Here is a 57,671-nt window from a genome sequence, read left to right as displayed (position 1 = left end):
CATCTACGATCACAGTGTCCGAGAACAGCGCCGCCTCCGGTCCGACCGAAACCGTGTTCTTCTCCATATCCTTGCCGCAGACGTACACCGGCTCACCCATCGCAAGACCGAGGCCGCGTCTCTGGCCGACGGTATAGCGGACAGCACCCTTGTGCTTTCCCACCGGCTTGCCGTCCAGATCGAGGAAATCGCCTGCCGGATAGTGCTTGCCCGTGTACTGCTCCATGAACTTGACGTAATCGCCGTCCGGCACAAAGCAAATATCCTGGCTGTCGTGCTTGCGTGCGTTGCAGAAGCTGAGCTGCTCCGCCAGCTCGCGGATCTCCGGCTTGTTGCGGTCGCCCAGAGGAAATTTGGTGTGCGCAAGCTGCCGCTGCGTCATCGTGTACAGCACATAGCTCTGGTCCTTGCCCGCGTCCACGCCCTTTTTAAGCAGCCAGCGACCGGTCTGTTCGTCCTGCTCAATGCGGGCGTAGTGACCGGTGACAACGTAATACAGGCCGTGCTGCTCGGCAAAATCCAGCAGCTTGTCGAACTTCATAAAGCGGTTGCAGTCAATACAGGGATTGGGCGTGCCGCCTGCCTCATAGGTGCGGACAAACTTGCCGATGATCTTCTCCTGAAAATCCAGCGTAAAATCCAGCACCTCATACGGAATATCCAGCTGAAATGCAACCTCACTCGCGTCCTCGATATCCTTTTCCGAACAGCAGGTGCGGAAATTACATGCGCCGAGATCCTCGTTGCGGTACAGCCGCATGGTCGTGCCCATGCAGCGGAAGTCCGCCTGCCGCATCAGGTAAGCCGCGATCGAGCTGTCTACGCCGCCGCTCATCGCAATGAGTGCGGTCTTCTGTTCTGCGTTCTGCATCAATGCCGTCCTCTCTTTCGATATATTAAGTGGTAAGTATAATTTTCATCAGATAGCAAAAAACTCCGAAAACCATGTGGTTTTCAGAGTTTTTGTGGTCGAGGTGACAGGATTTGAACCTGCGGCCTCTTCGTCCCGAACGAAGCGCTCTACCAAGCTGAGCCACACCTCGAAATATTGTTATTTGATTTGAAAAAAGTGGTCGAGGTGACAGGATTTGAACCTGCGGCCTCTTCGTCCCGAACGAAGCGCTCTACCAAGCTGAGCCACACCTCGAAATCAAGCTGCCAACGCTTTTCCGTGACAGCTTTATTAGTATATCGCAGAAATCGCTTTCTGTCAACACTTTTTTGAAATTTTCCTTAAATTTTCTCGAGCAGCTTTGCCACCAGACGGCGCAGCTCTGCGCCGCGGCGCTCGGCAGTCTCGTTGACCTCAGCGCCCGAGAGCGGCTGCATAAGCACGCCCGCCGCCATATTGGTGATCATGGCAATACCGACGAGCGGCAGACCGCAGTGCGCGGCTGCAATGACCTCGAACACGGTGGACATGCCGACCGCATCCGCACCGAGCGTGCGGAACATGCGGATCTCCGCCGGTGTCTCAAACTGCGGGCCGTTTACGCCGCAGTATACACCCTGATGCAGCTTAAGACCGCAGTCCGCAGCGGCCTGCATGGCTTTTTCTCCCAGTTCGTGGCTGTACGCGAACGTCATATCCGGAAAACGAGTACCGAGTTCGGGATCATTTTTGCCGGTCAGCGGACTTTTGCCTGTCATGTTGATGTGGTCGGTGATCAGCATAAAATCACCCGCATGATAGCCGGTGTTAATGCCGCCGGAGGCATTCGTCACGACAAGCGCCTTCACCCCCAACTCTTTCAGCACATAAACAGGATATGCCACCTCGTCCGGCGCGTAGCCCTCGTAGCCGTGCAGACGGCCCTGCATGCAGATAACACGGCGTCCGGCCAGCGTGCCGCATACCATGCGTCCTGCGTGGTCAGGCGCGGTGGATACCTTGAAGTGCGGAATCTCGCCGTAAGGTACATACGTCGGGTTCTCCACCTCATCAGCCAGCGGGCCGATGCCTGAGCCGAGCACCAGTGCGATTTCGGGCACAAACGGCAGCTTTTCTTTAAGATATGCTGCAGATTCCACTACATTTGCTTTTGTCAGCATAGGTCGTCCCTCCTTACAGCCGACGCAGGATAGCGTCCGTGCGCTTCTGCGTTTCCGCCTTTACCTTTTCAATATCAATGGTCTTGAATTCACCATCGCGGTACAGCACCTCGCCGTCCACCATGGTCAGGCGAACGTCCGCGCCCTGAGCCGCATAGACCACGTTGCAGGCGGCGTCGGTCATCGGTGTAAACTGCGGTGTATCGGTGTCGATGACGCACAGGTCAGCCTTATATCCAACCGCCAGCTTGCCGCAGTCCGTGCGTCCCTGCGAAAGCGCACCGGCGCGCGTTGCCGTGTGCAGCACCTGTGCAGGCGTCAGCAGCGTAGAATCGTGATAGAAACCCTTGTAAACCACACCGAACAGGTAAATATCCTGTAGAATATTCAGGTTGTTGTTGGAGGCTGCGCCGTCTGTGCCGAGCGCGATATTGATGCCCTTCTCCAGCATTTTCGGGATGTTCGCGTAGCCGGATGCCAGCTTGAGATTGCTTGCCGGACAGCAGGCGACCGAAACATTGTGCTTCTTGAGGATATCGAAATCCTCGTCCTCCAGCCAGACGCAGTGCGCCGCCGTGGTCGGGGAATCGAAAATGCCGTGCGCCTCCATGTACGCCGCCGGCGTCAGGCCATGACGCTGCTTGCACTCCTCGTGCTCGGTCTGCGTCTCGGACAGGTGGATGTGGATACGCGCACCCGCGTCCTTCGCGTGAGCGGCTACCGCCTCGACCACCTTGGGTGTCGAGGTATACTCGCCGTGGATACACAGATCACCGATCAGACGGCCGCCCAGCTCGCCGTTCCACTCGTTCAGCAGGCGCAGATTGTCCTTGTAGGCGGCAAGGCTCTCGTAGTCGCTGTCGTCAAATACGGTCAGACCGCGGCTGAGGTTGCACTTGATGCCGCTCTCGCGTATCGCGGGCATCATGCCGTCAAAGAAGAAATACATATCCGAGAATGAAACCGTACCGCTCGCCAGCATTTCCGCGATGGAAAGCTGCGTGCCGTAGTACGCCGCCTCGTCGTCGATCTTGTCCTCAAACGGAAATACCTTCTCACCCAGCCAGCGCTGCAGCGGCAGATTTTCCGCGTAGCCGCGCAGCAGCGTCATCGGCGCGTGGCTGTGGACATTGTAGAAGCCGCTCATCAGCAGACGGTGTCTGCCATCGTAGCGTTCGCCGTAGTCCTCCTGCGGCTCGGTGTCACCGATATAGGCGATCTTGCCGTCCTTCACGCCGACGTACTGCCCGCGTTTGAGCGCAAAATTCTCATCCAACAGATCAATGTTGCAAAAAAGCATGGTATTCTCCTTTTCTCTTTACAGAACATGGTAATGCGGGATAATATCCTCGTATTCGCCGTCCTTGTTCAAAAATCCGCCCGGAATCACACCAAGCTGTGTGAATCCCAGCTTTTTGTACAGCGCAAGTGCGCCCTTGTTGCTCTTGACGACTGCGTTGAACTGCAGCACGCGGAATCCGCACGTTTTCCCCTGTGCAATGCAGTGCTTTACCAGTTTTTCACCGATATGCTGTCCGCGCACGGTCTTTTTGACGGCGTAGCTGGCGTTGCAGATATGACCGCAGCGGCCCACATTGTTCGGGTGCAGAATATACAGACCGACCAGCTCGCCGGTTGCCGCGTCGTACGCTACGCCGGTATAGGTCTGCTCAGTGAAAAAGGCATGACCGGTCACCTCGTCCAGCTTTTCCATCTGCGGAAAGGCTTTACCGTCCTCAACGACCTCGTTCCAAATTTCTGCTGCCTGTGCAGCATCACGCTGCTCGTACTGCCGAATTTCGATCTGCATGGTATCTCATCCCTTGGGTTTTCTCTTATTATAGCATAGTGCAGGAGAAAAGAAAACTGTCGCATCGGCTGCAAACCGAGGAAACGCGCTGACGCCGCGCGGGCGCACAGTGTGCGCCCATTTCTCTACCTCTACGCAACGTCAGATACCTTACTGCTACACATGCGGGTTACTCTCCGCAAGCGCGGCATGCATGACAGTGTCGCGCAACTTGCTGGCCTGGAGAATATTCTGCACAGCATTTGTGAATTATCTGCGACTTGCCGAACGATACCCCATTGCGTTCTCTCCCCTCTCAACTTTTCACTCCTCACTCTTTCTTAAGGCAACACCGCACAATTAAAGCGGCGGTGCTTTGCGGAAATTTTGTGTCCTGACTTTGGCTTCGGTTCCTTGCGCGAGTTCCGTCCGCGCTGCCGAAGTTTCACGGTAATACATCAAGTATTACCGCAAATCTGTGCCTCGTCAGTACGCAAAATTTACTCGCAAATCACTCTTGTTCAATTATGCGGTATTGCCTTAAAACGCCGAATACTTCAAAATGTCTTTTCGCATTCGCGCGATAATCCGCTTTTCCAGCCTTGAAATATAGCTTTGCGAGATGCCCAGCAAATCCGCGACCTCCTTCTGCGTCAGCGCCTTCGGCGTGCCGATGCCGAACCGCAGCGAGATGATTTGCCGCTCTCTCGGCGGCAGATGACCCAGTGCACGATGCAGCAGCATTTTGTCCACATCATCCTCGAGCGGCCGCATGACGCTGTCCGGCTCGGTGCCGAGAATATCACTCAGCAGCAGCTCGTTGCCATCCCAGTCCGAGGACAGCGGCTCGTCGATGGAAACCTCGCTCCGCCGTCCGGCAATCTTGCGCAGATGCATGAGGATCTCGTTTTCGATACACCGCGATGCATATGTCGCCAGCTTGACGTTTTTGTCGCTCCGGTAGGTGCTCACCGCCTTGATGAGTCCGATCGTTCCAATAGAAATTAAATCTTCTGTTCCCACACCGCTCGACTCAAACTTGCGCGCCAGAAACACCACTAGCCGCAGATTGTGCTCGATAAGACAGTTGCGCGCCGCAACATCGCCGCCGCTGTTCGCCTCCACGGCAGCGGCCTCCTCCTCCGGAGACAACGGCGGCGGCAGAACATCGCTGCCGCCGATATAATGTACGCCTTGCACTCGAAACCGCCGCAAAACCATCTTTAACCACTGCAGAAATTTCATTTTACTCTCCCTTTCACACCCCGATAAGTCCCTCGTACGCGCCCTGTCCGATGGAGACCGCACTGACCGCACACACACAGTCGAGTGCCGTGCCGTCCGCTCTCAGCACGCTGTCCGGCCGGAAATACAGCAGCAGACCGCCATCCGTGCCGACCGCGTGAAACGGCAGCAGACCGCAGCGTGCAGCCAGATTTTCCGGCAGAGCCGTCAGCTGCGCGGACGCACTGCCGAACGGCAGTTTCGTGTCCAGCAGGCTCTCGGCGGCCTTGCGCTCGAGCACCACGACCGGCTTTCCGGAAACCGGTTCGGTCAGGTCGTTGCCTGTGTCGTGCAGCACGCGCACGGCTGTCTGCCGATTGCCGAACCGGATGGTCAGCGTTTCCGTTTCGCGGTGCAGCGCGCCGTGCTTCGCGTCTCCGCGCAGGAGTATCCCGCTTGCCGCATAGCCGACAGCTGCCGCCAGCACGAGCACCTGTATCGGCACCGCAAAGTAGTACCCGCACGAGAGCAGCAGCCTCCTGCCGCTTGCGGCACTCAGCGCCGCCGCCAGTCCGGCGAACGAGGCCGCGACCACGCCGTACAGTGCACACAGCCGCGCAAGGTGCCGCTCTCTGCCGAAAGCGACCATGCACAGGCCCAGTCCTGCAAGCAGTCGCAGCGGCGCGAGTGTCAGCACCGGCCAGACCGCACCCAGAACGGCATAGCCGCCGCCGAGTGCTGCTGAGAAAATCAGCCGCATTTTCCGCACCTGCACGCCGCCTAAGCGAGCCGCCGCAAGCAGTGTTGCACCATCCATCAGCGCGTTGACGGCAAACAGCACATCCAGATAGACGACCATACCGCACCTCCCGAACAAGATTCAGTATAGCACGGACAACGTGCGCGTTTTGCCGAATAAAGAGCGTAAAATGCCCGAAGCCGCTCTACCATAAGGTAAGAACAGCTTCAGGCAAAGAGTAGTATGTAAGTACGATGTGGTCGAAATGAGAAAGGATATAAAAAAAACAGCAAGAGTCCTGCACCTTTTATCGGTATCAGCCCCCTTGCTGTGTCTTTATCATACTGCAAAATCGGCAGCTTGTCACCTGTCGTTTTTTGCAAAATTCCCAGTAACTCTATCGGTTATTTTTGGAGTGCATACTGTGTCAGCAGCTTTGCCGCGTCCTCTACATCGGAAACCGCACACAGCTCGCTCGGAGAATGGATATAGCGAGTCGGGATGGAGACCGCGCCTGCCCGCACGCCCGCGCGCGCCTTCTGCAGCGCCGACGTATCCGTGCCGCCGCACAGCAGGATTTCGCGCTGCGCGGATACACCGCAGTCTTTCGCCGCCTGCTCGAGCGCATCTACAACCGCCGGTGTGCAGATAACCGAGCGATCCATCACCTTGACTGCCGGTCCCTTGCCCAGCTCGACCGCCATCGCGGACTTCATCTCCGGCAGGTCGCCGGTATCGGTCACATCCACTGCGATAGCCGCATCCGGCTCAACTGCGAACGCTGCCGCGCCTGCGCCGCGCAGGCCAACCTCCTCCTGTGCCGTAAACACGAAGTACAGGTCGTTCTCGATTTCCTTATCTGCCAGCTGCTCCATCATCAGCAGGAGCGTCACACAGCCGATACGGTTGTCCAGATACGGACCGCACAGCACGCCGTTCTGCTCGAACCGTGGTGCTTCGTACACGGCAAAATCGCCGATCTGCACCAGCTTGCGCGCTTCCTCGGCGTTTTTTGCACCGATGTCGATGAACAGATTATCCAGCGTCAAATCCTTGAGCGGCGTCTTTTCCTCGTACGAGATCACGCCGCGCGTGCCGTTGGCAAACTTCACCTGAATATTCAGCAGGTCACCGACATACAGGCCGCCGATCTGCGAAAAACGGATGAAGCCCTTGTCCTCAATATAGGTGGCAACCACGCCGATGGAGTCCATATGCGCGGCAAACAGCAGCTTTTTGCCGTTCTTTGCACCCTTTTTACGGCAGATAAGATTGCCGAGCGCATCCGTCGTCACGTCGTCGATATACGCGCCTGCAATCTCCGCGATGGTTTCGCGAACCGCATCCTCACGGCCGGAAGGGCCGAATGCACCCGCGACCGTGTTCCATAAATCAAAAATCTTGCTCATTCGTCGTTCCCTCCGAGTTCTTCCAGAAATGCGCGTGCGGCGGAAAGCACCGCCTCGCAGTCGGCTACTGCCGCCACCGAGGACGGCGAGTGAATATAGCGTACCGGAGCCGCGGCCGCGCACACGCGCACGCCCGCACGGCTCTTGTGGATACGGCCTGCGTCCGTGCCGCCAGCTACGCGCGTTTTCGTCTGCCAGCGGATGCCGCGCTTGTCGCAGGCATTGCGCATAAGTTCAAACAGCTCCGCATCGTAGATAGTCGCGCCATCCATGAACGGCAGAACAACACCGCCGCGTACACGGCAAACAGCTTTGCCGCCTTCCACCTCTGCGAGATCAGCGGCTGTCGTGCCCTCGAGCACCATTGCAAATCCCGGGTCGAGCGCATACGCCATGCTTGCCGCACCGCGCAGACCGACTTCCTCCTGCACAGTAAAGCAGAACCAGGTGTCGATCGGCGGCTCGTCCTCGATGAGCTTGAGGAGCGCAGCACAGCCGACGCGGTCATCAATCGCCTTGGCCTTGATAAGACCGTCGCCGAACTCGACAACCGCCGAGTCGAACACGCCGTAATCGCCAAGCGAAACCTTGTCCTCGGCGGCAGCTTTGCTCGCTGCACCGATGTCGATATACAAATCCTTGGTCTTGGGCATGGTGCGGCGCTCTGCTGCGGTCGTCAAATGAACTGCCTTGATGCCGATCACGCCCTGCACATCACCGAAGCGAACCGGTCGGCCGATGACAACACGCGGGTCCACACCGCCGACAAAGCCGAACTTCAGCATGCCGTCGTCCGTAATCTGCTTGATGATAACGCCGACCTCGTCCATGTGTGCGCACACAACGACCGGACGCTCGAGCGCCTTTTTGCCCTTTCGGAACACCATAATGTTGCCGATGGCATCGGTCTTTATCTCGTCCGCGAACGGCTTTACCTTCTCGAGCACAAACTCGCGCACCGCATCCTCACAGCCGGACGGCCCCGGCAGCGCGCACAGCTGCTTCATCAGTTCGATCATGCGCCCACCTCCCCGTCAAATTCGCGCAGGAATTCTGCCATCAGGTCAGCGACTGCCTGCACATCAGACAGCTCCACAACCTCGACCGGCGTATGCATGTATTTTTCCGGAATGGACAGCAGACCCATTGCGATACCGCGGCCGACGATCTGCATCGTCCACGCATTCGTGCCGGTGTTGCCCTCCATGATTTCAAGCGTATAGTCGATGTCGTTCGCCTTGGCGGTCTTGATGAGCGCCTTGGTAAAGCCGCGATGCAGGTTCGGTCCCATGCCGACTGCCACGCCGCTGCCGAGGTCGAACACACCGTCCGACGGACCGTCCGGCGTTCTGCCGTGGGTCACATCCACCGCGATGGCGTACCCCGGCTGAACCGTAAACGCGCCGGTCTGTGCACCCAGCTCGGTGACTTCCTCCTGCGTGCTGATGAGCACCGTAACATTGCATTTCAGCTTGTCCTTTGCCGCGTGCAGCTTCTCCATCGCCAGCAGGATGGCGGCAACGCCCGCTCGGTCGTCCAGGCACTTGCTGCAAAGCTGACCGCCAGCCAGCTTAATCGGCTGCTGCGCGAACACGATGGGCGTGCCCACGCGAATGCGGCTTTTGGCATCGAGCAGACCGGTATCAATCGCCATCTGGTCGATGGGGACGGCCTTGTTCTGCTCACCTGCTTTGAGCAGGTGCGGCGGCATGCAGGATACCACGCCGTACAGCGGCTCGTCCGCGAGAATGGTCACCTCGCCGCCGAGCAGCATGCGCGGGTCCACACCGCCGACCGGCGCGAACCGCAGAAAGCCGCCGTCCAGCACCTCGGTAACAAGAAAGCCGATCTGGTCGAGATGCGCGTCCAGAAGGACGGTTTTCGCGCCCTCTTTACCGCAGGACAAGCTGCCGATCACGTTGCCGTTCTTATCCGCGTCCACGGTGTCGCAGTACGGCCGGAACAGCTCCGCGACGGCCTTTGCCGCCTGCATTTCAAAGCCGCTGACCGCCGGCAGTGCACACAGCGTCCGCAGCGTTTGTTCTAACTGCAAGGAAATTCCTCCTTTTTCGTCTTTTATCGTACAAGGTTTATTATAACCGTTTCTTTCCATGGTTACAAGATAAAAGGCGCTCCTGAGAGCGCCTTTTGCTTTATGAAATCTGTTCTCCGGTCGGCAGATACAGCGCGTTCACCGCGTCCGTTTTGCCGTTCGGATAGGAATCTACCACGCGGAGACAACCGTTTTCAAAGCTGAGCCGATAATAAATGTCGATCGTGTCCTCGATTTTGATCGTACCCAGCGTTGCGCCGAAGCGGTCAAAGCAGGTAATCGTGTGCTCATCTGTCGGGAGCGCGTACACGCCTGCGCCGTCGGTCGCCAGCAGACCCGGACGTCCGCCGTTCAGAATCGGCTTTACACGGAACAGAACCTTGTTCGTGCCGTCCGCGTCACAGCGGATGTACTCATATTCGGTATTGCTGAGCCAATGGCTGTAAATGTTCTGACCGACCTCATCGAACGCATTCTGATAGGTCTTTGTCAGCTTTCTGCCCTTAAAGTTGTACAGCGCATAGTAGCCTGTATTCTCGGAGTAGATGTAGGTATCACTGTACTGATTGAGATACAGACCGCCCGAGCTGGATGCAATGCGCTTGCCGCCTGCGATAATGGCAGCCGAATTATTGCCCCACACAGTAAAGCGGTCTCCCGCACCATCACGAATCTCCATCTTGCTGCGGTCAAACGCAAAATTCATGCTCCACAGGGTCTTGCCGGTGGTGTCGATGGCACGAATAGTCTTGCCATCCACGTTGACAACCGCCTTGCCGTCCTTGAAGTTGGTCATGCGGTCATAAGTCGCCGTGCTCTTAGTGCCGTCAGCCAGCGCAATGTAGTCCTTACCGTAAGTCACCTTGGTGATGTCCATCGGACACAGCCAGCCTGCCTGCTCGCCGTCTGCGACAAGAATGCGGTAATCCTCCAGTTTTTCGCCGGTTTTGAGGTTCACCACGTCATATTTCGTGCCGTTTTCCATCGTCACACCGGCCCATACACCGAGCATAGTAACATTCTCGAAGGTGCCCTTGGTATCCTTATAATCGGTCAGCAGCTTTTTGCCCTTTGCGTTCTCGATGTGCATCTGCGACCGTGCACCGGCACCGCCCTCATCGTCCATGACAACGGCGTACTCTGCCGCAGTCTCGCCGCTCGGCACCTCGGCATACTTGGTATCATACAGGCGCAGCATGGTCGCAATGGACTGCTCGTGCGTATAGCTGTTATTCGGTGCAAAACGATTGCCGCTGACGCCGTTCATCACGCCGCTGTTGTACGCCCAGTACACATCGCTGCGTGCCCATGCCTGAATGTCCGCGCCGTCCGCGAAAATGTGCGGCATACGGTCCTTCACGCTGTCCTTGGCATTCTTGCGCAGATTGCCCAGACGGTGCAGCATGCTTGCCGCCTGCTGACGGGTCAGCTGCTGCTGCGGTGCAAATTTGCCATTGCCAACGCCGTTTACCACGCCCAGAGACGCACAGAGCAGCACATCCTCGTCCTTGGTATCCGAGAAGGAAACCGCGGTTTTCTCGACGGATTTTACGTTTCCGCTCTTCTCCCAGGTGCGATAAACCGCTGCCGCCAGCGCACAGAAATCCGCACGGGTGATGCTCTGCGTGTACGCCTGATCGACCTGCTCCGGCACAATGCCCGCGTTCCGCGCGGTATCCACCGCCGACTTCGCCCAACTGCTCGGCGCTTCCGCTGCCGCAGCTGCCGTTACAAGCATAGCCGCAGATAAAATCGCTGCAATCGTTCGTTTCATAGAAAATCCTCCTTTTAATTCAGCGGTCAATGATGTATTTTCTTTGTTCCCGGTATCGCGCGCTGTTTTCTGATCGCTGCATTGTATTTGACGTTGGTATCTGCAAAAGGTTCCCAGATTTATCGGGTAATGTCAAAAAAATCATTGACGGTGCAGGTCTGCAGAATACCGTCCGGCGTGTAGCATTCATCCCGCAGGACGCGCTGCTGCTCGTCATACCATATTTTCTCGGTTACGCCATCCTCGCTGACGCAGACTGCGGTGTGCTCGGCGTCGTCATACGTCCACTCGTTGTTCTGCATCATTTCGTAATTCGGATCATGCACATTGTTTTCCATGCGCAGTATGGAACCGCGTGCATCCTTCACCGTGATCCATGTACCGGTCAGCACACCCTCAAAAACCGTACGGGTTCTGGTCGTTTCTCCGGTTTTGGGATTGTATTCCGACACTGTCTGTGACTGCATGTTGCCTGCCGTGTCGTAACTCCGCTTCAGATACGGTTCTTTCTCGTCTCCGCGATAGGTGTAAGTCTCTATTCCGTCCTCATCCTCCGTGCGAACGATACGACCCTGCTCGTCATACTCTGTGTAAGAAACCGTTTTCACACCGCAGGTTGTGGAATACCATGTCATTTTGCTGCCGTTGTAAACCTTGCGTTCACTGGAACTCACACCGAACGGACGCTTGCAATTCAGCGACCAGATCTCGCGGTTCTGCGCATCGTAGCCGGTGATCTTGAGATAGGACCATTCCTTCTCATCCGGTATCACGCGCGTTATCTTTTGCTGTTCAATCCGAGCAGCAGGCTGCATATACGCCAGAAGTGTCCAGTTTTCCGCTGTCGGACGGACATACCGCAGTCCGTTCAGCGATAAGCCGCCGAAAACAGCACCGCAGCAGACCGCAGTGCTCGCCGCCAGCATTCCGGCTCGTTTAAGAATGTTCAGCTTCACCCAAACACCTCCTCAGCGGGTGACATCGGTGTATGTTGTTGTAATCTCACGCGAAAAACCATCCTCCGAAAAGCTATATGCATTTTTTATCCAGCGTCCCTGCTCGTCATACCAGTATTTCTCGGTCGTGCCCTCCGCCTCGTCCACACAGGTGGCCGTGCGCGCGGCATCGTCATACGTCCACTGATAGTCACAGGTTCTCATCTGTCCGCCCGCGCTGACATGCACTTGCTTTACGATGTTGCCATGCGAATCCAGTATGCAGTACTGCGAGGCAAGATAGGTACCATCGTCTTCGTATATGTCCATATTGGTGACGGTACTGCCTGTTTGCGGGTCGGTTTCGGTGATCTTGCGGCCGGTCAACGCGCCCTGCGCGTTGTGCGTTTCCTCCAGATACGTTTCAGTCGCATCGCCGCGGTAGTAATACGTCGATATGCCGCCATAGTCGGTTTCCATACGGATAAGCCGTCCCTGTTCATCATACTGGCAAACCGAGTCCGCTTTTCCGCCCTGACCGAAGAAATACCGCGCCGATGTATTGCCGATGTACACATCACGGCTGCTGCCGACCGATGCCAGCTTGCCGAATGTCGTGCGCGACCAAATCTCGCGGTTCTGTGCATCGTATCCGGTGACAGTGTAGGTCGGGTCGCCCTCACCGAAGTCCATAACGCACTGCTCGATGCGTTCCGCCGGTTCGACCCACGGCAGCAGCCACCAGTTATCTGTCGTTGGCCTCATGTAGCGTAAGCCATTCACCGCCAGCGCCCCGAAAACACCGGCTGTACAGGCGGCAGTTGCCGCCGTCAACATTCCCACACGTTTCAACAGATCTTTTTTCATTATGATCCCGCCCTTCTCTATCCGATTGTCCTGCCTGTCTTATTGATTTCAGTATAGCATAAATTTTTCCGGAAGGATATATCTCTTTATATTTTGAAACAGAAATGTATCATGCAGCGGCAAAATCGTTTGTCCGCGCCTGGTTGTCGGTGATGCGAGAGCGCACTGTACTCCCCTACGATTGCGCGTGTGCAGATGAACTTACAGGCGGTACGCCGAGGTCGGCGCACCCTACGGCAAAGTCTAACATCAAACATAATTCGCAGGTGCCGTCCGCAGCCACCAGACCAACGAGTTGCGCAACACGGGTATGTTGCGCCTGCATAGAGTAAACCGCATGTATAGCAGTAATGTATCTGTCATTGCGAATAGGTTGAGAAAGACACGGAAGTAAAAATCCCTCTGCTGTTCTCCTTTTCGAAGCGGTCGCCGGTCTCTGGTCTGCGCCAGACCAACAAATAAAGGGAAACGGGAGTTAAGAGGGTAGAAACCGTAGGTGTCTGCCCTCTTGCCCACCGCCGTGGGTACGGCGAACTCCTGCGCTCCGCAGAGCGCAACTCTCCGCTTGATTAAAGCGCAAAAAAATCCCGCAGAGAAAACCTCTGCGGGATTTATTATGCTATTTCAGCAAGCGCTTTGCGCGATCTTACGCCTCGGGAGCGTACAGATCCTGCAGGCGCTTCAGGTGAGCGTAACGCTTGGTAGACTCTACCTCGGAACGCTCGAACAGGCCCTCTGCACGATCCGGGAATGCACGGGTCAGTGCGGAGTAACGAGCCTCGTTCATCATGAACTTGCGGTAATCCTCGGTCTTGGGCTCCTTGGACTCCAGAATGAACGGGTTCTTGCCCTCGTCAGCCAGCTGCGGGTTGAAGCGGAACAGGTTCCAGTAACCGCAGTCAACAGCCTTCTTCATCTCAGCCTGGCAGTTGGTCATGCCGCCCTTGATGGAGTGCATCTCACACGGAGCATAGCCGATTACCAGCGACGGGCCCGGATAAGCCTCAGCCTCAGCGATGGCCTTCAGGGTCTGAGCCGGGTTAGCGCCCATAGCTACCTGTGCAACGTAAACGTAGCCGTAGCTCATAGCGATCTCAGCAAGGCTCTTCTTCTTGGTGGTCTTACCGGAAGCTGCGAACTGTGCAACAGCGCCGATGTTGGTAGCCTTGGAAGCCTGTCCACCGGTGTTGGAGTAAACCTCGGTATCGAATACCATAACGTTTACGTCCTTGCCGGATGCCAGAACGTGATCCAGACCGCCGAAGCCGATATCGTATGCCCAGCCGTCGCCGCCGAAGATCCAAACAGACTTCTTAGCGAGGTATTCCTTGTGAGCCAGAACATCCTTGCAGTCCGGGCAGCCTGCTGCTGCGCCCTTTTCGAGCTCTGCAACCAGTGCCTTTGCCGGCTCAGCGTTAGCAGCGCCGTTGTCCTTGGTATCCATGAAGGTGTTGACAGCATTCTTGAAGTCGTCGGTAGCGTTCTCAGAGCCAGCCATAACCTCGAGCTTGGAGATCAGGCGCTCACGGAGAGCTTCCTGACCATAGTACATGCCAAGGCCGTGCTCTGCGTTATCCTCGAACAGGGAGTTAGCCCATGCCGGACCGTGGCCGTTTGCATCAACGGTGTACGGGGAGGTAGCAGCCGGACCGCCCCAGATAGAAGAACAGCCGGTAGCGTTGGAGATGTACATGCGGTCGCCGCAAACCTGAGTGATCAGGCGGGCGTAAGAGGTCTCTGCACAGCCTGCGCAGGAACCGGAGAACTCAAGCAGCGGCTTCTTGAACTGCGAATCCTTTACGGAGTTCGTGGAGATCATGTCGGCCTTCTCGGAAACCTTTGCTACGCAGTAATCAAATGCATCCTGCTGGGCAGCCTCGTCAGCCTGCGGAACCATAGTCAGGGACTTGGTCGGGCAAACGCCGATACATACGCCGCAGCCCATGCAGTCGAGCGGAGATACAGCCATGGTGTACTTGTAAACGCCCTTGCCCTTGCCTGCCTTGATGTCAACCAGCTTGGTGGAAGCCGGTGCTGCAGCAGCCTCTTCCTCAGTCAGAGCGAACGGACGGATGGTAGCGTGCGGGCAAACGTAAGCACACTGGTTACACTGAACACAGGTAGCCTCGTTCCACTGCGGAACGGTAACTGCTACGCCGCGCTTCTCGTAAGCAGCTGCGCCGTGCTCGAAGGAGCCGTCAACATGCTCGCCTGCGAATGCGGATACCGGCAGGGAGTCGCCGTCCATGCGGCCGATCGGCTCCATAACGTCCTTGACCATCTTGACAACTTCCGGACGGCCCTGCAGATCGCGGGTATCAGCCTCGTCCTGTGCGTCAGCCCAGTCAGCCGGTACGTCGATCTTCTTGAATGCGGTAGCGCCGATGTCGATAGCCTTGTGGTTCATATCAACGATGTCCTGGCCCTTCTTCAGGTAGGACTTGGTAGCAGCGTCCTTCATGAACTGGATAGCCTGCTCGCTCGGCATTACCTTAGCTAGTGCGAAGAATGCAGACTGCAGAATGGTGTTGGTGCGCTTGCCCATGCCGATCTCGATAGCGAGGTCGATTGCGTTGATGGTGTAAAGCTGAACGTCGTTCTTAGCAATGTAGCGCTTCTCGGAAGCTGCCAGATGCTTGCTCAGCTCTTCCGGAGACCACTGGCAGTTGATGAGGAATACGCCGCCCGGCTTAACGTCACGCACGATCGGGAAGTGCTTGGTGATGTAGGACGGGTTGTGGCATGCTACGAAGTCAGCCTTGTTGATGTAGTAAGGAGAACGGATCGGCTTGTCGCCAAAACGCAGATGCGAAACGGTTACGCCGCCGGTCTTCTTGGAGTCGTACTGGAAGTAAGCCTGTACGAACTTGTCGGTGTGGTCGCCGATGATCTTGATGGAGTTCTTGTTCGCACCAACGGTACCGTCGCCGCCGAGACCCCAGAACTTGCACTCGGTCGTGCCTTCTGCTGCGGTGTTCGGTGCCGGCTTCTCCTCGAGGGAGAGGTAGGTAACGTCGTCGTTGATGCCCAGGGTGAACATCTTCTTCGGCTCTGCCTTAGCCAGCTCCTCGTATACAGCGAATACGGAGGACGGGGGCGTATCCTTGGAACCCAGACCGTAACGGCCGCCGGTTACTACCTTATCGGTGATGCCTGCATCAGCCAGAGCGGTAACAACGTCCATGTAAAGCGGCTCGCCCTGGGAGCCCGGCTCCTTGGTGCGGTCGAGGACTGCGATCTTCTTAGCGGTCTCCGGGATAGCTGCGATCAGCTTGTCAGCACGGAACGGACGGTACAGACGAACCTTAACCAGGCCGACCTTCTCGCCGTGTGCGTTCAGGTAATCGATAACTTCCTCTGCAACGTCGCAGATGGAGCCCATAGCGATGATAACGCGGTCAGCGTCAGCAGCGCCGTAGTAGTTGAACAGCTGGTAGTTGGTGCCGAGCTTGGCATTTACCTTGCCCATGTACTCCTCAACGATGCCCGGAACAGCTTCATAGAACTTGTTGGAAGCCTCGCGGTGCTGGAAGAATACGTCGCCGTTCTCGTGAGAGCCGCGCATCATAGCGTGCTCCGGGTTCAGTGCGCGCTTGCGGAATGCTTCAACAGCATCCATGTCGCACATTTCCTTCAGATCCTCGTAATCCCAAACCTGAATCTTCTGGATCTCGTGGGAGGTACGGAAGCCGTCGAAGAAGTTGATGAACGGAACGCGGGACTTGATGGTAGCCAGATGTGCTACTGCAGAAAGGTCCATAACCTCCTGCGGGTTGGTCTCAGCCAGCATAGCGAAACCGGTCTGGCGGCAAGCCATAACGTCGGAATGGTCACCGAAGATGTTCAGTGCATGAGATGCAACGGTACGAGCGGAAACGTGGAATACGCACGGAAGCAGCTCGCCTGCGATCTTGTACATATTCGGGATCATCAGCAGAAGACCCTGAGAAGCGGTGTAGGTGGTGGTCAGCGCACCTGCTGCCAGAGAACCGTGTACGGTACCCGCCGCACCTGCCTCGGACTGCATTTCGATTACCTTAACGGTAGTACCGAAAATGTTCTTCTGACCTGCGGCAGCCCACTGGTCAACGCTGTCTGCCATGGGGCTGGACGGGGTGATCGGATAGATACCCGCAACTTCGGTAAACGCGTACGATACGTGCGCGGCCGCAGTGTTGCCGTCCATGGACTTCATCTTTCTTGCCATGTTGATGTCCTCCTATAAAAAATTATAATTCTCAATCGGAATTAAAAGCCCTCGTTTTGGTGTATTTTAACCTAAACTAAGCCTTACCTGCCCCTTCATTGTAGCACTCACGCACAAAGTTGTAAACAGTAAATGTACTATTTTCCGCACTATTTTTCAAATTTTGATAAGCTGTTTCGTATTATGAAACGTATGCAAACTTTTTATCATGGAATTTCTGTGTTTTTTCCGTGTTTTTTATTGCGTAATCTGATGACACATAGTATAGTATTAGATGTATAGTTATCTGGTTATGTCATACGTATCGGAGGGATCGGCATGGTATCTCGCGTATTCTCCGCAGGACTGAGCGGCATTGACGGCTACATTGTCACCGTCGAGTGCTTCCTCTCCGGCGGACTTCCCCGGCTGGATGTCGTCGGTCTGCCGACCGGCGCGGTATCCGAAGCCGGAGAGCGCGTCCGTGCCGCCGCAAAGGCCTGTGCCTTTGACTGGCCCGTATCCCGACTGACCGTCAACCTCGCACCTGCCGACACCAAAAAGGCAGGAACAGCATACGATCTGCCCCTTCTGCTTTCCATTCTGGCGGCAGCGGGCGAGATCGACGCACCGCCCGACAACGCTCTCTTCTTCGGAGAGCTTTCCCTCACCGGAGAGCTGCGGCCTGTCTGCGGTGCGCTTTCCATGGCGCTTGCCGCGCGTGATGCCGGTTTCAAAACCGTGTTCGTTCCCGCGATGAATGCCGCTGAAGCATCCTATGCTTCCGGTGTGACGGTGTTTCCGATCCGTACATTAAATGAGCTTCTCGGACATTTGAACGGCAGAAAGCCGCTCACGCCGTGTGCTCCTCCGCCCAGGCCCGAACCGCAGGACAATGCGCTGGATTTTGCGCATGTGCTCGGTCAGCACGCGGTCAAACGCGCGCTTGAGATCGCGGCTGCAGGCGGACACAACGTGCTTCTTTCCGGACCGCCCGGTTCGGGCAAGAGCATGGCTGCAAAACGCTTTTCCACCATCCTGCCGCCGCTGTCCGACAGCGAACGGCTGGAGGTTATCCGTGTCTGGTCCGCCATTGGCAGAGGGCAGGAGGCGGTCGAGCGTGCCGAACGGCCGTTCCGTGCACCGCACCATAATTCCTCGGCCAACGCGATGGCAGGCGGTTCGGGTGCCGCAGGCCGGCTGCCCGTCCCCGGCGAGATCACGCTCGCGCACCGCGGTGTCCTGTTTCTGGATGAATTTCCGGAATTCCGCCGCGATGTGCTCGAAACCCTGCGCCAGCCGCTTGAGGACGGCAGAGTTACCATCTCGCGTGTTGCCGGTCAGGTGACGTATCCGGCACGGTTTCAGCTCATTGCCGCGATGAATCCCTGCAAATGCGGCTGGTACGGCACGGAACGCTGCACCTGCACCAAGGCCGCCGTTCAGCAGTATCTGCACCGTCTGTCCGGTCCGCTGCTCGACCGAATCGACCTGCAGGTTGCTGTGCAGCCGGTTGAATACGCCGCGCTTGCCGCACGAGGTCAGGCCAGTGAGGAACACTCCGCCGACATTCGTGCCCGTGTGCTCGCCGCGCGCGAGCGGCAGTATGCCCGACAGGGCTCTGACGTGTGCAACGCCGCGATTCCGCCGCCGCAGCTTGCCGAGCACTGCCCGCTGAGCGCGGATGCGTCTCGTATGTTTGCGGCCGCATTTCATCGACTGGGGTTGACCGCTCGTGCGCATGACCGCGTACTGCGTGTTGCCCGCACGATCGCCGATCTAGCCGACAGCAATGTCATCGAGGCTGAGCATCTCGCCGAGGCTCTGCAGTACCGTTCACTCGACAGGGCCGCAGGTTCTTGACAGCTTGTGGAAAAGTCTGTGGACGATGTGTATAAATTTACAATTACTGTAACTTCGTCTAAATTCGACCATTTCGTTTTATTTAAGGCAATACCGCATAATTGAACAAGAGTGATTTGCGAGTAAATTTTGCGTACCGACGAGGCGCAGTTTCACGGTAATACTTGATGTATTACCGTGAAACTGCAACAAAGTCAGGGCACAAAATTTCCGCAAAGCACCGCCGCTTTAATTGTGCGGTGTTGCCTTAACATACTGGTTTGTTTTATCAGCAAGCCAACAACCAGTCAGGAGGAAAAATTCAATGTCTCATCCTATCGCTCGCCGTGCCGGTATGCTTGCGCTGACTGCCGCAATGCTCATGCCAAGCGCGGGAGCATTATCCGATGTGTCCAGCTGGGCGCAGGAAGGCGTTGCCGCTGCGCAGAATGCCGGTCTGGCACCTTCGTCCCTGGCCAACAGTGCCGCTTCCGGCTCTATCACCCGCGCAGAGTTCTGTGCCGTTGCGCTGAACGCCTACAAGGCTGTCAGCGGCAAGGCTGTCTATGTTTCGGGCAAAAAGCCGTTCGAGGACTGCTCGGACCCCAATGTCACCGCAGCTTACCTGCTCGGCATTGTAAACGGCCGCACCAACGGCAACTTTGATCCGGATGCCAAGATCAGCCGTGAGGAAATGTGCACCATACTCGACAACATCCTCACCGCTGCCGATATCGAAGCAACCGAGATCGCAGGTGATGCCTGCATCGAGGATTACCCCGATGTAAGCATGATCAGCGATTACGCAATGCAGCCGGTCGTTACCATGGTCGATCATTCGGTCATCAACGGCATCACCGATACCAGCACGGACACCACCATTCTGGCTCCGTCCGGCACCACCACCCGTGAGCAGGCGCTGATCATGGCAAACCGTTTCTGCACCGCCTTCAAGCCGGATAAGACGCCGATCGCAGCGGTTGACGGCTCCGCTAACCTGCCGACCACCGCCGGTTCTTCCACCTCTGCCGCAACCACCATCACCGGTCTGCCGAAGACCGAGGCCGAGAAGATGACCTACGTTTACGGCGCAGGCAACAGCAAGTACCAGTCCGCAGCTGAGGCTGAGGCTCACATGGTAGAGATCGTGGTTCCGGTATGGCATCTGCAGTCCGACGGCACCAAGGTGGCCTCCAAGGCTTACCTGCAGGTAAACGCTTCGCTGGCTTCCATCTATCAGGCAATCTTTGAGGAGATCTTCAACGGCTCCGAGAAGTTCCCGATCTATGATGTAGGCTGCTACTCGTGGCGCACCGGCGAGCACTCGCAGGGCACCGCAGTTGATATCAACCCGGACGAGAACATGGAAGCTACCATCAACTCGGACGGTTCCCTGTCTCCGACCTGCGGCACCCACTGGACGCCGTATATTGATCCGTACTCCATCCCCGAGGGCGGCGATGTTTACAACGCCTTCACCAAGTACGGCTTCACCTGGGGCGGCAACGGCTGGCGCACCAAGCGCGACTACATGCACTTCAGCTACTTCGGCCGCTAAGCACTACATACGAAATGGCAAAAGAAGGGACGGCTTATCGTTAGCCGCCCCTTATCTTTTGTGAAATTTGTGTAACTTTACAGGAATTTAATTTGCATTTTTAGAATAACATGCTATAATAATATATAGAGTACATTAGTAAGGAGGCATGACATCATGAGAAGACTTTCTATTCCGCAGAAGCCCGACCGTCCGGACATCGACGATCTGATCTTTGGTGATGACCATAAGACGCAGAGCGAAAAGTAACCGCACTTTTTGATCGGTTCCACGCAGGGCTTGCAGAGAAACAGCAGCCGCGTGGTTTTTTTATACCTGTTTTTGAAAGGAAACATATAAAAATGGAATCATCCAGTCCCGCGTCACGGACAAAAACGTAACACCCGAAGCATTTTTAATGCCTCGGGTGTTTTATTTTGGTCGTTTCGATGGTGGTAACGGTGTCGGTATATCGGTCAATCCAAGCAAATATTCCAGATTGACCTGATAGAAACGAGAAAGCAGAATCAGAATCTCCAACGGAAATTCACGCACACCGTTTTCATAATTGCTGTATGTGTTCTGCGCTACCTTTAGATATGCGGCAATTTCACGCTGTTTGATATCCCTGTCTTCGCGCAATTCTTTTATGCGGTTGTGCTCCATATAACCACCTCGCATTTACCTTAACTTATCTCGAAACAGGATATTGACTTTTATCTCATTTCGAGATATAGTGTATGTAAGGTGGTGGAATATATACGACGGGAGGAAAAAGTATGTGGTATGATTTTGAAGCTGCATTTGAGAGTAAGAAATCTGAAGCAGAGGAAATGCTGCACGACGAAGATAAGCTACTGGAATTCATCAGCAAAGTCTTGAAAAAGCTGGATACAATTCCAGTTGTAGGCTCGTTGCTGGGAGATATTCCGCTGTTGTGCATGATTGTTGTCGATTATGTCAAAGGAGAGTATACCGAAATTCCGTTAGCAAGCGTGATTGGCATTATTGCAGCATTGATTTACTTTTTCAGTCCGGTTGATTTGATTCCGGATTGTATTCCGGGGATTGGGTTGTTGGACGATGCGGCAGTTATTGGAATTGCGATTAAGACAGTGGATAATGATTTGCAAGCCTATAGAGAGTGGAAAGGAATGTAATTATGACAACAAGAAAAACAAGAAGTGATTGCACAGTAGGAGCGTTTGAAAAGAAGCATGGTTTACCGTCCGGAGCGATTCGTAATCCAAACGGCAAAGATGCAAGAGCGGATAAGAAAATAGGAAATCTGCGCAAAGATTTTGCAAATGCCAAAAAGAATAAGAAATAATAAAAACCACCACGTTTCCGTGGTGGTTTTTATTATGCAATTTACGGCCGTTTCCTCTTAACCCACTCCTACCTCCTCACTCCTAACTTCTACCTTGCACAATCTCTTCATTCTCAACTCTCCACCCAAAATATCAATTTTAATTACATTAAATAGGTAAAATAAAACCCCACCCTGCCGATGCAGTCCAATTAGTAACCTGCACGACTCATGCAGGTGGGTCCTCTGTTTGATGCCTCTGCGCTTCCAACTTCCGTGTATACCCGGGAGGCCTGCTGCTCAGTATCAAAACTTTCCGAAGTCCCGTACTAAAAATGTGGGTTAAAAAAGGACTGCTGTCGAACAGGGCAGGATCTTACCGAAATAAAATGCTTTGCTTCCGATAACGAAGCTGCGCTGTTTACTCTTATTTTATGCCATCGGTCGGAGAATTACTCCTCCTCTGCCTCGGCGCGTTCCATAACGATGTTGAACACTGCATCTGCGATCTCGTCATCCTCGACCGCCTCGAGCAGCTCTTCGCCGTTCTCCTCAACGATCTGCATGATAACGACCTCTGCATCCTCCTCGATGGAGATTTCTGCAGGGATAAACGCCAGATAGGTCACGCCATTATATTCCACGGTGTCGATATGCTCAAACTCGACCTCGTTGCCGTCCTCGTCGATCAGGGTTACAAAATCATTGCCGTATTCCTCGCTCATGGGTCCGGCACCTCCTTAAATTCATAGTAAAGGGGATCGATCAGGTGTTTCCTGTCCCTTGTATTAAGCATAACAAATTATGACGTATTTGTAAAGCCTTATGTTGTGCATTCAGCACTACACTTTACACGATCATAGTATGTCTGTTGCTGTAATAATCATACCAGTTAAAAAACATGAAATAAAGCCTTGACTTTGCAAATTAATTCTGGTATAGTAGTTGAGGTAACAAGGAAGAAGGCATGTCCTCACCCGCAGCGAAGCAAACGGGTCAATAAAGCACAGAAGCCGCTTTGCGCGCTCTGCGATTTTATTTGGAGGACGGTCTGAATGATCAGTCCTTTTTCTTTTTGTCTTAAACCGATTTCGTTTGGAGGTGCTTACCAATCAGCAGCATGGAACATCAAATCAATGAAGAGATCCGCGACAAGGAAGTTCGTCTGATCGGTGACGACGGCGAACAGCTCGGCATTCTGCCTATTCAGCAGGCACAGGATATTGCCGTAGAAAAGGGCATGGATCTGGTTAAAATCGCGCCGCAGGCTAAGCCGCCTGTCTGCAAGATCATGGATTACGGTAAATTCCGCTTCGAGCAGGCAAAGCGCGAGAAGGAAGCGCGAAAGAATCAGCGTGTCGTGGAGATCAAAGAGATTCGCCTGACGCCTAATATCGACATCGGCGACCTGAACACCAAGGTAAAGAACGCTTGCCGCTTCCTGCAGGACGGCAACAAGGTCAAGGTTTCGGTTCGCTTCCGTGGCCGTGAGGTCACGCACGCGTCGCTTGGTCAGGATCTGCTCCATCGCTTCGCGGAGCTGTGCTCGGAGTGCAGCACGGTAGAAAAGCAGCCCAAGCTCGAAGGCCGCCAGATGCTGATGTTTCTGGCGCCCGCAAAGGACAAGTAAAACCAACGCGCAGATATAGCGCAAATTCAGAGAGGAGCAAAACCTTATGCCTAAGATCAAAACGCACAGCGGTGCAAAAAAGAGATTTTCCGTTACCAAGAACGGTAAGTTCAAGCGCGGTCACGTTGGCAAGCGCCACCTGCTCAACGGCCATGGCAAGACCACTAAGCTGAAGCGCCACCTCCGCAAGGAAGGCTTCGCAGATTCTACCAACGTAGCACAGCTGAAGCGTCTGCTGCCGTACAAGTAAGTTAGAAAACAACATCTTTCATATAGGAGGCAAACACAATGGCAAGAGTTAAGGGCGCAATGATGACCCGTAAAAGAAGAAAGAAGATCCTGAAGCGTGCTAAGGGTTACTGGGGTTCCAAGTCTACCCACTACCGTGTAGCCAACCAGGCCGTAATGAAGAGCCTGAAGTACGCTTACATCGGCCGTAAGCACAAGAAGCGTGACTTCCGTCGTCTGTGGATCACCCGCATCTCTGCAGCTTGCAAGACCTGCGATATCAACTACAGCCGTTTCATGAACGGTCTGAAGAAGGCTGGTATCGACCTGAACCGCAAGATGCTGGCTGACCTGGCTGTAAACGACCAGGCTGCATTCGCTGCACTGGCTGAGAAGGCTAAGGCTGCACTTTAATTGCATAACAAAAACGAGTCTGTGAAAACAGGCTCGTTTTTTTGCATTCAGCGTTCCGATCGGGACGCTGTTTTCATATTCCGCGTTCCTCCGCCCTATACTGTGATGGTAAGGAGTGTGATGAAATGGGCCCATCCATTTACTTAGGCGTACAGGGCTACGGCTGCATCCGTGCCGAGGATAAAGACCGGTTTGCGCATCGGTTTCGGCAGGACGACAGCGTGTGCTGCTATGCCGTGTGCAATAAAGGCCGCTACGCCATCCAGAACCGTCTGCAGGAAGGTCAGGCGTATCATTTGACCATCCGTCAGGGAACGGTGACACAGGCCGTTCTCACCTGTCCGGATGCACAAGGCGTAATCAATGCCGTCAACGGCAATTCCATCACGGTAGACGGCATGCACCTTCCCTGCCGCGCTGTGTTTGAAATCCGCACACGAGCCGGCGGCGCTGTCGTTCTGCCTTGCTTTCTCACCGGCCGGATCGTCGGCAGTTATGCACAGGTATTCGGCGGTATTGCGTATATCCGGCCTGCTCCGCAGATGTATCATCCGCCGGTTCACGGTGTTCCCGGTCAGCGCACCCTGCAAAACCTGCTCAGAACCGCCTTGATGCCTGTCGGCATAGCCCTGTACGTCTACGGCGGCGGCTGGAACCGGCAGGATACCGACTCCGGCAACACCGCTATGCACATTGGTCTGCCGCAAAGCTGGATTGACTTCTTCGACCGTCAGAACGCCTGCTATACCTACCGCAACGACAGCAATCCCGCGCACAGCTACTACCCGACCGGCGGCTGGAACCAGTACGGCTATGCCGGGCTGGATTGCTCAGGCTACCTCGGCTGGACGCTGTACAATACCCTGCATACCGAGAGTGCGTCTGTCTCCGACTGTGACGGCTATGTCGCGCCCGCCGCCGAATTTGCCCATACGCTTGCCCAAAGAGCCTGGGGTACCCTTTCCCGTCAGGACTGCGGCAACGGCCTGCAGGAGCCGTCCTCGTTCCGTCCCGGCGATATCTTCAGCATGGACGGTCATGTATGGCTGTGCATCGGTCCCTGTCGAGACGGCAGCATCGTCATCGCGCACTCTACGCCCTCGCCCAGTAAAACCGATTGTAAAGGCGGCGGCGTACAGCTCAGCGCGCTCAATCCCGCGAGTGATGCGGATAAGGATTGTCAGGCGTATCGGCTTGCAGAACGCTTTATGCAGCGGTATCCGCGCTGGAGTGCAAGGTATCAGGTTCAGCTGCTGCCCTATTCGGTTTATGGGAAGCTGTCGGAGAATCCGCATACAGGGTTGTTCCGGTGGAATGATTTTCTATCGGATAAAGAAGGCGTTCGGGAACAGTTTGCGGAGGAGATTCTGCAAATTGAGAATTGAAAATGGAGAAACGAGTTGCGCGACACGGGTATGTCGCGCCTGCGTAGAGCAGTCGATATGTGTAGCAGTACGGAATCCGGCACTGCGCAGAGGTAAAGAAATGGGAGCACACTGTGCTCCCCTGCGGTAATAAAAATCCTCTGCTGTTCCCCTTTTTCGAAGCGGTCGCCGGTCTCTGATCTGCGCCAGACTAACAAACAAAAGGAAGTGGGAGTTAAGAGGGTAGAAACCTTGGTGTCTACCCTCTTGCCCCGCCGCAGGGTGCGGCGACTTCCCGCCAAAGATTGGCGCCCATTCCTCAATCTTCAGCGAACAGAAAAAGCAAAAAATCCACTTGCTTTCGCAAGTGGACTAACTGGAGCGGCTGACGAGGCTCGAACTCGCTACCTCCACCTTGGCAAGGTGGCGCTCTCCCAGATGAGCTACAGCCGCATATGTGATTTAGAGAAGAAAAGGTGGAGCGGCTGACGAGGCTCGGACTCGCTACCTCCACCCTGGCAAGGTGGCGCTCTACCAGATGAGCTACAGCCGCATATTCCTTTCATCTCGCTTTTGGCTTACCGCCTCAAAGCAAGATTTATTATATCAGGTAACGTGCCCTCTGTCAACACTTTTCTTTCTTTTTTCGCAAATTTTTCCGAAATACAGAAAACCGACGGCACACACCGTCGGTTTTCTCTTTCTCTTTTCCTTTTCAGCTTTTCAGTGCACCCAGACCTCTTCGTGCTCGCCGCGGCGCGGACGATTGAGCAGATGCTTGATCGCCTCCTGTGCAGGCATGCCGCCGTACAGCACGGCGTACATCGCTTCGGTGATCGGCATGGACACGCCCTGCTGCTGTGCAAGGTGATAGCCCGCCTCGGTCGCGTAATAGCCCTCGACCGTTGCACCGACCTCCTTCATCGCCTCCTGCGCCGTCGCGCCCTTGCCGATCAGGATACCGGCACGGCGGTTGCGAGAGTGCATGGAGCAGCAGGTTACGATCAGATCGCCCACACCGGACAGCCCCGCAAATGTCTCCTGCTTGGCGCCCAGCTTGACGCCCAGACGCGCAATCTCGGTCAGACCGCGGGTCATGAACGCCGCCTTGGAGTTGTCGCCCAGACCCAGACCATCCGAAATACCGGCGCCGAGCGCAATAATGTTCTTGAACGCACCGCCCAGCTCACAGCCGATAATGTCGGACGAGGTGTACACACGGAAATTAGTATCGTTCATGAACGCCGCCTGCGTCAGCTCAGCCGCCGCACGGCTCTCCGAAGCGGCTACGATAGCCGTCGGAATGCCGCGTGCAACCTCCTCGGCGTGCGTCGGACCGGTCAGTGCAACGACCGGATTGCTGCCGTTCATCGCGTTCGAGATGGTCTCGGAGAACCGGCAGTAGCCGTGCTTGGAGTCCAGACCCTTGCCGACGTTGACGATAACCGTATGCGGCGGCACGATCTTCGCCAGCTGCTCCGCCGTGCTCGCTACCGCGAAGGACGGCACCGCCAGCACGACCAGATCCGCCTTGGCAGCGCCGGACATGTCAGTCGTAATCTCAATGCCCTCCGGAATGACAACACCCGGCAGCAGCTTCTCGTTGCAGCGCTCGCGGTGCAGCAGGTCACACTCCTCCTGCAGATAGGTCCACGAGGTTACTTCATGTCCGTTCTGGTGCAGCAGCATCGCCAGTGCGATGCCCCAGCCACCGGTACCCAGTACAAAAACCTTCATGTTACTTCTCCTCTCCGTCAGGCGATGCTTCGATCGTCTTTTTGCTCTTAAAAGAGAATTTATTTTCCGTGCCGTGCAGGATGCGTCCGATATTCGAGCGGTGCATGAAAACGACTGCCGCCGCCATGCCGAACGCCATCGCCGTCAGCACCGGATCACGATAGAACAGCCATGTCGTGATCGGAAAGCTGACCGCGCCGAGGATCGAACCGAGCGAGATCCACTTTGTCAGCACGACCGACAGGATGAACAGCGCGAATGCAATGACGAACACGCGCCAGTCAAAAAACGCGAGCATAACCGCGCCGACCAGTACGCCTTTACCGCCCTTAAAGCCGAAATACAGCGGGAACATGTGGCCGAGGATAACGAAAATACCCGCTGTCAGCTTGCCGACCGGACCGCCGAGCGCCCAGCCGACCGAAACCGCTGCGGCACCCTTGGCAATGTCGCCGAGCAGAACGAACAGTGTCTTTTTCGCACCCATCGTGCGGTACGCGTTCGTCAGACCGGCGTTGCCGCTGCCGTAGTTGCGGATATCCTTGCCAAGCGTCACCTTGCTGACAATGATCGCAAAGCTGAGCGAGCCGAGCAGATACGCGCACACGGCAATGATCGCAAAATGCGTAAGTGTCATGTTGCCCTCTCCTTACTGCGACTTGTCGCTGCGCTCGCGGATGACCATGCGTACCGGCGTACCGGTCAGACCGAACACCTCACGGATCTGGTTTTCCAGATAACGCTGATAGGAGAAATGGAACAGACGCGCGTCATTGCAGAAGCAGACGAATGTCGGCGGGCAGGTAGAGGCCTGCGTCATGTAGAAGATACGCAGACGGCGGCCCTTGTCCGTAGGCGGCTGCACGCGTGCGGTTGCCTCCGCGAGAATGGCGTTGAGTCGGCCGGTCGGAATGCGCATATGGTTCTGCTCATATACCTCATGGATGAGCGAGAACAGCTTGTCCACGCGCTGACCGGTCTGCGCGGAAATGAACAGCACCGGTGCATACGGCATGTATGCCAGACCCTCACGGACACGCAGCGTGTACTCCTTCATGGTGGAGCCGTCCTTCTCGACCAGATCCCACTTGTTTACCACGATGATGCACGCCTTACCGGCGTTGTGCGCCTCTCCGGCCACCTTAGTGTCCTGCTCGGTAACGCCTTCGGTCGCGTCAATCATGATAACGCACACATCGGCGCGCTCTACCGCTAGCAGCGAACGCATAACCGAGAATTTCTCGATCTTCTCGTCCACCTTGCTCTTCTTACGGATACCGGCGGTGTCGATGAACGTAAACTTGCCGTGGGCGTTGTCCACATCGGCGTCTACGCTGTCGCGGGTCGTACCGGCGATATTGGAAACGATAACACGTTCCTCGCCGAGCACGCGGTTGAGCAGACTGGACTTGCCGACGTTCGGCTTGCCGATGAGAGCCACACGAATGCGGTCCGCGTCCTCCTCTTCCTCGTCTGCCGGCGGGAAGTATTCGTAAGCCGCATCCAGCAGCTCACCGACACCGTAGCCGTGCAGCGCAGAAATACCGTACGGCTCGCCCAAACCGAGGTTGTAAAACTCATAAAACTCCGCCGGAGGATCACCCGGCTTGTCGCACTTGTTGACAGCCAGCACGAGCGGCTTGCCCGAGCGCAGCAGCATGGACGCAACGTCCTGATCGGCGGCAGTAATGCCGGTGCGCAGATCGGTGATCAGGATAATGACATCCGCATGCGAGATCGCGGTCTCTGCCTGAAAGCGCATGAACTGCAGAATCTCGTTATCGTTCGACGGCTCAATGCCGCCGGTGTCGATGACAGTGAAATCACGACCGCGCCAGTCGCTGTCAGCGTACAGACGGTCGCGGGTAACGCCCGGCGTATCCTCAACGATGGAAAGCCGCTTGCCCGCCAAGCGGTTGAACAGCTGCGACTTGCCGACATTCGGACGACCGACGATCGCAACAATAGGCTTTGCCATAAATTCCCCTCCTTTAAGGTCAGTTTAAGACATTTGCAAACAAATTACAAGCAAGAAATTCGTTAAAAGTCGCGCGTCAGCGCGCATTCAATCGAATTTGCTCCGCAAATCCATAAAAAGCCGCAGCATGTATGTGACTTTTGATGCAAGAAAGCAAATCAGTGTGCCGCAAGGACGCGCCGATTTGCGCCCGGGACATATCCGAGCCGTGCTCGGTACGTCCCTTCTCGATGCAAAGGCGAGCCTTTTCATCGAAACCTGAAAAAAAATGGAGAAAGCTATCCGGCCTTCTCCATTTTTCCTGTTCTGTTTTAAGGCTTACGCTTCCTTAACGGACTTAACCTCACGACCGTTGTAATAGCCGCAGGCCTTGCACATTCTGTGCGCCAGCTTCATCTCGCCGCACTTCGGGCACTTAGTCATGCCGGGCAGAGAGAGCTTCCAGTGGGAGTTACGACGCTTGTCGCGGCGTGCCTTAGAAATTTTACCCTTAGGTACTGCCATGTTGGATACACCTCCTACTCTATCGTCTTATTTTTCAATACGAACTCATTCGCCCTTGTCGGAATCGAGCAGGGCGCGCAGCGCGGCAAATCGCGGATCGATCTGCTTTTTATCGCAATCGCAGTCGGTCACATTGCGGTCGGCGCCGCAGTGCGGACAGAGGCCTTTGCAGTCCTCTTTGCACAGATAGGTCATCTGTACCTGCAGGATCAATGCCGGCACCAATACGTCCGCAGGATCCACGCTGTCGCTGGTCAGCACAAAAAGATCGTCCTCTTCCTCCGCCTCGGGGTCATCCGAGAGCATCATGTCAGCCTCGGCTGAAAGCGGAATCTCGAGCGGTTTCAGGCAGCGTGCGCATTCGGTGGAGTAGATCGTTTCGATCGAACCCGCCAGTCTCACAACACCGCTTTCATTGGAAACCACGCCTTTGATGTGGACAGGGCTTTGAAACGGCTTCGCGCCATAGAGCTTTTCGTCCGTCAGGTCGATCGTTTCATCGAACGGAATCGACGCATGTGCAGACGCGTTCAGCTTTTTTAAGTCAATCTTCATGTCAACCTCACATGGTACTAAGATAGTATACTACAAACAATCGGTCTTTGTCAACCAAAAAATCTACAAAACACGGTATTTTTCCGAACTGTCCGCCCGCACTTTTCTTTTTTCGGAAAATGCGGTATACTGGTTTCACCCAAACGGGCAAATTAACGGAAAAGGATACCCTGCCTTGAGAGAATATTATATCACAAAAAACGACAGTGGACAACGTCTGAATAAATTTTTAGAAAAAGCCGTGCCGCTTTTATCCGGCGGCATGATGCACAAATACCTGCGATTAAAGCGCATCAAGGTCAATAACAAGCGCACTGAAGCTGCCTACAAGCTCGCTGAAGGCGATTCCGTACAGCTTTACCTCAATGACGAATACTTTGACGCACCCAAGGAGGAAGAAGCCTTCCGCCGCATCAAAACGCCGCGCGTACGCGTCGTGTACGAGGACGAGCACATCCTGCTGGCGGATAAGGCGCCGGGCATGGTCGTTCACGCAGATGAGCACGGCGACACGGATACGCTCATCGCACACATTCAGGCGTACCTGTTTCAGTCCGGTGCGTGGAATCCGGATGATGCCGCATCATTTGCACCAGCCCTGTGCAACCGTATCGACCGCAACACCGGCGGCATCGTCATCGCGGCAAAGACCGCTGAAGCGCTGCGCATATTAAATGATAAGATCAAGGACCGCGAGATGGAAAAGCGGTATCTGTGCATCGTGCATGGCAGACCCAAGCCGCCCGAGGGACTGATCGAGAATTATCTCCGCCGTGATGAAAAGCGCAAGCAGGTCACGCTGCACAGGACCCGCGTGCCGGGTGCCAAGACCGCACGCACGCGCTACCGCACGCTCACGTCGCACGGCAGACTGTCGCTCGTGGAGTGTGAACTGCTGACCGGCCGTACGCACCAGATCCGCGCACATATGGCGTCTATCGGCTGCCCGCTGCTCGGTGACGGCAAATACGGCACGAACGAACTCAACCGTCCCTACGGCGAGACCGGTCAGGCGCTCTATGCCTATTCCCTCACCTTCCGATTCGCGCAGGACGCGGGAGCCTTGCAGTACCTCAACGGAAAAACCTTCACAGTCAAGGACATTCCGTTTGTGAAGAAGTATTTTCCGAACTTCAAGCCGTGAGTAATTGAAAATGGAAAACGCTGAGCCGTGGCTCAGCGTTTTCCTTTATGCGATTTAGTTATCGTCCTGCAGAGCATCAAAGCCTTCTGCGCCGGTACGAACCTTTACGACGTTCTCCACATCGTAAACGAAGATCTTGCCGTCACCAATATGACCGGTGTACAGAACCTTCTTGACCGTTTCAACAACGGTTTCAACCGGAACCTTGGATACAACAACCTCCATCTTCATCTTGGGCAGCAGGGTTACGTCAACCTCAGCGCCGCGGTAATACTCGGGAGCGCCCTTCTGTACGCCGCAGCCGACTACGTTGGTCACGGTCATACCGGATACGCCGATGGATGCCAGCGCTTCTTTCAGAACCTCAAACTTGGACTGCTTTGCAATGATAACGATCTTGCTCAGCTTATGCTCGTGCGAAGCACCCTCGGTCGTCACCTTGGTCACCGGAACAGCCTTCTCGACTGCAACCGGAATGGTGTCCTTGATCTTTGCAGCGGTTTCGCCAGCCTTGGTGCCCAAAACAGCAGGAACGACCGGCATAAAGTCTGCGTATGCGGAGGACAGGCCGTGCTCCGGCTTATCCAGACCCATGATCTCCTCAGCCTCGCTTACGCGCAGGCCGATGGTGTGCTTGATAACATTGAATACGATGGTCATGGTGATTGCAACCCATGCAATGACTGCAACGACACCGAGAACCTGAATGCCGAAGAAGTGGAAGCCGCCGCCGTAGAATACGCCGAGAGGCTCAACTTCGGTGCCATTATAGTAAGCGAACAGGCCGGTAAGAATCGTGCCCAGTGCACCGTTGATGCAGTGCACGCCGACAGCGCCAACCGGATCATCGACCTTGAGCTTCTGATCGACAAATTCGATACCGAATACAACGGCAAAGCCTGCGCAGATACCGATGATAACCGAACCGAACGGAGTAACCACATCGCAGCCTGCGGTGATGGCTACCAGACCTGCCAGAGAGCCATTCAGCGTCATAGAAACATCAGGCTTCTTGTAGCGGATCCAAGTGATGCACATAACGGTAACGGTTGCAACAGCAGCTGCCATGTTGGTGGTTACAAATACACGGGATGCAACCTCAGCACCGCCGCCCGACAGTGCAACGGTAGAGCCGCCGTTGAAACCAAACCAGCAGAACCACAGGATGAAGCAGCCGAGTGCGCCGAGCGTCAGGGAGTGACCCGGAATTGCACGAGCCTTGCCATCCTTGGTGTACTTGCCGATACGGGGACCGAGGATTGCAGCACCGACAAGGGCTGCAACGCCGCCGACCATGTGTACCGCCGTGGAGCCTGCGAAATCATGGAAGCCAAGCTCTGCGAGCCAACCGCCGCCCCAGATCCAATGACCGGAAACCGGATAGATGACCGCAGAAATAATCATCGAGTAAATGCAGTATGCAGAGAATTTGGTGCGCTCTGCCATCGAACCAGAAACAATGGTCGCAGCAGTTGCACAGAATACGGTCTGGAAGATCAGGGTCGTCCAGTCGTAGCCCTCACCGACAACGCCGTCAGCGAAGAAATCAAAGCCGCCGAAGAACGGGCTTGCCGCGCCGAACATGATGCCGAAGCCGAGGATCCAGAAGATCGGCGTGCCGAGCGAGAAGTCCATCAGGTTCTTCATAATGATGTTGCCGGCATTCTTTGCTCTGGTGAAGCCGGTCTCAACCATTGCGAAGCCCGCCTGCATAAAGAATACCAGTGCCGCCGCAACAAGCGTCCAGCCTACGTCCATCGACGTAGCAAGTTCCATGATATCCATTTTTAATAACCCCCTTGGAAATAGAAATGGCGTATATCTCCACCATCCCCGAAGGAACAGCGGAAATACACGCCATTGTGTATAGAAATATATTTTCTAACGAATGTAATTGATGTCTGCTCTATTAAACGTAGAACAGAATGTCGGAGTAGGTCGGGAACGGCCAGAACTTCTTGCCTACCAGACCCTCCAGCTTATCAGCCGGTACGCGAACCGCATCCATTGCGGAGATGACAACATCGTGGTAGTAATGTGCTGCCTTCTGGCTATCATCGGTTGGAACGGCTGCAACAGCCTCGTCGAGTGCTGCGCTCTTGGTGTACAGCTCCTCGGTCAGCTCGGAAACCTTGCCCAGCAGACCGACCTCCATGCCGCCGGTAACGCCTGCTGCCTTCTTGGCATTGACGGTGCCTGCCAGCTCGTTCTCAAATGCGATGCACGCCGGAGTGATCTCCTCGCGTACCATATCGCTCATGGTCATAGCCTCGATGTGCAGGATCTTGTTGTACTCCTCAAGCTGGGTCTCCATACGGGAATGGATCTCCTCGGCGGTGTAAACGTTGTGCTTTGCGAACAGGTCGAGGTTCTTCTGGTCAACGTAATGCGGGAATGCGTCCGCTGCACTCTTGAAGTTGAGCAAACCGCGCTTCTCCGCCTCTTCTACCCAGGAATCATCGTAGCCGTTGCCGTTGAAGATGATGCGCTTGTGCGCCTTGATCTCGCGCTTTACGAGTGCCATCAGCGCCTTCTCGAAGTCCTCGGCGCCCTCCAGCTCGTCAGCGAACTGGCGGAGCTCCTCAGCGACTGCGGTGTTCAGCATAACGTTTGCGCACGCGATGTTGACCGCAGAGCCCAGCGAACGGAACTCGAACTTGTTGCCGGTGAAGGCGAACGGAGAGGTACGGTTGCGGTCGGTGGTGTCCTTCGGGATAGCCGGCAGAACCGCAGCGCCCAGATCCATCTTGGTCTTGTAAACGTCGGTGTAGTCCTCGCCGGACTCGATAGAATCCAGAATAGCCTGCAGCTCGTCGCCGATGAACATGGAGATGATCGCCGGAGGCGCCTCGTTCGCGCCCAGACGGTGATCGTTGCCGGCAGAAGCGACGGAAATGCGGAGCAGATCCTGATATTCGTCAACAGCCTTGATAACGGCGGTCAGAAACAGGATGAACTGGCTGTTTTCGCTCGGGTTCTTGCCCGGCTCGAGCAGGTTCTCGCCTGCATCGGTGGAAATCGACCAGTTGTTGTGCTTGCCGGAACCATTTACGCCTTCAAACGGCTTCTCATGCAGCAGGCAGGTGAAGCCGTGCTTCTGTGCCACCGTGCGCATGACCTCCATGGTCAGCTGATTGTGGTCAGTAGCGATGTTGGTGGTGGAGAAGATCGGCGCCATCTCGTGCTGGCACGGTGCAACCTCGTTATGCTTGGTCTTGGAGAGGATACCCAGCTTCCACAGTTCCTCGTCAAGATCCTTCATAAAGGCAGCTACACGCGGACGGAGTGCACCAAAGTAGTGATCGTCCATCTCCTGACCCTTCGGGGGCATTGCACCAAACAGAGTGCGGCCGGTGAAGATCAGGTCCTTGCGCTTCGTGTAATCCTTGCGGTCGATCAGGAAGTACTCCTGCTCAGGGCCTACGGTGGTGGTTACACGCTTAACATCCTTGCCGAACAGCTTGAGGATGCGGCACGCCTGCGTGCTGATGGCGTCCATCGAGCGCAGCAGCGGCGTTTTCTTATCGAGGATCTGACCGGTGTAGGAGCAGAATGCGGTCGGAATGTAAAGGGAACCATCCTTTACAAATGCGTAGCTGGTCGGGTCCCATGCGGTGTAGCCGCGTGCCTCGAAGGTTGCGCGCAGACCGCCGGACGGGAAGGACGATGCGTCCGGTTCGCCCTTGATCAGCTCCTTGCCGGAGAACTCCATCATCACATGACCGTCGTCGGTCGGAGAGATGAACGAGTCGTGCTTCTCGGCGGTGATGCCGGTCATCGGCTGGAACCAGTGCGTGTAATGGGTTGCACCCTTGCTGATCGCCCAGTCCTTCATTGCCGTTGCAACAACAGCAGCAACATCAGCGTCGATCGCGGTGCCCTCGCGCATGGTCTTCTTCAGCTTCTTGTAAACGTCCTTGGGAAGACGTTCTTTCATCACAGTGTCGTTAAACACCATGCTGCCGAACAGCTCGGGAACATTCGTAATGCTCATGAATGGTTCGCTCCTTACATATGTTAATTTTAATAGCAAACAAACTGAATAAAACAAAACAGGCGCTGCGGGTCGTGTGCCCACAGCGCCTTTGCTGTTTACACTTTGCATTATAGCCGTCCTGCCTTGCTTTGTCAAGGGAGATTATGGTGTTTTTTTCATTTCCGGAAGATTTGCTACAACATACTTAATTTTCGCTTGTCCGCACTGTCACTTCCTGTGCAAAATGTGAAAATTCACTTTTTTATGTTCTTTGCGCTTGACGATTCCCGGTTCCCTGCTATAAAATATGAAGCGAACAAAGGTGTTCGCCATAGCTGAGGATTTAAGGCTTTTGATCCTCTGCTGCGGCGAGCACCTTTTTATTTTGTTAAGCAGCCGGTACATATCGCCTTCTATCTGAAAGCACCCGCCGAAACCTGCTTCTCTGAATCCGTAATTTCAGCGCAACATATAAGGAGGAAGCACCATGTTACAAAAAGAAGGGCAAGTCCGCATCCCCGCAGGCTGCGCGATCTCCGGTATCTTCCACAAGGACGGCACCCGTGAGAACGGCACCCGCATTATCGACTCTATCCGCACCATGCACGATCGTTCCAACGGCCTGGGCGGCGGCTTCGCCGGCTACGGCATCTACCCTGAATACGCCGACTACTATGCGTTCCATGTATTCTATGATACACAGGCAGCCAAGGAAGAGTGCGAGCGCGAGATCGAGCGTCACTTTGACATTGTAAACCTGTCCAAGATCCCGACCCGACGTCATCCGCGCATCACGGATGCCCCGATGATCTGGCGCTACTTCGTCACGCCCCTGCCGACCAAGCTGGCAGCCAGCCAGCTCGAGGAGCGTGAGTTCACCTCCCGCTTTGTCATCCGCATCAATCACACGCTGAACGGCGCCTACATCTTCTCCTCCGGCAAGAACATGGGCGTTTTCAAGGCAAACGGCTTTCCCGAGGACGTCGGCGAGTACTACATGCTGGAAAACTACGAGGCCTACTCCTGGACCTGCCACGGCCGTTATCCGACCAACACACCGGGCTGGTGGGGCGGCGCGCACCCGTTTGCGCTGCTCGATACCACCGTTGTCCACAACGGCGAGATTTCCTCTTATGATGCCAACCGCCGCTTCATCGAGATGTTCGGCTACTCCTGCGATCTGCTGACCGACACCGAGGTTATCACCTACATTATTGATTACCTCGGCCGCAAGCTCGGCATGACGTACAGCGAGATTGCAAATGTCATTGCGGCTCCGTTCTGGTCCACCATTGAAAAGCAGGAGCCGAAGGAATGCGAGCGTCTCACCTATCTGCGCAATGCCTTCGCTTCGCTGATGGTTACCGGTCCGTTCTCCATTCTGGTCGGTTACACCGGCGGCCTGATGGCGCTCAACGACCGACTCAAGCTGCGCAGCATGGTTGTCGGCGAAAAGGACGACACCGTATACATCGCCTCCGAGGAATGCGCGATCCGCGTCATCCAGCCTGAGCTGGATAAGCTGTGGGCGCCCAAGGGCGGCGAGCCGGTCATCGTTAATCTGAAGAACGGAGGGAACCAGTAATGGCTATCGATTTCTTATATCCGCAGTATGAGGTCGTCCGCAACAACGACCGCTGCATCAACTGCCGCGCCTGCGAGCGTCAGTGCGCGAACGAAGTACACTTTTGGGACGCCGACAACAACCGCATGCAGGCGGACGAATCCAAGTGCGTAGCCTGCCACCGCTGCGTAGCGCTGTGCCCGACCCGTGCCCTTAAAATCGTAAAGACCGACCACACGTTCCGCGAAAACGCCAACTGGACCGGCAAGGCCATCTCCGAGGTTTACCGTCAGGCAGGCTCGGGCGGCGTGCTGCTGTCCTCGATGGGCAACCCGGACCCGCACCCCATCTACTGGGATAAAATTCTCATCAACGCTTCGCAGGTTACCAATCCGTCCATCGACCCGCTGCGCGAGCCGATGGAGACCAAGACCTTCCTCGGCAAAAAGCCGGGCAAGATTGAGCGTGACGAGAACGGCAATCTGGTTCCCAATCTGGCGCCGCAGCTGGAGCTCAACCTGCCGATCATGTTCTCCGCAATGAGCTACGGCTCGATCTCCTACAACGCACATGCCGCACTCGCACGCGCTGCAAGCGCGCTCGGCACCTATTATAATACCGGTGAGGGCGGTCTGCATCAGGACTTCTACCAGTACGGCCCGCACACCATCGTGCAGGTTGCATCCGGCCGTTTCGGCGTACATAAGGATTACCTCGAAGCCGGTGCTGCTATTGAAATCAAGATGGGTCAGGGCGCAAAGCCGGGTATCGGCGGCCATCTGCCCGGACTCAAGGTCGGCCCAGATATCTCCAAGACCCGTATGATCCCGGAGGGCACGGACGCGATCTCTCCGGCGCCGCATCATGATATCTACTCCATCGAGGACCTGCGTCAGCTGGTTTACTCGCTCAAGGAGGCTACCGAATATAAGAAGCCGGTTATGGTCAAGATTGCAGCCGTAAATAATGTAGCAGCAGTCGCTTCCGGCGTGGCCCGCTCGGGTGCAGACATCATCTGCATCGACGGCTACCGCGGCGGCACCGGTGCAGCTCCGACCCGCATTCGCGACAACGTCGGCATCCCGATCGAGCTGGCGCTCGCCGCTGTCGATCAGCGTCTGCGCGATGAGGGCATCCGTGATGAGGTTTCGGTCGTTGTCGGCGGCTCCATCCGCAACTCCGCCGATCTGCTCAAAGCTATCGCGCTCGGCGCGGACGCATGCTACATCGGCACCGCGGCTCTGCTGGCAATGGGCTGCCACCTGTGCCGCACCTGCCAGACCGGCAAGTGCAACTGGGGCATTGCAACCCAGCGTCCGGAGCTGGTCAAACGCCTGAATCCGGATATCGGCTCCCAGCGTCTCATCAACCTGCTTACCGCATGGGATCACGAGCTCAAGGAAATGATGGGCGGCATGGGCATCAACTCCATCGAGGCACTGCGCGGCAACCGTCTCATGCTGCGCGGCATCGGCCTGACCGACCGTGAGCTGAACATCCTCGGCATCAAGCACGCAGGCGAATAAGCACAGGAGGTGCGCGAAAATGACAACTGTACAGGCAGGACTTACCTATTATAAACAACTAAACGAGCAGATCCGCGCAGCGCAGGACAGCGAGATCACGGTTGAGAACGTGATCGGCCAGCGCTACATCGGCTGCGGCTCTACCGACCGCAAGATCACCGTGCACGGCACGGCAGGCAACGGTCTCGGCCAGTATCTGAACGGCTCCACCATCGAGGTCTTCGGCAACGCGCAGGAGGCCGTCGGCGACACCATGAACGCCGGTGAGATCGTTGTGCACGGCAGCGTGGGCGATGCCTGCGGCTACGCGATGCGCGGCGGCAAGATCTATATCAAGGGCGACTGCGGCTACCGCGCCGGCATCCACATGAAAGCCTACCAGCAGCACTTCCCTGTTATGGTAGTCGGCGGTAAGGCGGGTTCGTTCCTCGGCGAGTATCTCGCCGGCGGTCTCATCCTTGTGCTCGGCATCGGCCAGAACGGCGCGTACCCGGTCAACAATTTCTGCGGAACCGGTATGCACGGCGGCAAAATTGTGTTAAGATGTGATAAAGCACCGACCGATCTGCCGCGTCAGGTCCTCGTGAACGAGGTCTCCGCGGACGATATGACCGAATTTGCACCGTATATCAAGGAATACGCGCAGCTGTTCGGTGCAGACGCGGAGGATCTGCTTTCGCAGAAGTATTTCGTCCTCACGCCGAACCCGGAGGCAGGGTATAAGCAGCTTTATACCTTTGAGGCTTGATTTTGCTCTCAGAGTGAAAAACTCCTGCAAGGCAGGAGTTGGAAATGAGGAGATGGGAGTTACCTGATAGGTGTAACTCGCAGGTGCCGTCCGTAACAACACGCAAACGAATTGTGCGACACTGTTCTGTCGCACCTGCGTTGATTTAACCGTATGTGTAGCAGAACGGTATCTGACACTGTGTATGGGTTTCGACAGGGGAGTACACTGTGCTCCCCTGCGGTAGAAAAAATCCTCTGCCGTTCCCCTTTTCGAAGCGGTCGCCGCTCTCTGATTTTCGCCAGACTATGAAATAAAGGAAACTGGAGTCCCAAGAGGATAGAAACCTTGGTGTCTATCCTTTTGGTGCCCCAGCCAAGGTTTGGCACCCATTCCGCATTCTTTAGCAAAAAATTTATTCCTCAAGATACATTATGAAAAGGAGGCTTGCCCTATGGACACCACCATGAGCGAAGTCGTACAATTTATTCAGGAGAACGACGTAAAGTTCATTCGTCTTGCGTTTTGCGATATTTTCGGCAACCAGAAGAACATCGCCATCATGCCGACCGAGCTGGAACGCGCTTTCGAGCAGGGCATCCACTTCAACGCAGCGGCGCTGCGCGGCTTTCTCAATGTAGAAGCGTCTGATCTGCTGCTGTTTCCCGATCCGGCAACGCTTTCCGTTCTGCCGTGGCGGCCGGCTCAGGGCCGTGTAGTGCGCTTTTACTGCGACATTCGCTATCCGGACGGCACGCCGTTCGAGGGCGACGGCCGTCATTTGCTGCGTGAGGCCAACCGCCGTGCGCGCCGCGCAGGCTACTCGCTGACCATGGGCACGGCAAGCGAGTTTTACCTGTTCGAGCTGGATGAAAACGGCCATCCAACCACCATTCCGCACGATCACGGCGAGTATTTCGATGTAGCGCCGCTCGACAAGGCGGAAAACGTGCGCCGCCAGATCTGCCTGACGCTTGAGGAGATGAACATCCAGCCGGAGTCCTCGCACCACGAGCAGGGTCCCGGCCAGAACGAGGTTGACTTCCGCTACGCCGAAGCCCTTGAAGCGGCCGACAATTTCGTCACCTTCAAGTGGGTCGTCAAGTCCATGGCGTCCTCAAGCGGCCTGTTTGCGTCCTTCCTGCCCAAGCCGCTCCCGCATGCGCCGGGCAGCGGACTGCATCTGTCTGTTTCGATAAACAAAAACGGCAAGAATCTGTTCCAGCCCTCGTTTGAAGAATCTGCCGAGGGCCAGAGCTTTGTGGCGGGCATTCTGCAGCGTGCTGCCGAGATGACCATCTTCTGCAATCCGCTCACCAACTCGTTCCAGCGTCTGGGCGAGTTTGAAGCGCCCAAGTACATCACCTGGTCGCATCAGAACAGCCGTCCGCTCATCACCGTACCGCTCTCCGAGGACAGCACGGCGCACCGCTTCAAACTGCGTGCGTTCGACGGCTGCATCAACCCGTACATCGTATTTGCGCTGCTCATCCACGCCGGTCTGGACGGCATCGAGCAGGGACTGCCCCTGCCGCCCGCCTGCGACGAAAACCTGTTCACCGCCTCCGACGAGGTACGCGCCCGTTACGAGACTCTGCCCGGCGCCCTGTGCGATGCGATCCGCATCGCCAAGGACAGCGACTTTATCACCAAGTACCTGCCCGAAAAGGCACGCACGGCCTTTTTCGCGGCCAAGCAGGCCGAACACGACCGCATCGTGCTTGCCGACGACCGCACGGCTGCCGAACGCTCCCTCTATTTTGAACGCTACTAATCCCACATAATACCGTTTGAAAGGAGGAGCACACCGCATGGAACGCATTCTTCTCGTTTCTGCAACCGAAAAATCCCGCACCATGCTTTCCCAGTTTTTAACGTCCTGCGGCGTACAGGCTCAGCTTGCACCTGCTTCCTCCGGTGCGGAGGCCCGGCGCATGCTGGTGGACGGCTTGTTCGACCTCGTACTCGTCAACACGCCGCTGCCCGATGAATTCGGGCATGAACTGGCACAGCAGGCTGCAAATGATACGCTTTCCGGCGTGATCCTGCTCGCTAAGGCCGAGATTGCGGACAGTGTTGCCGAAAAGGTCGAGGACGACGGCGTGTTCGTCGTACCCAAGCCGCTCTCGCGCGTACTGTTCATGCAGGCGCTCCGCATGACGCGCGCCGCGCGCAGCCGTCTGACCGGCCTGCAGAGCGAAAACCGCCGTCTGCAAAAGCGCATTGAGGATATCCGTCAGGTGGACCGCGCCAAGTGTCTGCTCATCGAGTGCTGCGGCATGACCGAGCCGGAGGCGCATTCCTACATCGAGCAGCAGGCTATGAACCAGCGTCGCTCCAAGCGAGATATCGCCGAGGATATCATCGGTGGAAAAACGCCGTGATTTGTGCGATACCGCTTATAGCAATTCAAATGAATAATGCGCCAAAAGTAGCGCATACAGCGCGCAAAGAGCAAGGAAATTTGATGCAGCTATGCTGTCGCATAGTAAAGCAAATTGACGATGGTATTTGCGTGCTGTATACGCGCACTTGGTGCAGTATTTGTTTGGATTGCTATAAAACCATCTCATATCTCACGCGAAAATTTTTTCGGTTTTTTCGATTTTATAGAGAAATTCCCGACAGATTATGATATACTAAATGGTGTATGAGCAGAGAAGCTCTGTCTTTCCCTGCCTATATGCCATTTTGTTATTTTCTAAGGAGGGAATCCGTGTGAAGCTGGCTTTCACCAAGATGCACGGCTGCGGCAACAATTATATCTATTTTAATTGCTTCGACCAGACTGTGCCCGATCCCGAGTCGCTTTCGATCAAGCTCAGTGAACCGCACTTCGGTATCGGCGGCGACGGCATTATCCTTATTTCTCCTTCCGACAAGGCGGATGCGCAGATGCGTATCTTCAACGCCGACGGCTCGGAGGGAAAAATGTGCGGCAACGGCATCCGCTGCGTGGGCAAGTACCTGTACGACAACGGCATGACCGATGGCCGCACCACCATCACCATTGACACGCTTTCCGGCGTAAAAACGCTTGAGCTGACCGTCAAGGACGGCAAAATGCAGTCCGCCCGCGTGGACATGGGTGCAGCCATTCTTGCTCCGCGGGAGATTCCCGTTGATATGGACGGCGAGAATGTCATCAGCGCACCCATCGTTGTGGACGAAAAGGTCTACCACATGACTTGCGTTTCCATGGGCAACCCGCACTGCGTTATCTTCCAGAAGGAGGATGTGGACGACCTCGACCTTACGCGCATCGGCCCCAAGTTCGAGCATCATCCGCTGTTTCCGGAGCGTGTCAACACCGAGTTTGTCAACGTCCTGCCGGACGGCAGCCTGAAAATGCGCGTCTGGGAGCGCGGTTCCGGTGAAACATGGGCGTGCGGCACCGGCTCCTGTGCGACCGGCGTGGCAGCATGTCTGAACGGCTTTGCAAACAAAAACGAGGATATCGTCGTGCACCTGCGCGGCGGCGACCTCACCATTCGCTATACAGATGAAACCGTGTTCATGACGGGCGCGGCAACGACCGTATTCAAGGGGGAAATTGAGATATGACAAAGTACATCTTCGTGACCGGCGGCGTAGTTTCCGGTCTGGGCAAGGGCATTACTGCCGCATCTCTCGGCCGTCTGCTGAAAAGCCGCGGCTTGAAAATTGCAGCGCAGAAGCTCGATCCCTACATCAACGTAGACCCGGGCACGATGAGCCCGTTCCAGCACGGCGAGGTTTACGTTACCGACGACGGCGCAGAGACCGACCTCGACCTCGGCCACTACGAGCGCTTCATCGACGAGGACCTGAACAAGTTCTCCAACCTGACCACCGGCAAGGTATACTGGAATGTTCTGAACAAGGAGCGCGCCGGCGAGTACCTCGGTGAGACCGTGCAGGTTATTCCGCACATCACCAACGAGATCAAGTCTTTCATCTACTCGGTAGGCAAAAAGACCTCGGCTGACGTTGTTATCACCGAGATTGGCGGCACCACCGGCGATATTGAGTCCCAGCCGTTCCTCGAGGCGATCCGTCAGGTTGCTGCTGAGGTTGGCCGCCGCAACTGCCTGTTCATCCATGTAACGCTGGTTCCGTTCATCTCCGGCTCCAATGAGCCGAAGTCCAAGCCGACCCAGCACTCGGTTAAGGAGCTGCGCGGTCTGGGCATCTCTCCGGACATCATCGTAGCCCGCGTTGACCAGCCGATGGATGACGATATCAAGCGCAAGATTTCCATGTTCTGCACCGTGCCGGAGGACTGCGTAATCGAAAACCGCACCCTGCCGGTTCTGTATCAGGCACCGATGATGCTCGAGGAGAGCCATCTGTCCGACATCGTCTGCCGTGAGCTGTCCATCGGCGCAGGCAAGGGCGATATGACCGAGTGGCAGGAAATGCTCGAGCGCATTGCCGCCCGCAAGAACCACGTCAAGATTGCACTGGTCGGCAAGTACGTCAAGCTGCACGACGCATATCTCTCGGTTGCAGAGGCGCTGCAGCACGGCGGCTACGAAACCGGCTGCTTCGTTGACATTGACTGGGTAGACTCCGAGGAGATCAACGACTCCACCGTGGACAAGCTGCTCGGTGAGGTTGACGGCATCATCCTGCCGGGCGGCTTCGGCGCACGCGGCGTGGAAGGCATGATTTGTGCAGCAAACTATGCGCGCACGCAGGGTATCCCCTACTTCGGCATCTGCCTCGGCATGCAGATCGCGGTTATGAGCTACGCACGCAACGTGCTCGGCTACGCGGATGCAAACTCCAGCGAGTTTGACCCGGATTCCACCCATCCGGTCATCGACCTGATGGAGAGCCAGCAGGGCATCTCCAAGAAGGGCGGCACGATGCGTCTGGGCGCTTATCCGTGCAAGATCCGTCCGAATACTATCATGGCATCGGCGTACGGCGAGGAAATGATTTCCGAGCGTCACCGCCACCGTTACGAGTTCAACAACAATTTCCGCGAGGAGATTGAAAATAAGGGCATGCAGATCACGGGCACCTCGCCGACCGGCGAGCTTGTGGAGACCGTTGAGATCCCGAACCATCCGTTCTATATCGGCGTACAGTTCCACCCCGAGTTCAAGTCCCGTCCCAACCGCGCTCATCCCCTGTTCAAGGCGTTCGTCGCGGCATCTCTGAAAAGGAGCCAGAACAACAATGCAGACTAACAAGAACTACGACAATCTCGAGCAGAGCTATCTGTTCTCCACCATCGCACGCAAGGTGCGTGAGTACTCCGAAGCACATCCGGAGGCTGATATCATCCGTCTGGGCATCGGCGACGTAACCCGTCCGCTGGTACCGGCTGTTATCGACGCACTGCACGCAGCCGTTGAGGATCAGGCCAAGCAGGAGACCTTCCACGGCTACGGCGATGAGCAGGGCTACGGCTTCCTGCACGAAGCACTGGTCGGCTACTACAAAACCCACGGCGTAGAGCTCGCTACCAATGAGATCTTCATCTCGGACGGCGCAAAGAGCGACCTCGGCAACATCCTCGACATTTTCGGTACCGACAACACTGTTCTGGTTCCGGACCCGGTTTACCCGGTTTACGTTGATACCAACGTTATGGCGGGCCGCAAGATCGTATTCGCTGACGCAAACGAGGCAAACGGCTTCCTGCCGCTGCCGGACGAGTCTGTTCAGTGCGACATCATCTATATCTGCTCTCCGAACAACCCGACCGGCGCTGCTTACGACCGTGCAGGTCTGAAGGCTTGGGTAGATTACGCCAACAAGCAGAACGCCGTTATCCTGTATGACGCAGCTTACGAGTGCTTCATCGAGGATGAGACTCTGCCGCGCTCCATTTACGAGATCGAAGGCGCTAAGTCCTGTGCAATCGAGTTCTGCTCCTTCTCCAAGATGGCAGGCTTCACCGGCACCCGCTGCGGCTGGACCGTTGTTCCGACCGCTCTGCTGGACGGCAAGCTGAACAAGATGTGGCTGCGCCGTCAGACCACCAAGTTCAACGGCGTTCCGTATATCGTACAGCGCGGCGCTGCTGCCTGCTTCACCGAGGAAGGCATGAAGCAGATCAAGGAGACCCTCGGCTACTACAAGCAGAACGCCAAGGTTCTGGCTGAGACCCTCGATGAGCTGGGTATCTGGTACACCGGCGGCAAGAGCAGCCCGTACCTGTGGCTCAAGTGCCCGAACGGCATGGATTCCTGGACCTTCTTCGACTACCTGCTTGAGAATGCCAACGTCGTTGGTACGCCGGGTGCAGGCTTCGGCAAGAACGGCGACAGCTTCTTCCGTCTGACCGCATTCGGCGATCAGGCACGCACCAAGGAAGCTGCTGAGAGACTCAAGAAACTCCTCAAAAAGTAAGTTTCCGCAATATCGCATAATCAAAGAGCTGTCCCGCGCGGACAGCTCTTTTTGTATAGTTGAGGTGATTCGATGGGCATTCTTTATGGTCACAGGTGCGTTTTATGCGGCGCGGATTTTCCGGTGACGACCAGCCGCACGCTGCAGCTTTGTCCGGACTGTGCCGCCGCAGTCCGGCGGGAATACCGCTGCAATGAGGTCATCTCCATCGCCGGAGCGGACGGTACGATCGCTCCGCTGTATTACCGCGGCACCGTGCAAAATGCCATGAAGCGGTTCAAGTTCAGCAGCGCCGCCTACTGTGCAGACTGGTTCGCGGCGCAAATGTCCGTGGCCCTCACATCACAGCTGGACGACTGGCAGCCGGATTTGATTACCTACATGCCGATTGGATTCCTGCACTACCGCAAGCGCGGGTACAATCAGGCGGAGCTGCTTGCAAAGCTGACGGCAAAGCCGCTTTCTCTTCCATGCGAAGCCACCTTGCGCAAGCGATGGTTTGTCGGCAAGCAGTCCGCGCAGAAGGATTACGCCGCGCGGCAGAGCAACGCAGAGAACGCCGTTCTGCCGAAGGGCGGCGTGGACTTGACCGGAAAATCCGTCGTGTTAGTCGATGATATTATCACCACCGGAGCAACAGCCGCTGCCGCCGTCAAGACTCTGCGGGAGATGGGCGCAAGCCGTGTTTACGTCCTTGCCGCGACATTTACACCGAGGAAATAACAAAAAGACCGCTTTCGCGGTCTTTTTTGTTAGCGAAAAAACTCACTGCTGTACACTCTGCTGTAATTGTCGGTAATCTCGGCTTTCAGCTGGTACTGATCAAATCCACCTTCCAGATCACGCCAGTCAACCTGTGTATAATAATAAACGTCTCCACCGAATCCTGTTTCTATATTCTCTATCTTCTGTTCTTTGATTTGTTTTCCGTTCTGATACAGCAATATACGACCACTGACCGGTGTCACACTGTCATCGCCGCAGTAAATATACGTTGCCACATTGCCGCTGGCTGATGTGGTCTTACCATTAAAGCTAAAGCTACCGTTCTCCCACCACGCACGCACTTCGAGAGAAAAACGCTGCTTCAGGTCATACTCAGAGGCAACCATAATATTACGGATTTCTCCGTCCGTACTTGTCAGCGTCAAATAAACAGAAAACGTATCCACCAGCGGCACGCTGATTTCGCCGCTGTAACCGTTCTTGTTTTCTGCGTCGCACTCCCACGACTGATCGCCGCTGCGGACAACAAACTTTGCGGTTTCGCCGTCCCGCATTTCTTTCGGCACGGCGCTCACTGTGACAAGAAGATTTTCGTTGTGATCCGGGTCTACCTCGATATTCTCCGACCAGTCGGCTAAATCGCTGTTCTCAGCGCTCGTATTATCCGGATAGTAAATCGTGCTCGGCCCGCTCTGCATCCGCAGCGTGTCGATCTGCTGCTGCATGGCGAGCACGCGCCACAGGCTGACCGCGCTGCATACCACGCTGACGCACAGCAGTCCCGCCGCTGCGATTGCCGCAATTTTCCACTTGCGGTTTCCGTTCCTGACCGGCTGGTTCTCTGCACCCGGCCACGATTCATCCGAGTCCTCTGCCTTTGGCATTAGCTCCGCATCCGGACGCAGCAACGTATCCACCGGAACGCCGAACAGCTTGCTCAGTTCCATTAAATTATCCATCGTGGGCACTGCCTGATCGGCCTCCCACTTGCTGACCGCCTGACGGCTGAGACCCAGCTTTTCGCCGAGCGCCTCCTGACTCATGCCCTGCTCTTTTCGCAGTACCGCGATTTTCTCACCTGTTGTCATCTCTGCCACCTGCCTTTCTTTTCTGTCTCCAGTGTGCCTGAAATGCCGCAAAAGCGCCACCAACCCATCGTTTCTTTTTGTCAACCGACGGTTGCGTACGTCTTTCCGGTTGCAAAAAAGTCCCGAAATGTGCATTTCGGGACTTTGAGGCTATCTGTGAAAACACTTATGGGCATTACCACACGATTCAGCGGTGAGCGGTTGGCGAGTAACTTTTGCGTGCTGATGCGGCGCGGTTCCGCAGCAATACTTTGTGTATTGCAAGGGAACGCAACAAAATCAGCGCACAAAATTTCCGCCAAACGCCGCCGATGCAATCGTGTGGTATTGCCCCCAATTAGGCGTTGAAGAACTCCTCGTGGATAGCCTTAACAGCCTTCTCGCTGTCCTCCTCGTTGATGAGGACGGAGATCTTGATCTCAGAGGTGGAGATCATACGGATGTTGATGCCGGCGCTTGCCAGAGCCTCGAACATCTTGGAAGCAACGCCGGTAGCGGAAGCCATGCCTGCACCAACAATAGAAACCTTTGCGACCTTGGTGTTGATGGAAATATCCTCGTAGCCGAGCATCTCCTTCGCGTCGCGCAGGATCTTCTCGACGCGCTCTGCATCGTCCTGACGGATGGTGAACGAGATGGACTTCTTGTTATCGCGGCCTACGGACTGGAGGATGATGTCGATGTTGACATTGTGCTTCGCCATCAGCGAGAATACCTTGAATGCAGTGCCCGGCGTATCGTCCAGATTGATGATCGCTACACGCGCGCAGTTATTATCACGGGCAACACCCGAAACCAGCAGTTTTTCCATATTAGAACCCTCCTTGACTTTGGTACCCGGATTGCGGGTAAAGCTCGAAACGACCTCAAGATCGACATTGTACTTCTTTGCCATCTCAACCGAACGGTTGTGCAGCACCTGTGCGCCCAGAGATGCCAGCTCCAGCATCTCATCATAGGTGATGGCGTCCAGCTTCTTGGCATCCTTTACGATGCGCGGATCGGCAGTGTAAACGCCGTCTACGTCGGTATAGATCTGGCAGAGATCCGCGCCGAGCGTTGCGGCAATGGCAACTGCGGTGGTATCCGAGCCGCCGCGGCCGAGCGTGGTAACGTCGCCCATCTTGTTGATGCCCTGGAAACCGGCTACGATAACGATGCGGCCGTTGTCCAGCTCTGCCTTGAGGCGATCGCCTGCGATGCGCTTGATGCGGGCATCCGAGTAGTTGCTGTTGGTCTCCAGACCGATCTGCCAGCCGGTCAGGGATACGACCGGAAAGCCCAGCTTCTGGATGGCCATCGCCAGCAGAGACATGGAGATCATCTCGCCGGTGTTAAGCAGAACGTCCATCTCGCGCTTGGAAGGACGGTCGTTCAGCTCGGCAGCCTTTACGATCAGATCATCCGTGGTATCGCCCTGAGCGGATACAACTACAACAACCTGATTGCCTGCCTGTGCGGTCTTGGTAACAATGTCCGCAACATTCTTCAGTCGCTCGGTGTTGGCAACCGAAGTGCCGCCGAACTTTTGCACAATAAGACTCATACTAACTATGTTTCCTCCTTATATACACGGACGAGAGCACTCATCCGTCCCCTATTACAGTCGTTTTACGGTCGCACCAACCTCATCACAGCGCAGCTGCACGGCTTTCCAGTGCGGATACAGCTTCTCGCACAGCTCCTGTGCACGGGTGATGTAGTCGCGGTCGCCCTTGTAGACGATCGCCACGATGGACGGGCCTGCGCCGGAAATGAAAGCGCCGAGTGCACCCAGCTTCTTGGCCTCACGCACGATGTCCTCACCGTTTTCAATCAGACCGAAACGGTACGGCTGGTGCAGACAGTCACCGGTTGCCGCATCAAGGTTTTCCAGCTTGCCGGTGGTCAGGCTGCCCGCGAGCAGCGCTGCGCGCGCCAGATTGTAAACCGCATCGTGATGGTCGATGGTCTTGGGCAGTGCCGCACGCGCCTTTTCGGTGGACAGCTGGAAATCCGGAATGAATACCACGAAGTCGATTGCGCCGTGAACCGGTACACGAACGTGATGCACATGGCCGTTTTCGAGCAGCGCCACGCAGAAGCCGCCGAGGATCGCCGGTGTGGAGTTATCCGGATGACCCTCGATGGTAGCCGCCAGATCAATGACCGCGTTGCGGTCGAGCGGCTCACCGAGCAGCATGTTTGCACCCATGATACCCGCAACCGTGCACGCCGAGGACGAGCCAAGGCCGCGGGTCTGCGGGATAGCGCAGTCCTCAACGATGGTCAGACCGGAAAGCGGCTTGCCGCACTCGTCGTAGACGCGCTTCGCACACTGATAGATCAGGTTGCTCTCGTCCTGCGGAACATACTGACCGTTTTTATCCGAAATATCAATATGATCGTTCTCTGCGAGGTCGATCACGTTGTACAGCTCGAGCGCAATGCCGATGCTGTCATAGCCCGAGCCCATATTGGCGCTCGTAGCAGGAACGGTTACACGAACCATTGTATTTTCTCTCCTTTACAGAATACGCATTGCCGCACGAACTTCACCGCGTGCGTTCAGCTTTTCGGCTGCGGCGTTCATCTCTGCGGTGGACAGCTTGCGGGTCTGAACCACGAATACGCCCTCAGCAGGCTCAGTCAGACTCTCAACCGGCAGCAGCTCCTCAACATCCTTCTGTGCGCCCTTGAAGCGAACGTACCATGCACTCTGGAGGGTATCCAGCGGACGGAGCAGATTCTTGGAGCCATCGCCCCAGAAGATACGGCGGCGGTTGTCCTTGTGCTCGATGCTGTCCAACATATCGGCAACAACAGCGGAAGCGGTAGCCAGCTTGCCGGCGCCCTTGCCGTAGAACATAACCTCACCGGTCGCATTGCCGTCGATCATGATGGCGTTGAATACATCCTCAACAGCGGCCAACGGGCTTTCCTTGTGGATGAGATGCGGTGCAACATAAGCGTAAGCGGTGCCGTCCTCGCAGCGGACCGAGCGGCCCAGCAGCTTGATAACGCAGCCCAGCTTGTCGGCGTTTGCTACGTCCTCGAGGGTGATCTTAGTGATGCCCTCGCAGGAAACCTGATCCGGATCGAACTTATCGCCGTAAGCGAGGTCGGACAGAATGCAGATCTTGCGGCAGGCGTCGTGACCCTCGATGTCAGCGGTCGGGTCCTTCTCGGCATAGCCGTTGAGCTGTGCCTGCTTGAGTGCATCCGCAAAGGTAACGCCGTTGTGGATCATCTGGGTGAGAATGTAGTTGGTCGTGCCGTTCAGAATGCCGCAGATTTCGTTAAACTCGTTGGCAGCCAGGCACTGCAGCATCGGACGGATGACCGGGATGCCGCCGCCGACGGATGCCTCGAACATGTAGTTTACGCCGTGCTCCTCGGCAATCTTGAGCAGCTCCTCACCCTTGGTAGCGACCAGTTCCTTGTTGGAGGTGCATACGCTCTTGCCAGCCTCGAGGCAGCGCTTGGTGAACTGATATGCAGCGCCCACGCCGCCCATCACCTCGGCAACGACCGTTACCTCGGGGTCGTTCTCGATGACAGAGAAATCGGTTACAAATTTATTGCCATACGGCAGAGAGGAGAAGTCGCGCAGGTCGAGGACATACTTTACCTCAACCGGCTCGCCAACGGTCTTGGCGATCTTTTCGGCATTCATGTCGAAAACCTCGTATACGCCCGAACCGACAGTGCCGTGTCCCATGATTGCTACTTTAATCATATGCTGATTTCCTTTCATCAGTTAAATTAGCGTTCTGTATACCGTCGGACGGTCATTCAGATGCCAGAATTTCCACTTTGCTGACGCCTTCCATTGCTTCTGCGCGATGCACAAGCTCTTCGGATGAGTATTTCATCTCACCGGTGCGGGCCGAAATGGTGACCGATGCCATTCCTCTCATCGGAATGGACTGGTTCACCGTCAGCAGGTTTGCACCCGAGCGTGCCATCAGTCCTAGGATGCTCGACAGAACACCCGGCTGATCGTGCAGCATGAAATGGTAGGTGACGATACGGTCGGTGGTCGCCTCAAAGAAAGGGCGAACGCCGTCCTTATATTTGTAATACGCACTGCGCGACAGACCGGCGATCTTTGCCGCTTCGCTTGCCGTAGCCGCCTTGCCCGAAGCGATGGCTTCATTCGCTTCGATCACGCGCTGAAATACCTCCGGCAGCAGGGTGCGCTCCACGAGATAATACTTTGGTTTTATCATGCGATGTCTGTCCTCCCTAAAAAGACACTTGTCTTTTTCACGCTCATCTATCATACCATATCCATCCACCGAGCGCAAGAGAATAACTGATAAATTTCCCTAAATTCCGACGAGTGTTTTGTTACTTCTGTCAAAAGCTCCCGCTTTTCCTGTGAAAAGTGTAAGTGGCTTTTTGCTTTATTTTGTGTTATACTATGTTTACATCTGTAAACAATCGGAGAGTTTTATTATGCATCAGAAAAACGAAAACGGAACCTTTACCTCAAAAATCGGCTTTGTGCTGGCGGCGGTCGGCTCTGCGGTCGGCATGGGCAACATCTGGATGTTCCCTTACCGCACCGGTCAATACGGCGGCGCGGCTTTTTTAATCCCCTACCTGCTGTTTATCGCACTGTTCGGCTATGTCGGCCTGTCCGGCGAGTTCGCCTTCGGCCGTATGACCGGCACAGGTCCGATCGGCTCGTATGAATTTGCGATGAAGTCCCGCGGTAAAAAGGGCGGCGCCATCCTCGGTACGATTCCTCTGCTCGGCTCGCTCGGTATCGCCATCGGCTACGCCATCATCGTCGGCTGGGTGCTCCGAAGCGCGTTCGGCGCACTGACCGGCTCGCTGATGAGCACCGAACCGGAGCAGTTCTTCACGGAAATGAGCAGCACGAATTTTTCCAGTGTGCCGTGGCACACCCTGGTTATCCTGCTGACGGCGGCTGTGCTGATCTTCGGCGTGTCCGGCGGCATTGAAAAGATCAACAAGGTGATGATGCCCGCATTCTTCATCCTGTTCATCATCATTGCTATCCGCGTAGCCTTCCTGCCGAATGCGATCGAAGGCTACAAATACCTGCTCGTACCGCAGTGGGAATACCTGTTCAACCCGCGCACATGGATCATGGCAATGGGTCAGGCGTTCTTCTCGCTGTCGATCACCGGCTCGGGCATGATCATTTACGGCTCTTACCTGCCGAGAAATGAGGATGTTGTACATTCGTCGTGCATGACCGCTGTGCTCGACACCTGCGCGGCTATGCTGGCCGGCTTCGCCATCCTGCCGAGCGTGTTCGCGTTCGGTCTGGACCCGGCCTCCGGCCCCAAGCTGCTGTTCATCACCCTGCCGCGTGTATTCCAGCAGATGCCGTTCGGCCGTCTGTTCGCGTTCTTCTTCTTTATTTCCGTGCTGTTCGCGGGCATTACCTCGCTGGCGAACATGCTGGAAGCAGTCTCTGAAGCCGCGCAGACGCGCCTCAAGCTGAGCCGAAAGGCCGCTGTCCTGCTGTCGTGCGGCGCCGCATTGGCGGTTGGCCTATTTATCGAGCGCGATACGCTCATGGGTACGCTGATGGACGTTATCACCATTTACGTCGTGCCGATCGGTGCAATCCTCGGTGCGGTTATGGCGTACTGGGTGCTCGGCATTAACAAGATGGAGCAGGAGCTGATGAACGGCCGCAGCAAGCCGCTCAGCCGCGCGTTTGCGCCGCTTGCGAAATATGTGTATATCTTCCTTGCCGCACTCGTCGTATTCTTCAGCTTTATTATCCCGGGTGGTATTGGGTAAATCTGTGCTATAAAAAAGGACTTCCTGCGGGAAGTCCTTTTTTCATGCAGGAATGGAGAATGGGAAATGCCCCATCTATACGTTCATTTTCCATTTTCAATTCTCAATTACGATTCTTCATCGAGGAAGAAAATCTTCTCAACCGGCCGTTCCAGAAGCCGTGCGGTTTTAATCGCCAGCTCGAGGGTCGGGTCGTATTTATCGTTCTCCATCGCCACGATGGTCTGCCGCGATACCCCGAGCAGCTTTGCCATGTCCTCCTGCCGCAGGCCGCGTGCCTTGCGGAGCTCTTTAATATTGTTCTTCATCTTCAGCGCCAGAACTTCCATATCAAATCTGCGAATATCACGATCGGAATGAAAATACGCTTTACAATATCCCCGGCAAGTGCACTTTGGGACGGCGGATTTTCCTCGTCATCTTTTGTGGCACGGTAGGTCGCGATTGCTCTGTAAACACCCTCGAACACCATGCACACGAACCACAGAATTGCAAACTCGCTCACATTTTTGCCGAATGCAATGATATCCACCAGCATCACCACAAACAGCCCGACCGTCATCAAGCGATAGGCGATAATCGCACCATTGCGTGTGATTGTGTTCTGCATTTCGTCCTGCTCCCAGCCGTTGGCCTTCGCGGAAGCGCGTGCACGAGCGGTTTTTCCGGCCTGTCCCCAGTCCTCCCAGAGCATAAAAGCCAGCCAGATTGCCGCAAAAACGACCATTACGACCACGCCTATACCGATTTCGGTTGTAAACATAGGTGCACCTCCCTACATCCAGAAAACCTTCACCACAATCCACAGATACATCAGATTATTGAACACACTGTGTCCCATCTGTTTCCACATTTGCGTTTTATCCTCATCGCCCGCCATATTGCGAATGGTTTTGATGATGATAAACAGCACCTCAGCAACAATGGACACGATTGCCAAAACACTGAGTTCAATCGAGCGATAATCACAGAAAAAGCGGCTGTAACCAAGATAAATGATAACACCGGCCTGCAGCACACGGTAGCCAATCAAGCGACCCTTCACATTGACGGCGTGCGCCATCTCATCGATATTCCATTCCCAGTCTTTCATGATTTTTCTCGCTCGCGGCGATTGTCCTTCTTCTACCCAGTCGTGCCACAGGCTCGCTGCAAGAATGACCAGAGGCAGCACAATCGCAACCACAACAACCTGCACCTTCTGTGTCATATCGTACATATCCCAGCTCATAAGCGCACCTCCTACCAGTTTTGCGTTAGAACCGTCATTCCGATGGCCAATCCGATCAGCACCGCACAGAACATCAGCATTGCGATAAGGAAAGTCAGTCTCGGCGGATGCTCCTCGTCGTCCTTTGCTTTGCGGAACGTCTGCACAAGCATAATAGCCGCCTCCGCCATGCCGGACACGACCAACAGCGCACACAACTCCATTGCCGCCTGCCCTTTTATCAGCAGCCGATAATACAGGCACGCCAGGATTCCCGCCTGCGTCACCCGGTATGCGACCGCCTGTGCCTGTGTGATGATGGCGTGCTCCATCTCATCGGTCTTGCTGCCGAGTGCTTTGGCGATCCTGCGGGCCTTTTTCGATCTTCCGGCATCCATCCAGTCTTTTACCAACCATGCCGCCAGCAGAAGCACCGGCAAGCCGATGCAGACCCATAATACCTGCATTTTCTCGGCTGATGTGTATAAATCCCACCGCATAAAAGCACCTCCTACCCTTGATGCCGTTCGCTAAAATGTAAAGTTCTCTTTACATCTTAAAGATAACAGGCGGATAGCAAAATGTCAAGAATGTTTGACATTTCAGGCAAGGAAAAACCCCACAGAATTTTCTGTGGGGTTTTGTGAATGTTTACTGATCCTGCTTATCCGGGTCGAGATCCTTTTCGGCTTCTTCAACCTTGGCAAGCTCCTCTGCGGATTCCGCAGGCTTACTTACCTTGGCGTGCAGCTCCTGCTGCAGCTCGGTCATCAGATCCTCGCCGACGATCTTATCCGGAACGATTTCGCCGTTGTAGACCTTAACAAAGGTCTCGCCGTCCATCGTTTCGTTGCGGATGAGATACTCGGCAACGCGTTTCATCTCGTCCATGTGCTCGCTCAGCAGCTTTTCACAGGCGTGATATGCGTGCTCGATAATGCGGTGAATCTCGTCATCGATCTCCGCCGCCTTGACCTCGGAATAGCCCTTGCCGGCTGCCAGATCACGGCCGAGGAATACCTCGCCATTATCCGAGCCGTAGTCGATCGGGCCGATACGCTCGCTCATGCCGTAGCTGGTGACCATGGCGCGTGCCATCTGGGTCGCCTGCTTGATGTCGCCATAAGCACCGGTGGAGATATCCTCCATCGTCAGCTGCTCGGCCACGCGGCCGCCCAGACAAACGATGATATACTCCTCCATATACTTCTTGGTGCGGTATGCCTGATCCTCCTCCGGCAGCGGCATAGTAAAGCCGCCTGCGCCGGACGAACGCGGAATAATGGTAACGTGGTGTACCGGATCCTGCGTCGGCAGAACGTGGAAGCAGATCGCGTGACCGGCCTCATGGTACGCGGTCAGGCGCTTGTCGTGCTCATTGATGATGTGGCTCTTCTTCTCCACGCCCATTACGACCTTGAGCAGCGACTCCTCAATCTCCTCCTGCGAGATCAGCTTCTTGTTGCGGCGTGCCGCAAGCAGCGCTGCCTCATTGAGCAGGTTTTCGAGATCTGCACCGGTGAAGCCGGCGGTCGTCTTGGCAATTTCAGAGAACTTGACATCCGGGTCGAACTGCTTGTTGCGGGCATGTACCTTGAGGACAGCCTCACGACCCTTGACATCCGGTGCGCCGACATAGACCTGACGGTCAAAACGGCCCGGACGGAGCAGTGCGTTATCCAGAATATCCTTGCGGTTGGTGGCTGCGATGACGATAACGCCCTCGTTTGCACCAAAGCCGTCCATCTCAACGAGCAGCTGGTTCAGAGTCTGCTCGCGCTCGTCATGGCCGCCGCCGAGACCTGCGCCGCGCTGACGGCCTACTGCATCGATCTCGTCGATGAACACGATAGCCGGCGCGTTCTTCTTGGCCTGCTCGAACAGGTCGCGCACACGCGATGCGCCGACACCGACGTACAGCTCAACGAAGTCCGAACCCGAAATAGACAGGAACGGTACGCCCGCCTCGCCTGCAACCGCACGCGCGATCAGGGTTTTACCGGTGCCCGGAGGGCCGACCAGCAGCACGCCCTTCGGAATACGCGCACCGATCTGCACGAACTTCTGCGGATTCTTGAGGAACTCGACGATTTCCTGCAGCTCTGCCTTTTCCTCGTCCGCGCCTGCCACATCATTGAAAGTGACCTTGCGCTTATCGTCCTGCGCCAGCTTTGCACGGGCCTTGCCAAACTGCATCGGACCTGCTCCGCCGCCGGACTGCTTGTTCATCATAAAGTACCAGAACGCGATCAGCAGCACGATCAAAATCACATACGGCAGGAACTGTGCCCACCACGGAATGGTTGCCGTGCGGTAATCGACCTTGGTCAGCGTGCCATCCCGCATCTGCTGCTGAATGGTCTCGCCCAGATCGTTATAGAACACGCTTCTGTAGTCACCCAGATCGTAGGTGTACGTCCGGTTTTCCTTTTTCAGATGCATGGTCAGCGTGGTGTCGTCCACGTCGTACTGGTCAACATCGCCATCCATAAAATAGTTGTAGATCTGATTATAGGACAGCGTTTCTGTCTGCTGTGTCTGGCTGACCACATAGCTGACACCCGCCAACAGGCACACCAGTATGATCAGGTAAAGGCCGAAGCCTTTCATTTTGCCTTTCAAATCGGTTTAACACCTCTTCCCTAAATTACTCGCCGCCGTAAACATACGGCTTAAGTACACCGATATACGGCAGATTGCGATACTTTTCCGCGTAGTCGAGACCGTAGCCGACTACGAACTCGTCCGGAATCTCAAAGCCGAGGTAATCCACATCGACGTTGATCTTGCGGCGCTCCGGCTTGGAGAGCAGCGTGCACAGGCGGATGGAGTTCGCGCCGCGCGCTGCCAGAATCTGCATGAGATAGTGCAGCGTTACGCCGGAATCCAGAATATCCTCCACGATCAGCAGGTCGCGGCCGTCGATCGGCTGTGCGATATCCTTGATGATCTGTACCTCGCCGGAGGTCTTGGTGCCCTTGCCGTAGCTGGATACGACCATGAAATCCACGTTGCACGGCGTATCAATGGCACGGGTCAGGTCGGCCATGAATACATAGGAGCCCTTGAGCACACTGACGATCAGCGGGTTCTTGTCGCGGTAGTCCTCCGTGATACGCGCACCCAGCTCTGCTACCTTTTCGTGAAGCTGCTCCTCGGTAAAGTAAACTTCCTTGATGTCATCTCGCATATTATAAGCCATTTTTTGATAACCCCTTTACTGTAATCTGCAGTGTATTTGCGTTATTTTTGGCTGTTCTGCTGCAGTCCGCACCGATATCCTGCACCGCGATCACGCCGTTTTTATCCGCGATAACGGCCATCGCATTCCGCATATAGCGCGGAATCTTTCGGTCGATCATCAGCTTTTTGAGCGATCTGCTGCCGCCGTTTTCGGTCAACCGCAGAGTGTCTCCGGTGCGCCGTGTGCGAACACACAGCGATTCAAAATCTATTGTACCACAATCCAGACA

General features: G+C 55.6%; 53 protein-coding genes, 4 tRNA genes and 1 other RNA gene (2 of these 58 only partly in view). 19 read left to right on the top strand and 39 right to left on the bottom strand.

The window, feature by feature from the left end:
* From mnmA to nifJ, 15 genes are all read right to left on the bottom strand, one after another.
* On the bottom strand, positions 1-871 hold the 5' portion of the coding sequence (mnmA, locus tag PG722_RS05440; RefSeq protein WP_270579891.1) for a tRNA 2-thiouridine(34) synthase MnmA. It extends 239 nt beyond the left edge of the window; the window shows 871 of its 1,110 coding nt (coding positions 1-871); the start codon lies at positions 869-871; its stop codon lies beyond the left edge, outside the window.
* Positions 872-966: 95 nt separating this feature from the next.
* A tRNA-Pro gene (locus PG722_RS05435) sits at positions 967-1,043 on the bottom strand.
* 27 nt (positions 1,044-1,070) lie between these two features.
* A tRNA-Pro gene (locus tag PG722_RS05430) sits at positions 1,071-1,147 on the bottom strand.
* 86 nt (positions 1,148-1,233) lie between these two features.
* Positions 1,234-2,052 carry a purine-nucleoside phosphorylase gene (locus tag PG722_RS05425; protein ID WP_270579890.1) on the bottom strand — a complete coding sequence of 273 codons (819 nt, stop codon included), beginning with the start codon at positions 2,050-2,052 and terminating at the stop codon, positions 1,234-1,236.
* A 13-nt stretch (positions 2,053-2,065) separates the two neighbouring features.
* On the bottom strand, positions 2,066-3,352 hold the full coding sequence (locus tag PG722_RS05420; protein WP_118360718.1) for an amidohydrolase: 1,287 nt from the start codon (positions 3,350-3,352) through the stop codon (positions 2,066-2,068).
* Between the two features lie 18 nt (positions 3,353-3,370).
* The gene (locus PG722_RS05415) at positions 3,371-3,862 is read right to left on the bottom strand and encodes a GNAT family N-acetyltransferase (RefSeq protein WP_118729087.1); all 492 of its coding nucleotides are present in this window, start codon (positions 3,860-3,862) and stop codon (positions 3,371-3,373) included.
* A 519-nt stretch (positions 3,863-4,381) separates the two neighbouring features.
* Positions 4,382-5,086, bottom strand: coding sequence for an RNA polymerase sporulation sigma factor SigE (sigE, locus tag PG722_RS05410; RefSeq protein WP_270579888.1), 705 nt, complete (start codon positions 5,084-5,086; stop codon positions 4,382-4,384).
* Positions 5,087-5,099: 13 nt separating this feature from the next.
* The gene (locus PG722_RS05405; protein WP_270579886.1) at positions 5,100-5,924 is read right to left on the bottom strand and encodes a sigma-E processing peptidase SpoIIGA; all 825 of its coding nucleotides are present in this window, start codon (positions 5,922-5,924) and stop codon (positions 5,100-5,102) included.
* Between the two features lie 284 nt (positions 5,925-6,208).
* Entirely contained in the window at positions 6,209-7,213 is a 1,005-nt protein-coding gene (locus PG722_RS05400; RefSeq protein WP_270579885.1) for a M42 family metallopeptidase, read from the bottom strand.
* Positions 7,210-8,232, bottom strand: coding sequence for a M42 family metallopeptidase (locus PG722_RS05395; protein WP_117492226.1), 1,023 nt, complete (start codon positions 8,230-8,232; stop codon positions 7,210-7,212). Before PG722_RS05395 ends, PG722_RS05400 begins: the two co-directional genes overlap by 4 nt.
* On the bottom strand, positions 8,229-9,266 hold the full coding sequence (locus tag PG722_RS05390; protein WP_270579883.1) for a M42 family metallopeptidase: 1,038 nt from the start codon (positions 9,264-9,266) through the stop codon (positions 8,229-8,231). Before PG722_RS05390 ends, PG722_RS05395 begins: the two co-directional genes overlap by 4 nt.
* 100 nt (positions 9,267-9,366) lie before the next feature.
* Entirely contained in the window at positions 9,367-11,040 is a 1,674-nt protein-coding gene (locus tag PG722_RS05385; RefSeq protein ID WP_270579882.1) for an S-layer homology domain-containing protein, read from the bottom strand.
* A 119-nt stretch (positions 11,041-11,159) separates the two neighbouring features.
* Positions 11,160-11,996: a hypothetical protein gene (locus tag PG722_RS05380; protein WP_270579881.1), complete on the bottom strand. Its 837-nt coding sequence runs from the start codon at positions 11,994-11,996 to the stop codon at positions 11,160-11,162.
* 12 nt (positions 11,997-12,008) lie between these two features.
* Positions 12,009-12,842: a hypothetical protein gene (locus PG722_RS05375; protein ID WP_270579880.1), complete on the bottom strand. Its 834-nt coding sequence runs from the start codon at positions 12,840-12,842 to the stop codon at positions 12,009-12,011.
* 646 nt (positions 12,843-13,488) lie between these two features.
* Positions 13,489-17,049, bottom strand: coding sequence for a pyruvate:ferredoxin (flavodoxin) oxidoreductase (nifJ, locus tag PG722_RS05370; RefSeq protein ID WP_270418093.1), 3,561 nt, complete (start codon positions 17,047-17,049; stop codon positions 13,489-13,491).
* Between the two features lie 318 nt (positions 17,050-17,367).
* Here nifJ and PG722_RS05365 point away from each other — a divergent pair, with 318 nt between their 5' ends.
* Together PG722_RS05365 and PG722_RS05360 are read left to right on the top strand one after the other, a co-directional pair.
* Positions 17,368-18,891: a YifB family Mg chelatase-like AAA ATPase gene (locus PG722_RS05365; RefSeq protein WP_270579879.1), complete on the top strand. Its 1,524-nt coding sequence runs from the start codon at positions 17,368-17,370 to the stop codon at positions 18,889-18,891.
* A 304-nt stretch (positions 18,892-19,195) separates the two neighbouring features.
* Positions 19,196-20,428 carry an S-layer homology domain-containing protein gene (locus PG722_RS05360; protein WP_270579878.1) on the top strand — a complete coding sequence of 411 codons (1,233 nt, stop codon included), beginning with the start codon at positions 19,196-19,198 and terminating at the stop codon, positions 20,426-20,428.
* A gap of 411 nt (positions 20,429-20,839) precedes the next feature.
* Here PG722_RS05360 and PG722_RS05355 read toward each other — a convergent pair whose 3' ends face one another.
* Positions 20,840-21,073 carry a helix-turn-helix domain-containing protein gene (locus PG722_RS05355; protein WP_118284956.1) on the bottom strand — a complete coding sequence of 78 codons (234 nt, stop codon included), beginning with the start codon at positions 21,071-21,073 and terminating at the stop codon, positions 20,840-20,842.
* 113 nt (positions 21,074-21,186) lie between these two features.
* On the opposite strand from PG722_RS05355, the gene PG722_RS05350 reads away from it, so the two are divergent.
* Positions 21,187-21,567, top strand: coding sequence for a YkvA family protein (locus PG722_RS05350; RefSeq protein ID WP_270579877.1), 381 nt, complete (start codon positions 21,187-21,189; stop codon positions 21,565-21,567).
* A gap of 2 nt (positions 21,568-21,569) precedes the next feature.
* Positions 21,570-21,737: a hypothetical protein gene (locus PG722_RS05345; protein WP_270579875.1), complete on the top strand. Its 168-nt coding sequence runs from the start codon at positions 21,570-21,572 to the stop codon at positions 21,735-21,737.
* A 162-nt stretch (positions 21,738-21,899) separates the two neighbouring features.
* Here the strand turns inward: PG722_RS05345 and ssrS are convergent.
* Both ssrS and PG722_RS05335 read right to left on the bottom strand, forming a co-directional pair.
* Positions 21,900-22,094, bottom strand: a non-coding RNA gene (ssrS, locus tag PG722_RS05340) — 6S RNA.
* Positions 22,095-22,168: 74 nt separating this feature from the next.
* On the bottom strand, positions 22,169-22,441 hold the full coding sequence (locus PG722_RS05335; RefSeq protein ID WP_117492244.1) for a DUF1292 domain-containing protein: 273 nt from the start codon (positions 22,439-22,441) through the stop codon (positions 22,169-22,171).
* 395 nt (positions 22,442-22,836) lie between these two features.
* Between PG722_RS05335 and infC the strand changes: the two genes are divergently transcribed.
* The 4 genes from infC to PG722_RS05315 all read left to right on the top strand — a co-directional run bounded on the left by infC (position 22,837) and on the right by PG722_RS05315 (position 25,373).
* Positions 22,837-23,346 carry a translation initiation factor IF-3 gene (gene infC, locus PG722_RS05330; RefSeq protein ID WP_118360706.1) on the top strand — a complete coding sequence of 170 codons (510 nt, stop codon included), beginning with the start codon at positions 22,837-22,839 and terminating at the stop codon, positions 23,344-23,346.
* Positions 23,347-23,392: 46 nt separating this feature from the next.
* On the top strand, positions 23,393-23,596 hold the full coding sequence (rpmI, locus tag PG722_RS05325) for a 50S ribosomal protein L35 (RefSeq protein ID WP_054327617.1): 204 nt from the start codon (positions 23,393-23,395) through the stop codon (positions 23,594-23,596).
* Between the two features lie 38 nt (positions 23,597-23,634).
* Positions 23,635-23,988 (top strand): 50S ribosomal protein L20, encoded by a 354-nt coding sequence (gene rplT, locus PG722_RS05320; protein WP_110436155.1) that lies wholly within the window; start codon positions 23,635-23,637, stop codon positions 23,986-23,988.
* Positions 23,989-24,113: 125 nt separating this feature from the next.
* Positions 24,114-25,373 carry a hypothetical protein gene (locus PG722_RS05315; RefSeq protein ID WP_270579874.1) on the top strand — a complete coding sequence of 420 codons (1,260 nt, stop codon included), beginning with the start codon at positions 24,114-24,116 and terminating at the stop codon, positions 25,371-25,373.
* A 356-nt stretch (positions 25,374-25,729) separates the two neighbouring features.
* On the opposite strand, the gene PG722_RS05310 is transcribed toward PG722_RS05315, so the two are convergent.
* The 7 genes from PG722_RS05310 to PG722_RS05280 all read right to left on the bottom strand — a co-directional run bounded on the left by PG722_RS05310 (position 25,730) and on the right by PG722_RS05280 (position 30,126).
* Positions 25,730-25,805: transfer RNA gene (locus PG722_RS05310), tRNA-Gly, on the bottom strand.
* A 24-nt stretch (positions 25,806-25,829) separates the two neighbouring features.
* Positions 25,830-25,905, bottom strand: a tRNA-Gly gene (locus tag PG722_RS05305).
* Positions 25,906-26,075: 170 nt separating this feature from the next.
* The gene (locus tag PG722_RS05300; RefSeq protein ID WP_117489884.1) at positions 26,076-27,089 is read right to left on the bottom strand and encodes an NAD(P)H-dependent glycerol-3-phosphate dehydrogenase; all 1,014 of its coding nucleotides are present in this window, start codon (positions 27,087-27,089) and stop codon (positions 26,076-26,078) included.
* 1 nt (position 27,090) lies between these two features.
* Positions 27,091-27,726: a glycerol-3-phosphate 1-O-acyltransferase PlsY gene (gene plsY / locus PG722_RS05295; RefSeq protein ID WP_110436151.1), complete on the bottom strand. Its 636-nt coding sequence runs from the start codon at positions 27,724-27,726 to the stop codon at positions 27,091-27,093.
* A gap of 12 nt (positions 27,727-27,738) precedes the next feature.
* On the bottom strand, positions 27,739-29,067 hold the full coding sequence (gene der, locus PG722_RS05290) for a ribosome biogenesis GTPase Der (protein ID WP_118284961.1): 1,329 nt from the start codon (positions 29,065-29,067) through the stop codon (positions 27,739-27,741).
* 318 nt (positions 29,068-29,385) lie between these two features.
* Complete coding sequence (gene rpmF / locus PG722_RS05285) at positions 29,386-29,571, bottom strand: 50S ribosomal protein L32 (RefSeq protein ID WP_118564465.1); 186 nt, start codon at positions 29,569-29,571, stop codon at positions 29,386-29,388.
* A gap of 45 nt (positions 29,572-29,616) precedes the next feature.
* On the bottom strand, positions 29,617-30,126 hold the full coding sequence (locus tag PG722_RS05280; protein ID WP_117751772.1) for a YceD family protein: 510 nt from the start codon (positions 30,124-30,126) through the stop codon (positions 29,617-29,619).
* Between the two features lie 175 nt (positions 30,127-30,301).
* Here PG722_RS05280 and PG722_RS05275 point away from each other — a divergent pair, with 175 nt between their 5' ends.
* A complete protein-coding gene (locus tag PG722_RS05275) occupies positions 30,302-31,270 on the top strand; it encodes an RluA family pseudouridine synthase (protein ID WP_118284962.1) in 969 nt (322 codons plus the stop codon).
* Positions 31,271-31,324: 54 nt separating this feature from the next.
* Here PG722_RS05275 and PG722_RS05270 read toward each other — a convergent pair whose 3' ends face one another.
* Together PG722_RS05270 and PG722_RS05265 are read right to left on the bottom strand one after the other, a co-directional pair.
* Positions 31,325-33,046: an ammonium transporter gene (locus tag PG722_RS05270; protein ID WP_270418119.1), complete on the bottom strand. Its 1,722-nt coding sequence runs from the start codon at positions 33,044-33,046 to the stop codon at positions 31,325-31,327.
* Between the two features lie 133 nt (positions 33,047-33,179).
* Positions 33,180-35,258, bottom strand: a complete 2,079-nt coding sequence (locus PG722_RS05265) for a glutamine synthetase III family protein (RefSeq protein WP_270579915.1) — start codon at positions 35,256-35,258, stop codon at positions 33,180-33,182.
* 475 nt (positions 35,259-35,733) lie between these two features.
* Between PG722_RS05265 and PG722_RS05260 the strand changes: the two genes are divergently transcribed.
* The 9 genes from PG722_RS05260 (at position 35,734) to PG722_RS05220 (ending at position 46,131) form a co-directional block, all read left to right on the top strand.
* Entirely contained in the window at positions 35,734-36,831 is a 1,098-nt protein-coding gene (locus tag PG722_RS05260) for a class II glutamine amidotransferase (RefSeq protein WP_270579873.1), read from the top strand.
* A complete protein-coding gene (locus PG722_RS05255) occupies positions 36,831-38,336 on the top strand; it encodes a glutamate synthase-related protein (RefSeq protein ID WP_110436144.1) in 1,506 nt (501 codons plus the stop codon). Before PG722_RS05260 ends, PG722_RS05255 begins: the two co-directional genes overlap by 1 nt.
* 19 nt (positions 38,337-38,355) lie before the next feature.
* Entirely contained in the window at positions 38,356-39,084 is a 729-nt protein-coding gene (locus PG722_RS05250; protein ID WP_270579872.1) for a glutamate synthase, read from the top strand.
* A 433-nt stretch (positions 39,085-39,517) separates the two neighbouring features.
* Positions 39,518-40,837, top strand: coding sequence for a glutamine synthetase family protein (locus tag PG722_RS05245; RefSeq protein ID WP_118478894.1), 1,320 nt, complete (start codon positions 39,518-39,520; stop codon positions 40,835-40,837).
* Between the two features lie 37 nt (positions 40,838-40,874).
* Positions 40,875-41,447, top strand: a complete 573-nt coding sequence (locus PG722_RS05240; protein WP_270579871.1) for an ANTAR domain-containing response regulator — start codon at positions 40,875-40,877, stop codon at positions 41,445-41,447.
* Between the two features lie 334 nt (positions 41,448-41,781).
* Positions 41,782-42,627, top strand: coding sequence for a diaminopimelate epimerase (gene dapF / locus PG722_RS05235; protein ID WP_318261265.1), 846 nt, complete (start codon positions 41,782-41,784; stop codon positions 42,625-42,627).
* A complete protein-coding gene (locus PG722_RS05230) occupies positions 42,624-44,240 on the top strand; it encodes a CTP synthase (protein WP_110436139.1) in 1,617 nt (538 codons plus the stop codon). Before dapF ends, PG722_RS05230 begins: the two co-directional genes overlap by 4 nt.
* Entirely contained in the window at positions 44,230-45,408 is a 1,179-nt protein-coding gene (locus tag PG722_RS05225) for an LL-diaminopimelate aminotransferase (protein WP_270579869.1), read from the top strand. The genes PG722_RS05230 and PG722_RS05225 overlap by 11 nt, the downstream gene beginning before the upstream one ends.
* 72 nt (positions 45,409-45,480) lie before the next feature.
* Positions 45,481-46,131 (top strand): ComF family protein, encoded by a 651-nt coding sequence (locus PG722_RS05220; RefSeq protein ID WP_270579868.1) that lies wholly within the window; start codon positions 45,481-45,483, stop codon positions 46,129-46,131.
* 29 nt (positions 46,132-46,160) lie between these two features.
* Here the strand turns inward: PG722_RS05220 and PG722_RS05215 are convergent, their stop codons facing one another.
* The 5 genes from PG722_RS05215 to PG722_RS05195 form a co-directional block, all read right to left on the bottom strand.
* Entirely contained in the window at positions 46,161-47,222 is a 1,062-nt protein-coding gene (locus PG722_RS05215; RefSeq protein WP_270579867.1) for a helix-turn-helix domain-containing protein, read from the bottom strand.
* Between the two features lie 337 nt (positions 47,223-47,559).
* Positions 47,560-48,768 (bottom strand): aspartate kinase, encoded by a 1,209-nt coding sequence (locus PG722_RS05210; RefSeq protein WP_118360694.1) that lies wholly within the window; start codon positions 48,766-48,768, stop codon positions 47,560-47,562.
* Positions 48,769-48,822: 54 nt separating this feature from the next.
* Positions 48,823-49,713 (bottom strand): homoserine kinase, encoded by an 891-nt coding sequence (thrB, locus tag PG722_RS05205; protein ID WP_117751782.1) that lies wholly within the window; start codon positions 49,711-49,713, stop codon positions 48,823-48,825.
* A gap of 15 nt (positions 49,714-49,728) precedes the next feature.
* Positions 49,729-50,940: a homoserine dehydrogenase gene (locus tag PG722_RS05200; protein ID WP_270579866.1), complete on the bottom strand. Its 1,212-nt coding sequence runs from the start codon at positions 50,938-50,940 to the stop codon at positions 49,729-49,731.
* A 52-nt stretch (positions 50,941-50,992) separates the two neighbouring features.
* Positions 50,993-51,433 (bottom strand): ACT domain-containing protein, encoded by a 441-nt coding sequence (locus tag PG722_RS05195; RefSeq protein WP_117489913.1) that lies wholly within the window; start codon positions 51,431-51,433, stop codon positions 50,993-50,995.
* Positions 51,434-51,662: 229 nt separating this feature from the next.
* Between PG722_RS05195 and PG722_RS05190 the strand changes: the two genes are divergently transcribed.
* Positions 51,663-52,988 (top strand): sodium-dependent transporter, encoded by a 1,326-nt coding sequence (locus tag PG722_RS05190; RefSeq protein ID WP_118360691.1) that lies wholly within the window; start codon positions 51,663-51,665, stop codon positions 52,986-52,988.
* 107 nt (positions 52,989-53,095) lie between these two features.
* Here the strand turns inward: PG722_RS05190 and PG722_RS05185 are convergent, their stop codons facing one another.
* The 7 genes from PG722_RS05185 to tilS form a co-directional block, all read right to left on the bottom strand.
* Complete coding sequence (locus PG722_RS05185) at positions 53,096-53,296, bottom strand: helix-turn-helix transcriptional regulator (RefSeq protein ID WP_270579865.1); 201 nt, start codon at positions 53,294-53,296, stop codon at positions 53,096-53,098.
* Between the two features lie 2 nt (positions 53,297-53,298).
* Positions 53,299-53,751, bottom strand: coding sequence for a hypothetical protein (locus PG722_RS05180; protein ID WP_270579864.1), 453 nt, complete (start codon positions 53,749-53,751; stop codon positions 53,299-53,301).
* A 12-nt stretch (positions 53,752-53,763) separates the two neighbouring features.
* On the bottom strand, positions 53,764-54,219 hold the full coding sequence (locus PG722_RS05175) for a hypothetical protein (RefSeq protein ID WP_118478876.1): 456 nt from the start codon (positions 54,217-54,219) through the stop codon (positions 53,764-53,766).
* Between the two features lie 11 nt (positions 54,220-54,230).
* Entirely contained in the window at positions 54,231-54,665 is a 435-nt protein-coding gene (locus PG722_RS05170; protein WP_270579863.1) for a hypothetical protein, read from the bottom strand.
* Positions 54,666-54,849: 184 nt separating this feature from the next.
* The gene (ftsH, locus tag PG722_RS05165) at positions 54,850-56,808 is read right to left on the bottom strand and encodes an ATP-dependent zinc metalloprotease FtsH (protein ID WP_118285015.1); all 1,959 of its coding nucleotides are present in this window, start codon (positions 56,806-56,808) and stop codon (positions 54,850-54,852) included.
* A 37-nt stretch (positions 56,809-56,845) separates the two neighbouring features.
* The gene (gene hpt, locus PG722_RS05160; protein ID WP_243022094.1) at positions 56,846-57,400 is read right to left on the bottom strand and encodes a hypoxanthine phosphoribosyltransferase; all 555 of its coding nucleotides are present in this window, start codon (positions 57,398-57,400) and stop codon (positions 56,846-56,848) included.
* Positions 57,390-57,671, bottom strand: partial view of a tRNA lysidine(34) synthetase TilS gene (gene tilS / locus PG722_RS05155; protein WP_270579862.1) — the 3' end only. 1,071 nt of this gene lie beyond the right edge of the window; the window shows 282 of its 1,353 coding nt (coding positions 1,072-1,353); the start codon falls outside the window, past its right edge; its stop codon occupies positions 57,390-57,392. The genes hpt and tilS overlap by 11 nt, the downstream gene beginning before the upstream one ends.

It is taken from the genome of Butyricicoccus sp. OF27-2pH9A (genome assembly GCF_027693185.1).
Taxonomy (GTDB): domain Bacteria; phylum Bacillota; class Clostridia; order Oscillospirales; family Butyricicoccaceae; genus Agathobaculum; species Agathobaculum butyriciproducens.
This window is presented reverse-complemented; position numbering and strand designations above follow the sequence as displayed.

Excerpts from the sequence above, each read along its gene's own strand:
- PG722_RS05190 (WP_118360691.1), top strand. The coding sequence starts at position 51,663 with ATGCATCAGAAAAACGAAAACGGAACCTTTACCTCAAAAATCGGCTTT.
- PG722_RS05415 (WP_118729087.1), bottom strand. The coding sequence starts at position 3,862 with ATGCAGATCGAAATTCGGCAGTACGAGCAGCGTGATGCTGCACAGGCA.
- PG722_RS05350 (WP_270579877.1), top strand. The coding sequence starts at position 21,187 with ATGTGGTATGATTTTGAAGCTGCATTTGAGAGTAAGAAATCTGAAGCA.
- PG722_RS05210 (WP_118360694.1), bottom strand. The coding sequence starts at position 48,768 with ATGAGTCTTATTGTGCAAAAGTTCGGCGGCACTTCGGTTGCCAACACC.
- PG722_RS05365 (WP_270579879.1), top strand. The coding sequence starts at position 17,368 with ATGGTATCTCGCGTATTCTCCGCAGGACTGAGCGGCATTGACGGCTAC.
- PG722_RS05225 (WP_270579869.1), top strand. The coding sequence starts at position 44,230 with ATGCAGACTAACAAGAACTACGACAATCTCGAGCAGAGCTATCTGTTC.
- PG722_RS05175 (WP_118478876.1), bottom strand. The coding sequence starts at position 54,219 with ATGAGCTGGGATATGTACGATATGACACAGAAGGTGCAGGTTGTTGTG.
- PG722_RS05395 (WP_117492226.1), bottom strand. The coding sequence starts at position 8,232 with ATGATCGAACTGATGAAGCAGCTGTGCGCGCTGCCGGGGCCGTCCGGC.
- rplT (WP_110436155.1), top strand. The coding sequence starts at position 23,635 with ATGGCAAGAGTTAAGGGCGCAATGATGACCCGTAAAAGAAGAAAGAAG.
- PG722_RS05345 (WP_270579875.1), top strand. The coding sequence starts at position 21,570 with ATGACAACAAGAAAAACAAGAAGTGATTGCACAGTAGGAGCGTTTGAA.
- PG722_RS05375 (WP_270579880.1), bottom strand. The coding sequence starts at position 12,842 with ATGAAAAAAGATCTGTTGAAACGTGTGGGAATGTTGACGGCGGCAACT.
- rpmI (WP_054327617.1), top strand. The coding sequence starts at position 23,393 with ATGCCTAAGATCAAAACGCACAGCGGTGCAAAAAAGAGATTTTCCGTT.
- PG722_RS05245 (WP_118478894.1), top strand. The coding sequence starts at position 39,518 with ATGGACACCACCATGAGCGAAGTCGTACAATTTATTCAGGAGAACGAC.
- PG722_RS05405 (WP_270579886.1), bottom strand. The coding sequence starts at position 5,924 with ATGGTCGTCTATCTGGATGTGCTGTTTGCCGTCAACGCGCTGATGGAT.
- ftsH (WP_118285015.1), bottom strand. The coding sequence starts at position 56,808 with ATGAAAGGCTTCGGCCTTTACCTGATCATACTGGTGTGCCTGTTGGCG.
- thrB (WP_117751782.1), bottom strand. The coding sequence starts at position 49,713 with ATGGTTCGTGTAACCGTTCCTGCTACGAGCGCCAATATGGGCTCGGGC.
- plsY (WP_110436151.1), bottom strand. The coding sequence starts at position 27,726 with ATGACACTTACGCATTTTGCGATCATTGCCGTGTGCGCGTATCTGCTC.
- PG722_RS05335 (WP_117492244.1), bottom strand. The coding sequence starts at position 22,441 with ATGAGCGAGGAATACGGCAATGATTTTGTAACCCTGATCGACGAGGAC.
- PG722_RS05180 (WP_270579864.1), bottom strand. The coding sequence starts at position 53,751 with ATGTTTACAACCGAAATCGGTATAGGCGTGGTCGTAATGGTCGTTTTT.
- PG722_RS05420 (WP_118360718.1), bottom strand. The coding sequence starts at position 3,352 with ATGCTTTTTTGCAACATTGATCTGTTGGATGAGAATTTTGCGCTCAAA.
- PG722_RS05195 (WP_117489913.1), bottom strand. The coding sequence starts at position 51,433 with ATGATAAAACCAAAGTATTATCTCGTGGAGCGCACCCTGCTGCCGGAG.
- PG722_RS05240 (WP_270579871.1), top strand. The coding sequence starts at position 40,875 with ATGGAACGCATTCTTCTCGTTTCTGCAACCGAAAAATCCCGCACCATG.
- PG722_RS05170 (WP_270579863.1), bottom strand. The coding sequence starts at position 54,665 with ATGCAGGTATTATGGGTCTGCATCGGCTTGCCGGTGCTTCTGCTGGCG.
- PG722_RS05355 (WP_118284956.1), bottom strand. The coding sequence starts at position 21,073 with ATGGAGCACAACCGCATAAAAGAATTGCGCGAAGACAGGGATATCAAA.
- PG722_RS05230 (WP_110436139.1), top strand. The coding sequence starts at position 42,624 with ATGACAAAGTACATCTTCGTGACCGGCGGCGTAGTTTCCGGTCTGGGC.
- PG722_RS05400 (WP_270579885.1), bottom strand. The coding sequence starts at position 7,213 with ATGAGCAAGATTTTTGATTTATGGAACACGGTCGCGGGTGCATTCGGC.
- PG722_RS05200 (WP_270579866.1), bottom strand. The coding sequence starts at position 50,940 with ATGATTAAAGTAGCAATCATGGGACACGGCACTGTCGGTTCGGGCGTA.
- infC (WP_118360706.1), top strand. The coding sequence starts at position 22,837 with ATGGAACATCAAATCAATGAAGAGATCCGCGACAAGGAAGTTCGTCTG.
- sigE (WP_270579888.1), bottom strand. The coding sequence starts at position 5,086 with ATGAAATTTCTGCAGTGGTTAAAGATGGTTTTGCGGCGGTTTCGAGTG.
- PG722_RS05270 (WP_270418119.1), bottom strand. The coding sequence starts at position 33,046 with ATGGAACTTGCTACGTCGATGGACGTAGGCTGGACGCTTGTTGCGGCG.
- PG722_RS05385 (WP_270579882.1), bottom strand. The coding sequence starts at position 11,040 with ATGAAACGAACGATTGCAGCGATTTTATCTGCGGCTATGCTTGTAACG.
- PG722_RS05250 (WP_270579872.1), top strand. The coding sequence starts at position 38,356 with ATGACAACTGTACAGGCAGGACTTACCTATTATAAACAACTAAACGAG.
- rpmF (WP_118564465.1), bottom strand. The coding sequence starts at position 29,571 with ATGGCAGTACCTAAGGGTAAAATTTCTAAGGCACGCCGCGACAAGCGT.
- PG722_RS05280 (WP_117751772.1), bottom strand. The coding sequence starts at position 30,126 with ATGAAGATTGACTTAAAAAAGCTGAACGCGTCTGCACATGCGTCGATT.
- der (WP_118284961.1), bottom strand. The coding sequence starts at position 29,067 with ATGGCAAAGCCTATTGTTGCGATCGTCGGTCGTCCGAATGTCGGCAAG.
- PG722_RS05215 (WP_270579867.1), bottom strand. The coding sequence starts at position 47,222 with ATGACAACAGGTGAGAAAATCGCGGTACTGCGAAAAGAGCAGGGCATG.
- PG722_RS05360 (WP_270579878.1), top strand. The coding sequence starts at position 19,196 with ATGTCTCATCCTATCGCTCGCCGTGCCGGTATGCTTGCGCTGACTGCC.
- nifJ (WP_270418093.1), bottom strand. The coding sequence starts at position 17,049 with ATGGCAAGAAAGATGAAGTCCATGGACGGCAACACTGCGGCCGCGCAC.
- PG722_RS05255 (WP_110436144.1), top strand. The coding sequence starts at position 36,831 with ATGGCTATCGATTTCTTATATCCGCAGTATGAGGTCGTCCGCAACAAC.
- PG722_RS05260 (WP_270579873.1), top strand. The coding sequence starts at position 35,734 with ATGTTACAAAAAGAAGGGCAAGTCCGCATCCCCGCAGGCTGCGCGATC.
- hpt (WP_243022094.1), bottom strand. The coding sequence starts at position 57,400 with ATGGCTTATAATATGCGAGATGACATCAAGGAAGTTTACTTTACCGAG.
- PG722_RS05425 (WP_270579890.1), bottom strand. The coding sequence starts at position 2,052 with ATGCTGACAAAAGCAAATGTAGTGGAATCTGCAGCATATCTTAAAGAA.
- PG722_RS05300 (WP_117489884.1), bottom strand. The coding sequence starts at position 27,089 with ATGAAGGTTTTTGTACTGGGTACCGGTGGCTGGGGCATCGCACTGGCG.
- PG722_RS05315 (WP_270579874.1), top strand. The coding sequence starts at position 24,114 with ATGGGCCCATCCATTTACTTAGGCGTACAGGGCTACGGCTGCATCCGT.
- PG722_RS05185 (WP_270579865.1), bottom strand. The coding sequence starts at position 53,296 with ATGAAGAACAATATTAAAGAGCTCCGCAAGGCACGCGGCCTGCGGCAG.
- PG722_RS05220 (WP_270579868.1), top strand. The coding sequence starts at position 45,481 with ATGGGCATTCTTTATGGTCACAGGTGCGTTTTATGCGGCGCGGATTTT.